Source organism: Pradoshia sp. Z5_111, from assembly GCF_058267535.1.
This window is the reverse complement of the sequence record NZ_JBZCPQ010000007.1, coordinates 57,672-115,342: the sequence shown is the minus strand read 5'-3', so window position 1 is coordinate 115,342 and position 57,671 is coordinate 57,672. Positions and strand designations below refer to the sequence as shown.

Annotated in this window: 57 protein-coding genes (2 of these 57 cut by a window edge); 10 read left to right on the top strand and 47 right to left on the bottom strand. The window is 38.6% G+C overall.

All coding sequences use genetic code 11. The features are described 5' to 3' along the window. From lepA to gpr, 4 genes are all read right to left on the bottom strand, one after another. On the bottom strand, positions 1 to 1,272 hold the 5' portion of the coding sequence (gene lepA, locus AC4D4A_RS14960) for a translation elongation factor 4 (RefSeq protein WP_066105279.1). It extends 564 nt beyond the left edge of the window; 1,272 of the gene's 1,836 nt are visible here — the first part of the coding sequence; it begins with the start codon at positions 1,270 to 1,272; its stop codon lies beyond the left edge, outside the window. 159 nt (positions 1,273 to 1,431) lie between these two features. After that, positions 1,432 to 1,764, bottom strand: coding sequence for a DUF3679 domain-containing protein (locus AC4D4A_RS14955; protein ID WP_490996616.1), 333 nt, complete (start codon positions 1,762 to 1,764; stop codon positions 1,432 to 1,434). Between the two features lie 25 nt (positions 1,765 to 1,789). Then, positions 1,790 to 2,962 (bottom strand): stage II sporulation protein P, encoded by a 1,173-nt coding sequence (gene spoIIP / locus AC4D4A_RS14950; protein ID WP_490996615.1) that lies wholly within the window; start codon positions 2,960 to 2,962, stop codon positions 1,790 to 1,792. Between the two features lie 71 nt (positions 2,963 to 3,033). Continuing rightward, on the bottom strand, positions 3,034 to 4,125 hold the full coding sequence (gene gpr, locus AC4D4A_RS14945; protein WP_490996679.1) for a GPR endopeptidase: 1,092 nt from the start codon (positions 4,123 to 4,125) through the stop codon (positions 3,034 to 3,036). 262 nt (positions 4,126 to 4,387) lie between these two features. On the opposite strand from gpr, the gene rpsT reads away from it, so the two are divergent. Next, positions 4,388 to 4,654 carry a 30S ribosomal protein S20 gene (rpsT, locus tag AC4D4A_RS14940; RefSeq protein WP_066105290.1) on the top strand — a complete coding sequence of 89 codons (267 nt, stop codon included), beginning with the start codon at positions 4,388 to 4,390 and terminating at the stop codon, positions 4,652 to 4,654. A 263-nt stretch (positions 4,655 to 4,917) separates the two neighbouring features. Here the strand turns inward: rpsT and AC4D4A_RS14935 are convergent, their stop codons facing one another. Continuing rightward, the gene (locus AC4D4A_RS14935; protein ID WP_490996614.1) at positions 4,918 to 6,402 is read right to left on the bottom strand and encodes an MFS transporter; all 1,485 of its coding nucleotides are present in this window, start codon (positions 6,400 to 6,402) and stop codon (positions 4,918 to 4,920) included. 219 nt (positions 6,403 to 6,621) lie between these two features. On the opposite strand from AC4D4A_RS14935, the gene AC4D4A_RS14930 reads away from it, so the two are divergent. Beyond that, the gene (locus AC4D4A_RS14930) at positions 6,622 to 7,905 is read left to right on the top strand and encodes a LysM peptidoglycan-binding domain-containing protein (RefSeq protein WP_490996613.1); all 1,284 of its coding nucleotides are present in this window, start codon (positions 6,622 to 6,624) and stop codon (positions 7,903 to 7,905) included. 56 nt (positions 7,906 to 7,961) lie between these two features. On the opposite strand, the gene holA is transcribed toward AC4D4A_RS14930, so the two are convergent. Further along, positions 7,962 to 8,966 carry a DNA polymerase III subunit delta gene (gene holA, locus AC4D4A_RS14925; protein WP_490996678.1) on the bottom strand — a complete coding sequence of 335 codons (1,005 nt, stop codon included), beginning with the start codon at positions 8,964 to 8,966 and terminating at the stop codon, positions 7,962 to 7,964. 311 nt (positions 8,967 to 9,277) lie between these two features. Here holA and AC4D4A_RS14920 point away from each other — a divergent pair, with 311 nt between their 5' ends. Further along, entirely contained in the window at positions 9,278 to 9,412 is a 135-nt protein-coding gene (locus AC4D4A_RS14920) for a YqzM family protein (protein ID WP_066105296.1), read from the top strand. A 48-nt stretch (positions 9,413 to 9,460) separates the two neighbouring features. Here the strand turns inward: AC4D4A_RS14920 and AC4D4A_RS14915 are convergent, their stop codons facing one another. The 3 genes from AC4D4A_RS14915 to AC4D4A_RS14905 form a co-directional block, all read right to left on the bottom strand. Then, positions 9,461 to 11,794: a DNA internalization-related competence protein ComEC/Rec2 gene (locus AC4D4A_RS14915; protein WP_490996612.1), complete on the bottom strand. Its 2,334-nt coding sequence runs from the start codon at positions 11,792 to 11,794 to the stop codon at positions 9,461 to 9,463. Then, positions 11,763 to 12,332, bottom strand: coding sequence for a ComE operon protein 2 (locus tag AC4D4A_RS14910; RefSeq protein ID WP_490996611.1), 570 nt, complete (start codon positions 12,330 to 12,332; stop codon positions 11,763 to 11,765). Before AC4D4A_RS14910 ends, AC4D4A_RS14915 begins: the two co-directional genes overlap by 32 nt. A gap of 79 nt (positions 12,333 to 12,411) precedes the next feature. Beyond that, positions 12,412 to 13,068, bottom strand: coding sequence for a helix-hairpin-helix domain-containing protein (locus AC4D4A_RS14905; protein WP_490996610.1), 657 nt, complete (start codon positions 13,066 to 13,068; stop codon positions 12,412 to 12,414). A gap of 98 nt (positions 13,069 to 13,166) precedes the next feature. On the opposite strand from AC4D4A_RS14905, the gene comER reads away from it, so the two are divergent. After that, positions 13,167 to 13,997 carry a late competence protein ComER gene (comER, locus tag AC4D4A_RS14900; RefSeq protein WP_490996609.1) on the top strand — a complete coding sequence of 277 codons (831 nt, stop codon included), beginning with the start codon at positions 13,167 to 13,169 and terminating at the stop codon, positions 13,995 to 13,997. Between the two features lie 110 nt (positions 13,998 to 14,107). Here the strand turns inward: comER and AC4D4A_RS14895 are convergent, their stop codons facing one another. From AC4D4A_RS14895 to AC4D4A_RS14860, 8 genes are read right to left on the bottom strand one after another with little or no spacing between them, the layout of a single operon-like run. After that, a complete protein-coding gene (locus AC4D4A_RS14895) occupies positions 14,108 to 14,860 on the bottom strand; it encodes a class I SAM-dependent DNA methyltransferase (RefSeq protein ID WP_490996608.1) in 753 nt (250 codons plus the stop codon). Then, positions 14,857 to 15,210 (bottom strand): ribosome silencing factor, encoded by a 354-nt coding sequence (gene rsfS, locus AC4D4A_RS14890; RefSeq protein ID WP_066105311.1) that lies wholly within the window; start codon positions 15,208 to 15,210, stop codon positions 14,857 to 14,859. The genes AC4D4A_RS14895 and rsfS overlap by 4 nt, the downstream gene beginning before the upstream one ends. After that, positions 15,211 to 15,783, bottom strand: coding sequence for a bis(5'-nucleosyl)-tetraphosphatase (symmetrical) YqeK (gene yqeK, locus AC4D4A_RS14885; RefSeq protein WP_490996607.1), 573 nt, complete (start codon positions 15,781 to 15,783; stop codon positions 15,211 to 15,213). Beyond that, entirely contained in the window at positions 15,752 to 16,339 is a 588-nt protein-coding gene (locus AC4D4A_RS14880) for a nicotinate-nucleotide adenylyltransferase (protein WP_490996606.1), read from the bottom strand. The genes yqeK and AC4D4A_RS14880 overlap by 32 nt, the downstream gene beginning before the upstream one ends. 33 nt (positions 16,340 to 16,372) lie before the next feature. Next, entirely contained in the window at positions 16,373 to 16,666 is a 294-nt protein-coding gene (gene yhbY, locus AC4D4A_RS14875; RefSeq protein WP_066105322.1) for a ribosome assembly RNA-binding protein YhbY, read from the bottom strand. Further along, positions 16,667 to 17,497, bottom strand: coding sequence for a shikimate dehydrogenase (gene aroE, locus AC4D4A_RS14870; protein ID WP_490996605.1), 831 nt, complete (start codon positions 17,495 to 17,497; stop codon positions 16,667 to 16,669). 11 nt (positions 17,498 to 17,508) lie between these two features. After that, the gene (gene yqeH, locus AC4D4A_RS14865) at positions 17,509 to 18,630 is read right to left on the bottom strand and encodes a ribosome biogenesis GTPase YqeH (protein ID WP_490996604.1); all 1,122 of its coding nucleotides are present in this window, start codon (positions 18,628 to 18,630) and stop codon (positions 17,509 to 17,511) included. Continuing rightward, on the bottom strand, positions 18,618 to 19,172 hold the full coding sequence (locus AC4D4A_RS14860) for a YqeG family HAD IIIA-type phosphatase (protein WP_490996677.1): 555 nt from the start codon (positions 19,170 to 19,172) through the stop codon (positions 18,618 to 18,620). Before AC4D4A_RS14860 ends, yqeH begins: the two co-directional genes overlap by 13 nt. Positions 19,173 to 19,521: 349 nt before the next feature. On the opposite strand from AC4D4A_RS14860, the gene AC4D4A_RS14855 reads away from it, so the two are divergent. After that, complete coding sequence (locus AC4D4A_RS14855) at positions 19,522 to 19,653, top strand: sporulation histidine kinase inhibitor Sda (RefSeq protein WP_490996676.1); 132 nt, start codon at positions 19,522 to 19,524, stop codon at positions 19,651 to 19,653. A gap of 64 nt (positions 19,654 to 19,717) precedes the next feature. Here the strand turns inward: AC4D4A_RS14855 and AC4D4A_RS14850 are convergent, their stop codons facing one another. From AC4D4A_RS14850 to sigK, 3 genes are all read right to left on the bottom strand, one after another. Further along, on the bottom strand, positions 19,718 to 20,497 hold the full coding sequence (locus AC4D4A_RS14850) for a phosphatidylserine decarboxylase (RefSeq protein WP_490996603.1): 780 nt from the start codon (positions 20,495 to 20,497) through the stop codon (positions 19,718 to 19,720). Between the two features lie 171 nt (positions 20,498 to 20,668). Then, on the bottom strand, positions 20,669 to 22,918 hold the full coding sequence (locus AC4D4A_RS14845) for an MMPL family transporter (protein WP_490996602.1): 2,250 nt from the start codon (positions 22,916 to 22,918) through the stop codon (positions 20,669 to 20,671). Between the two features lie 83 nt (positions 22,919 to 23,001). Next, complete coding sequence (sigK, locus tag AC4D4A_RS14840; RefSeq protein WP_066105338.1) at positions 23,002 to 23,718, bottom strand: RNA polymerase sporulation sigma factor SigK; 717 nt, start codon at positions 23,716 to 23,718, stop codon at positions 23,002 to 23,004. Positions 23,719 to 23,889: 171 nt separating this feature from the next. Between sigK and AC4D4A_RS14835 the strand changes: the two genes are divergently transcribed. Continuing rightward, positions 23,890 to 24,057 (top strand): YjcZ family sporulation protein, encoded by a 168-nt coding sequence (locus tag AC4D4A_RS14835; protein WP_490996601.1) that lies wholly within the window; start codon positions 23,890 to 23,892, stop codon positions 24,055 to 24,057. A 375-nt stretch (positions 24,058 to 24,432) separates the two neighbouring features. Here AC4D4A_RS14835 and AC4D4A_RS14830 read toward each other — a convergent pair whose 3' ends face one another. From AC4D4A_RS14830 to mtnN, 6 genes are all read right to left on the bottom strand, one after another. Beyond that, positions 24,433 to 24,567, bottom strand: coding sequence for a YrzI family small protein (locus AC4D4A_RS14830; RefSeq protein WP_490996600.1), 135 nt, complete (start codon positions 24,565 to 24,567; stop codon positions 24,433 to 24,435). A 346-nt stretch (positions 24,568 to 24,913) separates the two neighbouring features. Further along, a complete protein-coding gene (locus AC4D4A_RS14825) occupies positions 24,914 to 26,596 on the bottom strand; it encodes an amino acid ABC transporter ATP-binding/permease protein (RefSeq protein WP_490996599.1) in 1,683 nt (560 codons plus the stop codon). Next, positions 26,593 to 28,317: an ABC transporter ATP-binding protein/permease gene (locus AC4D4A_RS14820; RefSeq protein WP_490996598.1), complete on the bottom strand. Its 1,725-nt coding sequence runs from the start codon at positions 28,315 to 28,317 to the stop codon at positions 26,593 to 26,595. The genes AC4D4A_RS14825 and AC4D4A_RS14820 overlap by 4 nt, the downstream gene beginning before the upstream one ends. Beyond that, positions 28,314 to 28,694, bottom strand: coding sequence for a DUF454 family protein (locus AC4D4A_RS14815; protein ID WP_490996597.1), 381 nt, complete (start codon positions 28,692 to 28,694; stop codon positions 28,314 to 28,316). The genes AC4D4A_RS14820 and AC4D4A_RS14815 overlap by 4 nt, the downstream gene beginning before the upstream one ends. A gap of 776 nt (positions 28,695 to 29,470) precedes the next feature. Then, complete coding sequence (locus tag AC4D4A_RS14810) at positions 29,471 to 29,683, bottom strand: YrhC family protein (RefSeq protein ID WP_490996596.1); 213 nt, start codon at positions 29,681 to 29,683, stop codon at positions 29,471 to 29,473. A gap of 193 nt (positions 29,684 to 29,876) precedes the next feature. Continuing rightward, positions 29,877 to 30,572, bottom strand: a complete 696-nt coding sequence (gene mtnN / locus AC4D4A_RS14805) for a 5'-methylthioadenosine/S-adenosylhomocysteine nucleosidase (RefSeq protein WP_490996595.1) — start codon at positions 30,570 to 30,572, stop codon at positions 29,877 to 29,879. Positions 30,573 to 30,722: 150 nt separating this feature from the next. Between mtnN and AC4D4A_RS14800 the strand changes: the two genes are divergently transcribed. Beyond that, positions 30,723 to 30,929 (top strand): DUF2536 family protein, encoded by a 207-nt coding sequence (locus tag AC4D4A_RS14800; RefSeq protein ID WP_490996594.1) that lies wholly within the window; start codon positions 30,723 to 30,725, stop codon positions 30,927 to 30,929. 998 nt (positions 30,930 to 31,927) lie between these two features. After that, complete coding sequence (locus AC4D4A_RS14795; protein WP_490996593.1) at positions 31,928 to 32,299, top strand: hypothetical protein; 372 nt, start codon at positions 31,928 to 31,930, stop codon at positions 32,297 to 32,299. A 133-nt stretch (positions 32,300 to 32,432) separates the two neighbouring features. Here AC4D4A_RS14795 and AC4D4A_RS14790 read toward each other — a convergent pair whose 3' ends face one another. The 17 genes from AC4D4A_RS14790 to AC4D4A_RS14710 form a co-directional block, all read right to left on the bottom strand. Further along, a complete protein-coding gene (locus AC4D4A_RS14790) occupies positions 32,433 to 33,128 on the bottom strand; it encodes a YrrS family protein (protein WP_490996592.1) in 696 nt (231 codons plus the stop codon). 87 nt (positions 33,129 to 33,215) lie between these two features. Beyond that, complete coding sequence (locus AC4D4A_RS14785; protein ID WP_490996591.1) at positions 33,216 to 34,997, bottom strand: peptidoglycan D,D-transpeptidase FtsI family protein; 1,782 nt, start codon at positions 34,995 to 34,997, stop codon at positions 33,216 to 33,218. A gap of 118 nt (positions 34,998 to 35,115) precedes the next feature. Then, positions 35,116 to 35,592: a transcription elongation factor GreA gene (gene greA / locus AC4D4A_RS14780; protein ID WP_066105374.1), complete on the bottom strand. Its 477-nt coding sequence runs from the start codon at positions 35,590 to 35,592 to the stop codon at positions 35,116 to 35,118. Positions 35,593 to 35,847: 255 nt separating this feature from the next. Next, positions 35,848 to 36,480, bottom strand: coding sequence for a uridine kinase (gene udk / locus AC4D4A_RS14775; protein ID WP_066105382.1), 633 nt, complete (start codon positions 36,478 to 36,480; stop codon positions 35,848 to 35,850). Between the two features lie 2 nt (positions 36,481 to 36,482). Continuing rightward, on the bottom strand, positions 36,483 to 37,754 hold the full coding sequence (locus tag AC4D4A_RS14770; protein ID WP_066105385.1) for a peptidase U32 family protein: 1,272 nt from the start codon (positions 37,752 to 37,754) through the stop codon (positions 36,483 to 36,485). A gap of 21 nt (positions 37,755 to 37,775) precedes the next feature. Continuing rightward, positions 37,776 to 38,705, bottom strand: a complete 930-nt coding sequence (locus AC4D4A_RS14765) for a peptidase U32 family protein (protein ID WP_490996590.1) — start codon at positions 38,703 to 38,705, stop codon at positions 37,776 to 37,778. Beyond that, positions 38,702 to 39,355 carry an O-methyltransferase gene (locus tag AC4D4A_RS14760; RefSeq protein WP_490996589.1) on the bottom strand — a complete coding sequence of 218 codons (654 nt, stop codon included), beginning with the start codon at positions 39,353 to 39,355 and terminating at the stop codon, positions 38,702 to 38,704. Before AC4D4A_RS14760 ends, AC4D4A_RS14765 begins: the two co-directional genes overlap by 4 nt. A 163-nt stretch (positions 39,356 to 39,518) precedes the next feature. Next, complete coding sequence (gene mltG, locus AC4D4A_RS14755) at positions 39,519 to 40,610, bottom strand: endolytic transglycosylase MltG (RefSeq protein WP_490996675.1); 1,092 nt, start codon at positions 40,608 to 40,610, stop codon at positions 39,519 to 39,521. Between the two features lie 333 nt (positions 40,611 to 40,943). Further along, positions 40,944 to 41,216 carry a DUF1292 domain-containing protein gene (locus AC4D4A_RS14750; RefSeq protein WP_066105394.1) on the bottom strand — a complete coding sequence of 91 codons (273 nt, stop codon included), beginning with the start codon at positions 41,214 to 41,216 and terminating at the stop codon, positions 40,944 to 40,946. A 17-nt stretch (positions 41,217 to 41,233) separates the two neighbouring features. After that, positions 41,234 to 41,653, bottom strand: coding sequence for a Holliday junction resolvase RuvX (ruvX, locus tag AC4D4A_RS14745; protein ID WP_066105397.1), 420 nt, complete (start codon positions 41,651 to 41,653; stop codon positions 41,234 to 41,236). 1 nt (position 41,654) lies between these two features. Beyond that, positions 41,655 to 41,921, bottom strand: a complete 267-nt coding sequence (locus tag AC4D4A_RS14740) for an IreB family regulatory phosphoprotein (protein ID WP_066105399.1) — start codon at positions 41,919 to 41,921, stop codon at positions 41,655 to 41,657. Between the two features lie 168 nt (positions 41,922 to 42,089). Next, the gene (alaS, locus tag AC4D4A_RS14735) at positions 42,090 to 44,729 is read right to left on the bottom strand and encodes an alanine--tRNA ligase (RefSeq protein ID WP_490996588.1); all 2,640 of its coding nucleotides are present in this window, start codon (positions 44,727 to 44,729) and stop codon (positions 42,090 to 42,092) included. A 348-nt stretch (positions 44,730 to 45,077) separates the two neighbouring features. After that, positions 45,078 to 46,145: an AI-2E family transporter gene (locus tag AC4D4A_RS14730; RefSeq protein WP_490996587.1), complete on the bottom strand. Its 1,068-nt coding sequence runs from the start codon at positions 46,143 to 46,145 to the stop codon at positions 45,078 to 45,080. A 113-nt stretch (positions 46,146 to 46,258) separates the two neighbouring features. Continuing rightward, positions 46,259 to 46,390, bottom strand: coding sequence for a YrzQ family protein (locus AC4D4A_RS14725; RefSeq protein WP_077248072.1), 132 nt, complete (start codon positions 46,388 to 46,390; stop codon positions 46,259 to 46,261). Between the two features lie 32 nt (positions 46,391 to 46,422). Further along, positions 46,423 to 46,611, bottom strand: coding sequence for a YrzR-like zinc ribbon domain (locus AC4D4A_RS14720; RefSeq protein ID WP_066105409.1), 189 nt, complete (start codon positions 46,609 to 46,611; stop codon positions 46,423 to 46,425). An 88-nt stretch (positions 46,612 to 46,699) separates the two neighbouring features. Further along, positions 46,700 to 49,126 carry an SF1B family DNA helicase RecD2 gene (gene recD2 / locus AC4D4A_RS14715; protein WP_490996586.1) on the bottom strand — a complete coding sequence of 809 codons (2,427 nt, stop codon included), beginning with the start codon at positions 49,124 to 49,126 and terminating at the stop codon, positions 46,700 to 46,702. A 16-nt stretch (positions 49,127 to 49,142) separates the two neighbouring features. Further along, positions 49,143 to 49,799: a tetratricopeptide repeat protein gene (locus AC4D4A_RS14710; protein WP_490996585.1), complete on the bottom strand. Its 657-nt coding sequence runs from the start codon at positions 49,797 to 49,799 to the stop codon at positions 49,143 to 49,145. Between the two features lie 243 nt (positions 49,800 to 50,042). On the opposite strand from AC4D4A_RS14710, the gene AC4D4A_RS14705 reads away from it, so the two are divergent. After that, positions 50,043 to 50,753: a GDSL-type esterase/lipase family protein gene (locus AC4D4A_RS14705; RefSeq protein ID WP_490996584.1), complete on the top strand. Its 711-nt coding sequence runs from the start codon at positions 50,043 to 50,045 to the stop codon at positions 50,751 to 50,753. A 12-nt stretch (positions 50,754 to 50,765) separates the two neighbouring features. Here the strand turns inward: AC4D4A_RS14705 and AC4D4A_RS14700 are convergent, their stop codons facing one another. The 4 genes from AC4D4A_RS14700 to cymR all read right to left on the bottom strand — a co-directional run bounded on the left by AC4D4A_RS14700 (position 50,766) and on the right by cymR (position 56,284). Beyond that, entirely contained in the window at positions 50,766 to 53,453 is a 2,688-nt protein-coding gene (locus AC4D4A_RS14700) for a cation-translocating P-type ATPase (RefSeq protein WP_490996583.1), read from the bottom strand. A gap of 91 nt (positions 53,454 to 53,544) precedes the next feature. Next, on the bottom strand, positions 53,545 to 54,660 hold the full coding sequence (mnmA, locus tag AC4D4A_RS14695; protein ID WP_490996674.1) for a tRNA 2-thiouridine(34) synthase MnmA: 1,116 nt from the start codon (positions 54,658 to 54,660) through the stop codon (positions 53,545 to 53,547). Positions 54,661 to 54,680: 20 nt separating this feature from the next. Further along, positions 54,681 to 55,823, bottom strand: coding sequence for a cysteine desulfurase family protein (locus tag AC4D4A_RS14690; protein ID WP_490996582.1), 1,143 nt, complete (start codon positions 55,821 to 55,823; stop codon positions 54,681 to 54,683). A 38-nt stretch (positions 55,824 to 55,861) separates the two neighbouring features. Continuing rightward, entirely contained in the window at positions 55,862 to 56,284 is a 423-nt protein-coding gene (cymR, locus tag AC4D4A_RS14685; RefSeq protein WP_140461985.1) for a cysteine metabolism transcriptional regulator CymR, read from the bottom strand. Positions 56,285 to 56,544: 260 nt separating this feature from the next. Here cymR and AC4D4A_RS14680 point away from each other — a divergent pair, with 260 nt between their 5' ends. Continuing rightward, a protein-coding gene (locus AC4D4A_RS14680) for a replication-associated recombination protein A (protein ID WP_490996581.1) crosses the window boundary here: on the top strand, positions 56,545 to 57,671 show its 5' portion. The gene runs 160 nt beyond the window's last position; the window shows 1,127 of its 1,287 coding nt (coding positions 1-1,127); its start codon is at positions 56,545 to 56,547; its stop codon lies off the right edge, out of view.

Genomic DNA, 57,671 nt, shown 5'->3' with positions numbered 1-57,671 from the left:
GACAAAATCATTTGGTGCCATCAAGGTAGCTTTTACATATGGCTCCTCAATACTTTCAATCTTTTGCGGGTCAGGCATGTTAGATGGATTATCGATATTAATCTCACTGCCATCTGTCATCTTAACCTTATAAATTACGCTTGGTGCCGTTGTAATCAAATCAATATTAAATTCACGTTCAATTCTTTCCTGGATAATTTCCATATGCAATAATCCAAGGAATCCGCAACGGAAACCAAATCCAAGCGCCTGAGAGGTTTCTGGTTCATATTGCAAGGAAGAATCGTTTAGCTCAAGTTTTTCAAGCGCTTCTCGTAAATCGTTAAATTTTGCTGTATCAATTGGATATAGACCGCAATAAACCATCGGATTCATACGACGATACCCCGGTAATGGTTCTGTTGCACCATTTTTGGCATTGGTGATTGTGTCCCCGACTTGTGTATCGCCGACATTTTTAATGGCAGCTGTCAGGAAGCCAACATCCCCTACCGTTAATTCATCGCATAGAGTTGCTTTTGGAGTATGGACACCAACTTCGAGAACTTCAAATTCTTTACCGGTCGCCATCATTCTGATTTTATCGCCCGGTTTAACTGTTCCCTCCATCACTCGAATGGATACGATGACTCCACGATATGCATCATAGATTGAATCAAAAATCAATGCTTTCAGAGGAGCTTCGGGATCTCCAGTTGGTGCAGGTACTTTTTCCGCAATTTGTTCGAGGATTTCTTCAATCCCGATACCAGCTTTAGCAGAGGCAAGAACAGCTTCAGATGCATCCAGCCCAATTACATCTTCAATTTCACCACGAACGCGTTCCGGGTCAGCACTAGGCAAATCTATTTTATTAATGATTGGCAAGATCTCCAGATCATTATCTAGTGCCAAATAAACATTGGCCAAAGTTTGCGCTTCGATTCCCTGTGCAGCATCGACCACTAGCACAGCACCTTCACACGCTGCCAAACTTCTGGATACTTCATACGTGAAATCCACGTGTCCCGGAGTATCAATTAAATGGAAAATATATTCCTCGCCGTCTTTCGCCTTATATTTCAATTGAACAGCATTCAATTTGATTGTTATTCCGCGCTCTCTTTCCAAATCCATGGAATCAAGAAGCTGGTCTTTCATCTCTCTGGAAGTAAGAGCATTCGTTTTTTCTAATATTCTGTCCGCTAATGTCGATTTCCCATGGTCAATATGGGCAATAATCGAAAAGTTACGGATTTTACTTTGTCGTTTTAGCCGTTCCTGATTATTCATTCTGTTCACTCCTGTTACTTTCAAAACACAGATATTACTGATTATAGCAGAAATAAATTCAAACCGTAAACGGTTTAGGAGAAATGAGGGAATTAAATATATAAATAAAGAAAGCTCGCGGAGTTTTATTCAGCTCCGTACGAGCTCGCTTGGATTATATTATTCATCTGAAATCATTCCTGCCATCCCTTTAAATAAACTTGTTAAGGTATCAGATATGCCTTTCCCTACACTGGATAAAACATTAAATGCCTTCCATTCTTCCATTTCCTTTTTCTTTTCCTCCAGGTCAGTTGTCGAAACCTGATTTCCAAGAACCGTAGCGTTAATGTCTCCGTCATCCTGTTGATCAATTGTAAAGGCTTCATACATTTTTGGATCATCATATCCCTGCATTTTTTTCATATTTTGATTGGCCAGCTGCATCCCTAGGATGACCCCGAAGAGAAGGAGGAAAAGAAGCATACTTATTTTTAAAATAAATTTACCCATCATGACATTCTCCTTTAATTATTTCTCAATTCCGAGCATTTCCCTGTACTGGCTCGGCATCCCAATAATGCTCAGCTAATGCATCAGCCAACACTTCCATGGAAGCATTTAATTCGTCCAATGTATTATCCACCCCACCAGCTTCAACTAACATAGCATTTCCGGATAAATCCTGATTAAACTTCCCATTCGTCCCCGCACCTCTTTTTTCAAAAACACCGCGACTTAAACCAGGATATTTTTCTGAAATTTTCTTGTGCATCTCCTCTGCCAGCTTTAAGTTCTGTTCATAGTTTGGGTTTTCTCCGCCAATAATGAAGCATAATCTAGCATACGCTTTTCCATTTATCGTAATAGTCGTCACTTTTTTTCGCTGAGAATCACGGTGAACATCAATAAAATATTTTATGTTTTTATCGTTAGCCATAACCTCTTGAACAAGACTTCGCGACTGACTGTATGAACTGCCGTATTGCAGCCCTTTCTTGTTCAATATGGCATTAACATCTGTTTTATCTACCTTTGTCCCAATACCTTTCGCTTCAAGCGACTTCTTTAGTTTTTCACCAACAAGCGTTACATTTGCTTTAGAATGGAAGGCTGAATTAATATCTGTCACACCTTTTAATAAAGGAAGATACGATTCCCTTGTATGTGAGAAATAGATATACATCACTTCTTCTTTCGTTTTCTGAGTACCAGCCTGGTCTGTTTTAACAGGTTCTTCTTCATCCACGATTTCCTCAGTCTCTGTATCTTTTTCCATAGCTTCCTCTGATGGAGGAGACTCAATTGGCATATTTGTGTAATTAGTACCCTCACCTGCCACTAAAATCTCCCCATCAAACAAGGAATATCCCGGTAGCTCATGTCCCAGTAGACTCCGTGGATCATTTAACGAGATATTTGTCAATGAGTGGAAAATCTGCCTCGAAACAGACTCTGTCTCCTCTTCGGGGAATGATTGCAAAAAGTACTTATTCCCTTGTCCTAAATATTTATATAAAATTTTACCAGGAACTTGTCCGGTCGCTTCATTCACCGAATCTGAACTTGGTCGAAATTCTGGTTTAAGCGATGTCAATAATCCGGTTATTAAAAATATAAAAACCATCGTAACAAGTATGATTAGTATGAAACGAATAATGGTGGCTGCTTGAAGTGCAACTACGACAAAACTAGGTTTTTTTGCTTTCATGGTTCCACCCTTTCAGAAGCATTCTAGTAAATTGTATGCTTTGATAGAGTAACTAGAACCGTACTTGGAGATTAATGTGTGTAATAGCCTGTATTATCTTGATTTATAGCCTCATGCAGAGCTGCATTCATACCATTGGCTATCAAATTTGCCATTTCTTCTATGAATACATCCACTTCCTTAGGTGTAACCATTAAATTATGTCCCAAAGGAGCGAGCACTTCACGAATCAGCATTCTCTTTTCCTCATCGGATAATGTGCCTACAATCCCAAGAAATGTCTTTTTGTGTTCTTCTTCCGGTAAGTCTTCTTCTGTTAATTTACGTTTCTTTCCAAATGTCATCCCGGCCGGAGCAAGAGCTCGGCGAGGACGGTCTCCCTCTTTTAATTCACGTCCAAAATGCTTCAATATATAATCAATTGTATCAGAGGTAATCGATACAGCATCCACCACTGTTGGTACACCAATCGAGATAACTGGCACCCCTAATGTTTCCTTACTAAGTTCTTTCCGTTTATTGCCCACACCTGATCCAGGATGGATTCCGGTATCTGTGATTTGAATGGTAGTATTTACACGTTCAATAGAACGAGCTGCCAGTGCATCTATGGCAATGATGAAATCAGGATGAATATTGTCTACGATTCCTTTAATAATATCGCTGGTTTCAATTCCCGTTACACCCATAACACCTGGCGAGATGGCACTGACCGGACGAAATCCTTCAGAAACAGATTCAGGCTGGAATTTAAACAGATGCCTGGTTATGATTAAATTATCCGTTACCGTCGGACCAAGAGCATCCGGTGTTACATGCCAATTTCCCAATCCTACAACAAGACAATGTGCATCTTTTTTTAATCCAACTCTGTCTATTAGATAGGCCAGTTGTTTAGCAAACACAACCTCGACTTTTTTTTGCAGCTCAGAATCCTGCTCACGAATTCCTTGAACTTCCAGTGTTATGTAAAAGCCAGGCTTTTTTCCTACCTGTTTTTCGCCTTCTTTCGTTATTTCAACATGCGATAATTTAATCCCATCCATCTCTCGCTCTTTAAAAATAACACCTTCGATATTCGATGTGTTCGGAGCGTCAGATAGCGGAATAGCCAGTTCCCTAGCCTCAATAGCCAAATCAGTTCTTATTTGATATTGACTCATATCTAAATCTTTATTCAAATGATTACCCCCATGAAATGATCTTTAGGAGCTATTTTTCCCGTATTTCTTCCTTCTCATTCTTTTAATATGTAAAGAGCGTTGTTTACACAGAAAAAACCGCTTATCACGATGGTTTTTTTTGATTTGATGCATCTGAGTATTGCATAAAGACATACATTTTGATAGAATATCATATGTTGTGAATGTTATTTGATTAGAATATCGAGTTGACATAATCTCGGTTCTTCTGGAGGTGAAAAGAATGGCTAATATCAAATCAGCTATTAAACGCGTTAAAACTAACGAAACTGCTAGAGCTAACAATATTGCTCAAAAATCTGCTGTACGTACAAACGTTAAAAAAGTAGAATCTGCAATTGCTCTTAACGATGCTACTGCTGCTAACGAATCTATCGTTGCTGCTGTTAAAGGACTAGATAAAGCTGCAACTAAAGGCTTAATCAGCAAAAATGCTGCTGCTCGTAAAAAATCTCGTCTTATGAAAAAAGTAAACAAGTTGAACGCTTAATGAAACGTACCCTCTAGAGGGTCGTTTTTTTTTTGTGATTTATTATGAGAATATAGATTATTTTATTGATAGGAAATCACTATGGAGATAATTACCAGTTGAATTTTGGGAGCGCGAAAGAAATTAGTACATAATAGAAAGCTGCAGGAGCAGCATCGCAGCTTCCATTTTAACTTTTATAAAGATTAACCCTGTATAACAACCTCACTTCTTCAGGCCAATAAAAAAAGGAGCCTGATAGCTCCTTCCGATAAAATCTCTATTTAACCTTCAACACTGTCTTCTACAGTATCTGTTTCCGGTTGCTTTGCCTGCATATATATAACTGTTGCACAAACTAGTAATAAGATTCCAATTAAGCTAAATTGCGTGGATATAGAAGCTGGTATTAATCCGAGACCTGATGATCCAGCAACAACTCCTAATGAAAATAACGCATAAAAATATCCATACGCCTTCCCGCGCATTCTTTCAGTAGTCGATTGAACCAGTAATGAATTTACGGCAGGAAATAAGAAAGCAAACCCAATCCCGTATAAAACCATTATAGAATAAAGAACTATTAGTTCACTCGATTGCCCTAGTAAAACTTGACTGACCCCCATACATGCCAATCCAATCGAAAAGCTAACCAAAGGCGGAATTCGATCAAAATATTTATTCGTCGGCAGAATAAAGATCGCAACAGCAACCAATCCAAATATACTCATTAACGTACCGCTTAATCTTGAAGTATAGCCTAACACATCAATGTGCAAGGGTAACAAATAGGCAAGCGCCCCTTGTGAAAACATTAAAAAGAATGCTCCAGTGTAGGCTTGGAGTATTCCTTTATGAAAGGTTAGTTTTTCCCTCTTCTCCGTCTTTTGCTGTTTCGAATCAGAATGAGTTCTCAAAAACAACAATGTTGCAAGCAATAGAATAATCCCGCACGCAGCAATGGTCGTAAAAACAAATGGCACAGATGTCCTGCTAGCCATAATACCGCCATATGCAGGACCGCAAATAGCTGCAATTCCAATAAATGAACCTGTCACAGCACTTTGGCTGCCTTGCTTCTTACTATCCATTTGGTTAGCTAAGTAGGTAAAAGCAGCAGGTACAATTAATCCACCAAGAAAGCCATGGAGGAAACGCACGATAATCAGTTCAGGTACATCATTTACAAAATTATAAAGCAGTAAAGAAACGCTCGTCATAAGCAAACCTGAACAAAGCACAATAAAAGATCCATATTTATCCGTAAAAATCCCGGACAATATGTTCCCAAAAGTATTGGTCAATGAATACATCCCCACAACAAACCCTGCAATCATTACACTTGCGCCAAGCGAAGTAGCATATGTACTCATAACTGGCAGCTGTGTAAATAAATCGATAAACGTAAACATGATAATGGTATATACAATCCACAGCTTCGGTAAGGGTTTTACATCGTACAATGATTGATGCTTTTTCAACCAAACATCAAAACAAAAATTACCGAATGGGATAAAAGCGACAAAAAAGGCTAATAAGGACCAGCCTATGTTCCACTGTATTCGAATCTGCGTATAAACAATCGCTGCTACATACCCCATAAATATACCGCCGTGTATTGAACCAGCAACAGTGACGGCAAAAGGTAAATCTCCCCAGTATTTAAGCGGCATGGCAATCCCCAATAATAAAAGCAGTGAGATACCATCCAGTATTCCCGTAATACGTAGTATGGTAATGGGATGCAATCCCTTATACTTCCTTTTCAAAATGATTTCACTCCTCAACGATGCAACAAACTCTTCATTCAAATTATAATCTATTCTTTATACCAAATTGAATTAATTAGTAAACTTTCAGCTTCTAAAAGTGGACAAATTACGAACTTTCTATTTTATCCTCTTGCTTAGGGCAATATCCATTTTGGTTATTCTTATTCCTTCCTCTACATACATTTAATATAATAAGCCACCGAAAGGAGAAAAGAAATGCAAATACATGTTGTCAGACAAGGAGAAAGCATCTACTCCATTGCGCAGACCTTTAATACTACACCTGAACAGATTATCTCTTCAAATCAATTAGAAAATCCAAATGATTTGGTTATTGGTCAGGCACTTGTTATTCCGATTACAGGGAGCTATTACTTTGTGCAGCCAGGAGATAGCCTATATACGATTGGCCGGAAATTTGGAAGGACTGCTCAAGAAATTGCAGAAATAAATAATCTTTCTTTAAATACCCCATTAACTGTTGGATTAAGACTGTATATCCCCCCAATCCCTAAACGCGAGGCTGAATTTAATGCATACGTGGAACCAAGAGGAAATACTGTTTCTCCCAATCTGGAACGAGAAGCAAGAATTGCAGCACCTCACCTTACATACTTATCACCGTTCAGCTATCAAGTTCAACGCGACGGTACGCTGAAACCGCCTCTATTAGGTGAATTTCCGGCCATAGCCAGGAGCGCGAACAATGTACTGGTCATGGTTGTGACAAATTTAGAGAATGATGCATTCAGCAGCGATCTCGGCGCTCTGATCTTAAACAATACAGATATACAAAATAAATTGCTTTCCACAATTGAGGAAACAGCCAAAGCTCAAGGATTCAGAGATATTCATTTTGACTTTGAAAGCCTGCGAGGCGAGGATCGGGAGGCCTATACAAATTTCTTAAGAAAGGCAAAGGAGCGGTTTTCACCGCAGGGCTGGCAGGTTTCAATTGCGCTGGCTCCTAAAACAAGCGCCACTCAAACTGGCAAGTGGTATGAAGCACATGATTACAAAGCACAGGGGGCAGTTGTCGATTGGGTGCTCATTATGACTTATGAATGGGGTTACAGCGGCGGGCCGGCTCAGGCTGTATCCCCTATAGGACCAGTTCGCCAGGTGCTTACCTATGCGATCTCGGAGATTCCTTCACGTAAAATTATGATAGGGCAAAATCTGTATGGCTATGATTGGACACTCCCCTTCGTACAGGGCACTACGGCCAGAGCGGTATCCCCTCAACAGGCCATTGACCTGGCACGACGTAATAACGTGCCCATTCTTTATGATAATAATGCTCAGGCACCTTATTTTAGATACAGGGATGCCGAAGGAAGAGAACACGAGGTCTGGTTTGAGGATGCCCGCTCCATACAGGCAAAATTCAATCTCCTAAAGGAATTGAATCTTCGGGGGATGAGTTATTGGAAATTAGGATTATCGTTTCCACAGAACTGGCTCTTAATAGAAAACAACTTCACTACCATTAAAAGATAGCATTGCAAAAAAGGTATCATGTACTTGCCATGATACCTTTCGTTTGCCAGGTACTGTTATGATTTTAATATAAACAGCTCTAACAGAATTTCTTTGTCTCCGGCACCGCTCTTCATTTTATAGTCCAGCTCTGCCAATTCAGAGAGAGCACGCATTAATTTCATTTCTGTAAAATCATTCACACGCTTCAGTGCAAGTTTAACCGGATAAGGGCTCATTTTTAATTTAGATGCTATTTGCTGTGTATTGTAGCCTTGTCCTGATAGCTTTTTAACCTGAAGTATAATCCTGTATTGCCGTGCAATGGCTGCTAATATACGAATTGGTTCTTCCTTTAAAATCAAAAGCTCCTTATACAACTGGATAGCTCCCTTTTTTTGACCATTCATAATATAATCAACCAAATCAAATACATTCTGATCAAAGGTCTTGGGAACAAGTTTATTTACCATTGCCTTGTCAATTTCCTGTTCAACCGTCGCATACAAAGCGAGCTTTTCCAACTCATTTGCAGCCATCATTAAATGATTCCCCGTCAGGGATAACAAGGTTTCTACCGCCTCAGGTGTAATTTTCACTCCTAAAGATTTAGCGTTGGCAGTAATCCATTTGGATAATTCCTTTTCGTATAACGGTTTTGCTTCCAGCACTGCAGAATTTCTCTTTAATTCCTTCGTGATTTTCTTACGCTCGTCCAGCTTTGGATATGGGGCTATAAAGATGGCAATTGATGTCGGTGAAGGATTAGCCAGATAGCTTTCCAACCTTTTCAAATCATGCTCAACCTTTTCCTTTTTTCTTTCGGCTGTCAAAAATACGGGATTATGTAATATAACAACCCTGCGCTCCCCGATAAACGGTAAGGTTTCTAATTCCTCAATCGCCAACTCTATAGGTGTTTCCTCCAGATCAATAGTAGCCAAATTAAACTCCGCTTCATCCTCCGAAAGAGCATGCTCGCAGATTAAAGCCTTTGTTTTTTTTATAAAGTACTCTTCTTCACCAAATAAAAGATAGACAGGACTAAACCGTTTACTTTTAATTGTATTCCATAAATCCATTACCAATATAATCGCCTCTATTTATAAATTCCTTCTTTCATCCTAATCTTCGCCATCCATTTTGACAAGTCTTTCAAGAGGAACCGGAAAAAATAACCGGTTCCCAGAATCTATATCAACGCCTTCTTGCCGGACCCGGGATACCTAACAAGAAAGCGAAAAAGCGCTATAGATCAATTACCATTTAAATGACTCTTTCATGTACTGAAATGTTTATTTGGAAAATAGAAGGATAATAATTATATAAATTTGGAGATTGTGGATTTTTTTTACTAAATGTTCTATGATAAAAGAGGTCGGGGGGTGGATTAATGAACGAGTTTGAAAAGAATGTACAATCAAAGACAAATGACGTATCAGATTCCATCATGGGATTTGTTGTATCATTTGGTTTTTTCGCTACCATGTTTATTATTGCCATGGTCATCCAATTAATCGGTGCATAGTTCAATTTTTCAAGCGGCCTCATGGCCGTTTTTCATTTCTTACACATACTATGGACTTTGAATAGAAATCGTTCCATCTTTTTTGTTCGTATACGTATATTGAATACTGCCCTGCAAATCTGTTCTATAAATAATAATATTTTCTATATCAAGCAAATGAATAACTTCCTCATGCGGGTGGCCAAAACGATTATCTCTGCCCGATGAAATGACTGCTATTTTAGGATCTACCTTTCTTATAAATTCTACTTGGGAAGAGTTTCTGCTGCCATGGTGTCCCACTTTTAAAATATCAGCCCTTAGGTTCATTTCATTTTGCAAAAGCTTGTCTTCTCCGGGTTCACCTAAATCTCCAACAAATAACCAATCTAGCTGATTGATATGTGCTTTTATAACAATGGAAGACTCATTCTTTTCCTCGACTTTCTCTATCGGTGATAAAATGATGAATTTAGCATCACCTGCAGTCCACCCCATTCCTGCCTGTACTTCTTTAACGGGGATTTTCTGATCAATCGCTTCCTTTATTACTTCCGTCTCTCTAAACTCCTCACGCTGTTCAAATGGTATCAATATCTCACCAATCTTCAATTCTTTTACAATGGCTCTCGCACCTCCGACATGGTCCTGATCAGCATGTGTAAGGACTAGTTTATCAATGACTTTAATTCCTTTGCTTTTTAAAAATGGCAATATAGTATCTTTTCCAGGATCGAACTGGCTATTTTGTACTGTCCACTCCTCCTTTCCAAACAGAGTGGCTCCACCTGTATCAATAAGATATGTTCCATTATCACCAGGTAATTGAATGAACGTTGAATCCCCCTGCCCCACATCTATAAAGGTTATCTCTCCATTTCGCGAAATAAGCTGACTGTTATATTGATAAAAGAGCATTAAAATCGTGATTAGACACGCATTAAACAGGCGTTTCGAGCGGATTTCTATTCCAATAAGAATAGAGATAAAACAAACCACAATACATACCATTACCACTTTGGAGGGCTTCCCAAAAATAAGTGTGGAGACAGGAAAGGCAGACATAAGCTCTGTAGATTTCTCCAATAAGGAATAAATAAAATTGAGCATCCATAATCCTGGCTCAACAAATACATCAAGGATTATCAGCAAATAAACACCAATGGTTACAGGAAACAATAAATAAGTAAACAACGGTACATAAAGTAGGTTAGAAATAAAACTAATGAGGGAAATTTCATAAAAATGATAGATTATGATTGGCGTGGAGATGATTTGGCATATGGCTGTCATAATAAAAAGACTGAAAACAGGTGAATGTGGCGATTTTTGAAGGATTTTCGATGAAAGTATTAACCCATATGTCAGCAAAAAAGATAACTGAAAACCGATTTGGAAGATTTGATACGGATTAATAAGTAGAAACCCCATTAGACAAATCGTTATTGTTTTAAAAGCAGTCAACCGCAGTCCGATATATTGACCTAACATAAAGATGGAAGCCATCATACTTGCTCTGACAATCGAAGCAGACAATCCGGTGATAACTGCATAAAAAGGAAGTAGACAAGCTAGCAGCAAAAAGGTTTGCCTCCGAGTAAATCCTATTCTTAAAAAGCCATAAAATAAAATAGCTGCCACTAACGCAACTTGCATCCCTGACAAAGCTAAAATATGGACAATCCCCAGTTTCTTAAATTGGTTATACATATCCTCTGATATCCCACTTTGTTCACCAAATATGAGTGCTTTAGTAAAGCTGCCAGCCGTACCTGAGTATAAACGATCAATCCGCTTAATTTCCCGCTCCCTCATTTGAGCCAGTTTCACAAACAAATTGCGGCTTTCTTTGGATATATCTTCTTTATTTTCGATTTCCAAAATCCAATGCGCTCTATTAAACCTTAGATAGGACCCAAAATCAAATCCATTCTCGACCGTTGCACGAGTTGGTTTTGTCAGATTTCCGGTTACGCGAAAGGACTTTCCGGTTAGAATCATATTTTTTAATTCATTTGCCTCCTCTTCGTGGTTAATTCGATATGTAATCCATATTTTCTCGTTATCTGAGAGTTCAGCAAGACCGCTAACACGGTCCCCATTAATTTCTGGATAGGATGTAAAATGGATTAAAAGCTGAGTTTCAGCCCCGGTCAACTGACTGGTATTTGAACGATCCCAAAAAAAGCTATGGACACAAAATATTGAAAAGATCACATATAGGAGAATCGATTGCTTAATTGGAAATTTGTTTAGAATGTAACAAAATACGAGGAATAGTAAAAGAAGAAAGGTTTTATTTGAATAAATGGGTGCTGTAATCCCTAAAACAGCAATTACAGCACTATAAAATAAAAATCGGTTGCTCATATCAGTCAAATTGCGGAAATAAACTTGCTGCATCTTTTAGATAGCCAGCAAGATCAGAGTCAGAAGCTCCTCTTTCTTTTAGCTCATTAATAAGCTCCATGACAAAATACATTTTCTTTTCATCATGGAAATCAACCCATTTTTCATCAACAATCACCTGTTTAACGCGCACGCCTGCCTGCTCAAATAATTCTTCAGCATACGGATGATTCTTATAGGCTTCGGCATAATAGATTGTTTTAATTCCTGCTTGAATTAAGGCTTTACAGCATTGCAAGCAAGGGAAATGAGTAACATAAATCTCAGCACCCTCAGTTGGTACGCCAAATTTAGCACATTGCAACAAGGCATTCATTTCAGCATGGATGGTTCGAACGCAATGGTTATCAATAACATAGCATCCTTCGTCCACACAATGCACACCCCCAGCAATTGATCCATTGTACCCGCCGGCAATAATGCGATTATCCCTTACGACTGTCGCTCCAACCATTAACCTTGTACATGTGCTTCTTAATGCAAGTAAGTGGCTCTGCGCCATAAAATACTGATCCCATGAAATACGTTCCATTTCTCTCTCCTCTTTCTAATTACAATGAACTTTCCTTCACTTTAACAAGAATTCGATCCTTCATACAACTATTCTTTTCTTACTTAACAGTTATTAATTCCCTGAGCTTTTCAAATGTCTTATCTCCTATACCTGTAACTTCTTTCAAATCTTCAATTGTTTTAAACGATCCAAGTTCTTCCCGTTTTTGTAAAATCGCTGTCGCTTTACTCGGACCGATTCCCGGAAGTTCCTGCAGTTCTTCAGATGTTGCTTTATTTAAATTAATTGTACCATCCCCCTTGGCCGCCGAGACTGTATTCCCCGAACTTTCCCCAGCAGTCTGATTAGAGGCCTCTACCGCCTCACCCTTGTTTGGAATATAGATGACCATTTCATCCTCTACTAATTGCGCCATATTCACCTGCTTACTATCAGCACCTTCTTTCAATCCACCTGCTTTCTGAATGACATCCGTTACTCGATCCCCCTTTAAAAATTCATATACACCGGGTTTTTGAACGGCACCCTTCACATCAACCTTATAAGTAGCTGTCACCTCGGATTCCTCCAGCAGTTTTTCCGTATCCTCATTCTTTTTTTCTGTTTCACTTTCTTCCGTCCAATTTATTTCACTTTGTTCCAATTGCCCTTCTTCAGATTGCAGATTCCAAAAGAAGAGTGCAGCACAGGCTACACCTGCACCTGCTAACAGGATTCCATTTCGGCTGATAAACTGTACGATTTTCTCATTCATTTAATTTACGCTCCTCTTCATATTTGATATTTGCTTGCATAAATTTGTTATAAGGAATAGTGGATATCGTGATATTTATCCAATAAGGAGGATTTATAATGATTACCGGCATAATTGGCACAGGTAATATGGGAACCATCTTAATTCAAAGTTTAATTGGGTCTTCTGCTGTTGCAGCAAAGGATGTAATCATCATGAACAGGACTTTACACAAAGCTCAATCCCTGGCTGTTGAATTACCAGGGGTCCATGTAGCCCACACAAGTATTGAACTTGCAAAACAAGCGGATTTAATCTTTTTATGTGTAAAGCCGCATGAAATGTATCCATTGATTGAAATTCTTGAACCTCATCTAAGTTCGGATAATTGTATTGTTTCCATCACAAGCCCGATCTCCATCAAGCAATTGGAAGCTGTCGCCCCCTGTTCATGCGCCAGATTTATTCCATCTATCACCAATCGCGCCTTGGCAGGCGCAACACTGCTGACATTCGGTGAATCCTGCAGTCCTTATTGGCAGAACCAACTTCAGCAGATGGCAGCAGCTATTTCAAAGCCGCTCGAAATCGACAACAAATATACCAGAGTATCCTCAGATATTGTTAGCTGCGGTCCGGCTTTTTTTAGTTATATTGCAAGGAACTTTATCGAAGCTGCAGTTAACCATACGGGAATAAGCACTGAAGAAGCCACCCAGCTAACCGAATCGATGCTGATTGGGCTCGGTGAATTATTACGTCAACAGCATTTTTCATTACCTGCTTTGCAAGAAAAGGTGTGTGTGAAAGGCGGTATTACAGGGGAAGGTATCAAGGTACTCGAAAGTGAATTAGGAGAGGTATTTAGTCATGTTTTTCAGGCTACGCATCGAAAATTTGAAGAGGATTTAAAGGGAATTGAAAATCAATTTGGGGTTTCATATTATTAATTAATTCTAATCATATTATAAAAGTCCTTTACGAAAACAAAGGTATTTATGAAAACATTGTGTCAATTTACTAAAAAAACCAGGAACATGACGTTTCCTGGTTTTTTACATTATTTTCTTTTACAAACAAAGAAGATTCGATCGGCCTCATCAAGGGAATTTCCTCCGAAGTCACCCATCAGCTCCACAAGCTCAAATCCAATTTCATCAAGCCACGTTTTATACATATCGATTGGGTATGTACGTTGAAAATGGTCTTCATCAAATCGATTATATGCATCAAGTTCATGATCATATACAAAGAAAGTCAACTCATGTACGACACTGTGAGGAACCTCGGTTCCTTTCCATGCATTCCAGATAAAGGAGATATCATCTCCGTTATCCGCATAGGTTTGATCATTAAAAAAAGTGGACATTTTTTTCACAGAATGAACATCAAAGATAAATAAACCATCCTCTTTCATATGGTTCAATACACCTTTAAAGGTATCCTTTACATCATTTTCATCAGCCAGATAATTTAAAGAGTCACAGAAGATGACAACGATATCATATAGATTCAGTCCTTCTAAAGCTCGCATGTCCTGGTGATAAAACGGGATGTCGTACTGATTCTCGTTTGCTTTTTGAATTGCCACAGCCAGCATTTCTTCCGATAAATCAACTCCGGTTGGCTGGAAGCCCGCTTCTTTTAAGCGGCGGGCAAGCTCACCAGTCCCACATCCAATATCAAGAATCGTTTTTTCATTCAATTGATATTTTCGGGCAATTTTTTTTACAAACTCAACCCATTCCTGATAGGGAGCATCTTTCATTAAGTAATCATAAACATAAGCAAAGTTTTGATAACTTACATTCATATATTAAGTTCCTGCAATGATACTTCTGGGGCATCTCCCCATAATCTTTCCAATTTATAGTAAGAACGATCATCTTTATGGAAAATATGCGCTACAACATCGCCCATATCCACTAGAACCCAACGCGCTTCATCAAAGCCTTCCATTCGGCGGACTGTTGCTCCATTTTCTTCGACTTTTTCCTTCATTTCGCGTGCAATTGCTTGTACTTGTTTGTCTGAGTTACCGTGGCAAATAATGAAGTAATCAGAAATCAACGAAATTCCCTTCATATCCAATACGAGAATCTCTTCTGCTCTTTTGTCATCAGCTGCTTTTGCAGCTACTTCTAATAATTCTTTACCATTCATTTAATTGTTCCTCCCTATCTGCTTTGCAAGATCGTTATAGGCATGGAAGGTATCTGGATAGATTGTTTGATTTTTTTTAATCAAAAATGTGATTGTATTTCCCATTGCCTGGAGCACAGCTTTATCCAGGCTTAGTAAGGACAATGCTCTCACTTCATCTACTCCAGGGAAACTTCTCCCAGGCTCTATATAATCAGCCAAATAAATGATCTTATCAAGCATACTCATACCGACACAGCCCGAAGTATGGTTTTTGATTGCCGAAAGAATTTCCTCATCATAGAGATTTGCTTCTTTCTTAACTAAAACCGCTCCAACCGGTGCATGCCATAATTCAGTATTATATTCCAATAAATCCTGCGGTAATTGCTCATTCTTAATGATTTGTTCCATCTCATCCAGAGGACGATATTTGGCATAATCATGGAAGATTGCTGCCAATTTAGCTTTTTCTATATCTGCACCGTATCGTTCTGCCAATTCCTGAGCACTTTCCAATACACCCAATGTATGAATATATCGTTTATCAGGTAGTTGCCTCCTAACGATCTCCAATGCTTTGCGTTGATCCATATAACTGATTCTCCTCAATATATATCTTTACCGCATCAGGTACCAAATATTTGATTGTCTTCCCATTGCTTATTTTTTCACGAATCCACGAAGAGGAAACAGCAATTTCCGGGATATCCACCAATGTGACAGGATAGGATGTCTCAGTACTGTAACCAGGACGTTTAACACCTGTAAAGTGGACTAATTCACTCAATTCATCTATTTGTTTCCACTTCGGTAAATATTCAATCATATCAGCACCGATAATGAAATAAATTTCTGAGTTTATTTCCCGTTCCTTCAGGAGTTTAATGGTATCTATCGTATAGGATGGTCCATTTCTTTCCCATTCTATTGTATCAATCGTAAACCATGGGTTACTATCAATTGCTAATGTAAGCATATCCAAGCGCTCTTTATTAGATGTTGAAGTTTTGGTTTTATGAGGGGGCACATTATTTGGCATAAAGCGTATCTCATCCAAATCTAATTGCTCCCTAACCTCATTTGCAATAATTAAATGACCGATATGAGGGGGATCGAATGTTCCGCCTAGTATACCAATTTTCTTCATATAAAGTGCCCCCTTCCCTGAATAAGAATTTAATTATGATGGAAGAATAATTTGTTTGTTTTCTCTTGATTCTTTGTATAAAACAATCGTATTACCAATGACTTGAACCAACTCCGCACGCGCACCTTTAGAAAGCTGTTCAGCCACCGTATCACGATCCTCTTCGCAGTTTTGCAGGATGCTGACCTTGATAAGCTCACGAACTTCAAGCGCCTCACCAATTTGTTTAATCATATTTTCATTCACTCCGCCTTTTCCAACCTGGAATATCGGTTGAAGAGAGTGTGCCTTTGAGCGTAAAAATCTTTTTTGTTTACCTTTTAACATTTATGATCCTCCTAATTGTCGTAAAACTAATTGTTTCATTCTTTCTGTATCCGGCATAACACCAGTCCATAACTCGAAAGCCAGCGCCCCCTGATTTACAAACATATCCACACCGTTTTGAACCTTATTACCACGTTCTTTTGCCTCTTTTAAAATTTTGGTTTCAAGAGGATTATAAATAATATCACACACAACTGCATTTTGATTTAGTTCTGTCAGAGAAAGTGGTGATGCATGTGCATCCGCTAACCCAACTGAGGTTGTCTGAATAATAATATCATATTGGGCAAGAGAGCTCTCCGCTTCTTTCAGGCTGATTGCTCTCGAATTTATATTGCCACGATAATCGACCAGCAGCTGTTCTGCTGAAATAAGAGTCCGATTGGCGAGATTGATTTTTGCAACACCTGTTTTAGCGAGTGCAAAATAAATTCCTCTTGCCGCACCGCCCGCACCGATAATTAAGACATTTTGACCTTCTATATGGTCGGTTATAGTCAGCAGTCCTTTAATAAATCCAGGGCCATCCGTATTGTACCCATATAAAAGTCCATCTTTTATCACAACAGTGTTAACAGCACCAACTTCATTTGCAAATTCGTCCAAGACATCGATATAAGGAATAATGCGACTTTTAAAAGGTACTGTTACATTAAATCCTCCGGCTCCCAAAGCCTTCAAACCTTCGACTGCCTGTCGTAGCTCATTATCCCGAACGCCAAACGGCAAATATACTCCATCAACTGAATATTGATCAAATGCATCGTTATGAATAAGCGGAGACATTGAATGCTTAATTGGATTCCCTAATACCCCGAACAGCTTCTTCATTTTACTCTCCTTTAAATCAATGATTTACGGATTGTCACTTGCACTCCCTTAGGAACATGCGCAGAAATTACTGCACCCGGCTTATTAATCGTTACCCAGCCCAGACCAGAAAACACGATGTCTGTCTTCCCTTCTTTTATAGAGAATTGGTGAGCTACTAGCGGAGGGAAATCATCTAATTCAGAAGGACGCGGCGGCACCAATAATTCGCCTGCATGTGTTTTGTACAGCTCGTCCGCTTTTTCTAATTTCGTCCGATGGATATTTAGCTCATTGGACAAATAACAAGTAAATGAATTCCGTTCTCCCTGAATAAAGTCAAATCGAGCCAAGCCACCGAAAAAGAGAGTTTGCCCAGCATTCAATTGAAAAACTCTAGGTTTAATCTCTTTCTTTGGAGTAATCACTTTTAAATCTTCTTTACCCACAAAGTGAGCCATTTGATGGTGATTAATGATTCCCGGCGTGTCTATTAAAGCTCTTTCATCATCCAATGGGATTTCAATAATATCAAGAGTTGTTCCTGGGAAGTATGAAGTTGTAATCACATTTTCTTCTCCGCTGCCCTGTTTAATAATACGGTTGATAAAGGTGGATTTTCCGACGTTTGTACAGCCTACGACATATACATCACGTCCTTCACGCAATTCCTCAATACGCTCCATTGCTTCTTCAATTCCATGTCCTTTAGCACCGCTGACAAGCATAATATCCACAGGATGTAAGCCAAGTTCAGCCGACATGTGCTTCATCCAGGTAATTAGCTTATTAGGCTTGACTGATTTTGGTAATAAATCACTCTTATTACCGATTAAAACAACTGGATTGTGACCGACAAATCTTTGAATACCCGGAAGCCAGCTTCCATTGAAATCAAATATATCTACTAATTTTACAATTAAAGCATCTTTACTTCCAATTCCGTTCAGTATTTTTAAAAAGTCGTCATCCGTTAGGGATACATCTTGTACTTCATTATAGTGTTTAAGTCGAAAACATCTTTGACAAATGATTTGTTCTTTTTGAAGTGAGGAAGCCGGTGCATATCCTATTTTGTCAGTATGCTCTGTTTGAATAGTGACACCGCATCCCACACAGCTAATTTGATCCTTTTCCAATTCTAGTCCTCCCATGTTATCTGTCCTTTTTTACGGAACCATGTTAATATTCTGCGTTCAATTTTACGATTTATTTTAGTAGTCCAGCCATCTGTTTGAGCAACAGGAACTACAAGAATTGTTTGAAACCCATTACGATTACCGCCCAAAACATCGGTTAAAAGCTGGTCACCGATCACGACTGCTTCTTCTCTTTTAATATCCATAATCTCTACAGCTCTTTTGAATGCAGCTCCCATAGGCTTTTTAGCTCTAAAGATAAAGGGGATTTGAAGTGGATCAGCAAAGGACTTTACACGCAGCTCACTGTTATTGGACACAATGGTCACTTTAATCCCATGTTGCTTCATCATTTCAAACCAAGCAATCAGTTCTGGAGTGGCAAGAGGACGATCCCATTCCACAAGGGTATTATCAAGGTCAGTAATAATCCCCTTTATACCATTATCTTTTAATTCCTTAGGTTTGATTTCATAAATACTTTTAACATGCTTGGAAGGTAAAAATGCTTTTATCACTCTATACACCTCTATTAATTCTTTTTCACCGTTATCCATCATAACGGATATTTTAATTTATGTCTTAGCCAAATAGCTAAATTTGATGAAAAGTGCAGTCGAAATATAAAACCTTTCGACATATTGCGTCATTATTTAAATCTGTGGATAAGTTTATACACATCGCCAACAGACCCTTTACCTTTTTAGACAATACGTTATCCTAAAAAGAATCACAGATACACACATTTTACCCACAAGTTATGCACCTACCCCTGTGGATAACAGAACGGTTGTTCCATTCTCTTGATTCTGTTAAATTAAGGGTACACCAAGGCAAACTACTAATATATTGTCGTTGCCACCCATTTAGAACTGTAAATTGGAGGTGAAGCCGCAAGGCAAAATGATGCAAAAACTACCAGATGACCTTTTAATTGAATCATATTACAAAGCCAGGCATTTAAAACTTAGTCAAGAATTTATCCGTCTAATTGAAAGAGAAATTGACAGGAGATCCTTATCTTATAAAATATTTTAAACAGAGCCAAACTCATTTGTATCATGCGCCCTGGTTAAAAATCCAGGGCAATTTTTTGTTTTATTTATTTTATATACCCTATTGTCTCACCAACATGTACCGGTTGCGGTAATGTACCTGTTATGTATGGAGTATAGGTTTCCTTCTCAAATAATAGAACCACGGTTGAACCGAATGAAAAATATCCGATTTCTTCCCCTTTATGGAGAGTATCCCCCGAATGTGTTCTCTCTATTGAATTAACAAACATGGCACCAACCTTTACGACAGATAAGGATCCCCCGGCATGCTGGATTTCTGTAATTTCACGATAATTTTTTGATAGAGGGTATTTTCCTAATGTCATCCCCCACTTGTTGACTGGATATGACTTTTGTCCAAGCGTACATTTCCGTGTAACTTTTCCCTCAACCGGAGAGTGAATACGGTGGTAATGGCTTGGACTTAAATATAGTACCATATATCTGCCGCCTAAATATTTTTCTGTATCTCTTGTGTTCCCAAGCATTTCCTCAACTGAATATACCTTCCCTTTCACTTGGAAAGAAGAATCTTCATGAATGAGCCCACTGTCCTCTAATACGGCATCTACAGGACTGACAACTGTCCCCTCATCATTATTAATTTCGCGTGCTCCATTCATTAAAGCCCTTGTAAAAAAATCATGCAAGGATGTGTATTCCTGAATGGGACGATCCATCTCGGCCAGATTTATTTTGTATTGCTTTGCAAAAGATGGGATTATCCGCCTGCTTGCTTTAGAGTTTGCAAATTTTCTTAAAAGGGAAGAAGTCCATCTGCCATTTGTTAATTCAATTAATAATTGATATACCTTTTCCTTCACGTTCTTCACCTATTTTCTTTTTATATGGCTACTAACACTTAGCTATCCTTCGATAGAATATAAAATTAACAAAAACACCCCTGACGATTTAAGGGTGTTTGTCTCTACCTAGTTTACTATTCCTTTAAAGGAAGGGAAAGATTTTTCTTACTGATACAGTCAAGTATATCATCATTTCAATTTCCATCGCCTCTTCACCATTGGAAACCACCAATTCCATTTCCCCATCATTTTCAATAGGATTGGAACAAGGACTAACCTAATAATCGTCGCATCTAATAAAACAGCAATCGCTAAAGTAAAGCCCAGCTGTTTAATTTCTAATACGCGTGTTAGGGTAAATGAAATAAAAACAATCATCATGATTAAGGCAGCCTGTGTGATAAAAGGACCTGTAAATTCGATTCCCCTTGCTATGGACTCTTCATTATCGTGGGATGATTCCCATTCTTCTTTAATCCTTCCGACTAAAAACACTTCATAGTCCATGGATAGTCCAAACAAAATTGCGAAGGTTAATACAGGCAAATAAGACTGTATAAATCCTGGAGAAGTAAATCGAAAATACTCTTCTCCCCATCCAAATTGAAAGACTGCCACTGTCATTCCACATGCTGCTGTTACACAAATAATATTTAATAGAATTGCTTTTATTGGAATAAAAATGCTCTTAAAGGCAATTACCAAGAAACAATAAGAAATCATTAAAACAACCAAGATGACGATGGGTGTTTTTTTTACCGTTTCTTCATGCAAATCATTTACTTGAGCTGTAAGTCCTCCAATATAAAGGCTCCCTTCATTCACTTGTTTTTCAAACCGCTCGTTTAACTTAGAGACAAAGGTTTTCGCTTCAGTAGAATCAGGGGCATATTTCAACGTTATCATCACAAGGGCTACATTAAAATCGTCATTAATCAAAAACTTGGTATACCCTTTAATTTCTGGCAGTTTGACTAATTCTGGCACCTCACTATATGTATCATTATCACCCAAAAGATCAGTCAATTCTGTAATAGATGAGACCATTTGGACCTCCTCATAGGCTTTGAGGATACCTCCAACAGCAGCAATTTCCTGAAGTTCTTCCATACTAAACCGACTCCCTGATGCTTTCTTTACCAGGAGAACCGGTGAGTATAATCCGGACACAAACTTATTCTCTAAAAGTGTATTTCCCCTTCCAGATGGATAATCCTTTAAGGCATCTTGATTAAGCCCTATTCCCAAATGCATCTGCAGTAATGGCGCAGTGAAGGCTGCTAGAAGAAGCAAACTCCCAATTAAATAAGGAAGTGAATACCTCATGATATGCTTTGTCCATCGATACAGGTATTTTCTCTGCTTAGTCTTCTTTGTAAATGGTAGAGAGAAGCTATTCAGACGATATCCAAGCAAACACAATAATGAAGGCAAAAAGGTAAGTGTCAGCAGCAATAATATAAATAAAACAGCAAAAGTGCCCACTGTTAAATTCAAAAATAATTTTGCATGAACAAGAGGCAATCCAATTAACGAAATCATTACCGTCAATCCAGATAAAAATACAGACTTTCCGCTTGTGGCAACTGCTATGGCGATTGCCTGATGAGGATCATGTTGTTGAAGTTCCTCCCTATATCTCATAATCAAAAATAATGAATAATCAATTCCTATTCCCAATCCGATCATCGTGACTACACTAGGTACAATAATGTCAAAATCCTGATATCCCGATAGACTTAAACAGGCAAAGGTAATGACTACAGCCATTCCCCCCATCATAATCGGGATTAAAGCTGCTGTAAGTGAACCAAATGCCAGTAAAAGTACCACTAGAACAAACGGCATACCCAGTTTTTCCGCATAGGTAAGATCCCGCTTTTCCATATGGGTCAAATCCTTTATCGTTGGAGTGGCCCCTGTCAAATATAGTTCAAGCCCATCCTTCTGCGCATCCAAATATCCACTGAGTACATCAATCGTTTCTAAAACCTGACCTTTATCCCCCTCAATAAAAAGTAAAGCGTAACAAGTGTGCAAATCCTTTGAAATTTGATTTTCCCCTTCCAGCAAAGAATTCTCCATCGGGTTTGCAACGACAGTTACTCCTTCAATCGTTTGGATTTCAGCCAGAACTTTATCTACCGGTACGTAAAATTTTTGTTCATTAACTTTCCATTGATTTGAATGGAAAACAAGAAAATTTTGTTCACCCATATCATCTGCAAAGTTATGCTCCATTAATTTTTGAGTTAGGTCTGATTGTGAACCTCTTACATTTAATTGCGGTGGTGAAAGATGGCTAAAAAAAGATGGCATTAGCATTATTCCGCCAAGGAACAGCAATCCCCAAACAAGCAGGATAATTTTATAATATTGAGTGACCTTACAGCCAAAACGGTAAAAATAAGAAGAATTTTGGGGTTTAGATTCATGCATATTGACACCTCAATTTTTATGAGCGTGACAATATTATTTCCTTTTAACGAAAAAAACGGACAAGTATCTTTTGCCCGTTTTGACTATTTTTTCTTCCTTTTTTCTTTCTCTGCTCGATAAAATTCATGGAACATTTTCATTAATGCTCTCTTTTCAATTCTTGAAACATAGCTGCGAGATATACCCAGTTCTTTCGCTATCTCTCTTTGTGTCTTTTCCTTTTTTAGATCTAGGCCAAACCTGCCAACAATAACCTCCTTTTCACGGTCCTCAAGCACATCAATATACTTCTTCACTTTTTCAAGTTCCATATTAAGCTGAATTGTGTCAATTACATCCTCAGACTCAGACTTCAATATATCAAGCAATGAAATTTCATTTCCCTCTTTATCCTGGCCAATCGGGTCATGCAACGAAACATCTTTTTTTGTTTTTTTAATCACTCTTAGATGCATCAAAATCTCATTTTCGATACAGCGGGCCGCATATGTAGCAAGTTTCGTGCCTTTACCTGAGGAATAAGATTCGATTCCCTTGATTAAGCCAATCGTTCCGATTGAAATGAGATCCTCAGTATCTTCCCCAGTATTTTCAAACTTCTTTACAATGTGAGCTACAAGCCTTAGGTTATGTTCAATTAATAAATTCCTTGCTTCCGCATCTCCTTCCGCCATTCTTTCAATACATTCCCTTTCTTCCTTTGCTGATAATGGTTGAGGAAATGCATTGTTTTTAACATAGGAGACGAGAAAAACCAATTCTTTAATAAAATAGCCAAACGTTGCTAAAACTCCTGCCAATTAAATCAGCTCCTCACTGTTTCCAACCAGTTAGACTATTAGATATGTATGACAGCAGCCTCTATCCCTTGCCTGTCCTTCTGAAAATAAGATATTTGATTTATGCCCAACCCAAATAAGCAATCATCCCATATTATAATAATATCTATGGTATATAAGGGAGGTGCACCTATGTATCCTTATCATTTCGGAGGAGCCGGTTGCGGTTGGGGTTACCCTCCTCCACCCTGTCGCAGTGGGTATGGCGCCGGATTTGCGATCTTAATTATTCTATTCATTTTATTATTTATCTTTGGCTTTTGGGGTTTTTGGAGCGGAGGATACTTTGGTCCAAAATGAAGAAAAAACTTATGCATAGCATAAGTTTTTTCTTCATTTACGATTCTATGGTTGTAATATCAGCTACAATGACAAATGGGATTGTAACAGCAGTAGCAACCCCCATTACGAATAATAACATGGTAACCAACCCCTTATTCATCCTATTTACCTAAATTTAACATAGCAAAGGGGCGTCCCAAGCAACGTGATGTGAAGAATAATTGACTAATTCTTTACAGGAATGTGAACAGTTCGTTATGCACTATCCTTATTAATCCAGAAAAATTTTGATATCTTTACTATTATATAATTTGTCATATCGATCGCCTTCCTTCCGATTGAGTAATTTTTTTATCAGTGGTCAACCTTCGCATAATTGAGTATGGAATATAATTAATAAAATTTATTAATTATAGTTGTTTTTCGATCAAGCATTTCATTTTCCGCCTGACGTATTGAAACGTATTCAGATCTGCCCAATTTATTTGACTTGATTGTAACTGTGAACAGTATCATATTAAAGGTCATGCAATTACCTCCTTAAGCTTCAAATCATCGGTTTTTTCAACACACTTTGTCAATATATTCATCACACCACCAGAATAGAACTAAAATTTATAAAAATCCTATAGTTTTATTTACCATTTTCACCATAATACAGACCATTAAAGACCTTTAGAAAACCAGATTGGGAAAAGTACCTATATCTCGAGGATTTTAAAAGCAAAAAAAGCCGCAGAGATAATTTTCTGCAGCTCTAATTGCAAGGCTTATAGTATTGCTCCGATTTGTTCATTGACCAACAAATGTATAAGCGATTCTATCTATCTTCCCACCGCCCATATTCCCCCAAGGAATTATAGGTTACGTGTGGTTATGCATTCTTATAATGTTGGTATCCCATTTCGTTTATTTGTCCATCTCTTACTTCAAAAATACGGTCTGCCATATCCAGTACCTCCGGATGATGGCTGATGAGAATAACAAGTTTATCTCCCGCATGAGCTTTAATTGCCTGAAGAATGGCGGATTCGTTCAACGCATCAAGATTGGTCGTAGGTTCATCCAGGATAAAAACCGAGGCATCATCCAGGAACAATCTGGCCAACGCTAAGCGTTGGAGCTGCCCACTTGAAAGATTTTCACCGAATTCCTGAAGATGTGTATCCAAACCTTCTGGAAGACTTTTTATAAATTGATACAATCCTGCTTTCTCACAAGCATCCCATATCTCTTCTTCCGTATATTTCTTATACATTGTCAGATTCCGGCGCAATGTATCCGAAAATACGATGGTATGAGCATCAACCATACTGAAATGCTTCCGATAAGAATCAGCATTATATTCCTCGACTGGCGCCCCATTTAATAATATGGCACCTTTCGTAACTGGAATATCCCGCAGCAACAATGAAATCAATGTTGATTTCCCCGTACCATTATCTCCCCTGATGCCAATAATTTCTCCTATTCTCCATTCAAAATTAACATTTTTATATAAATGTTTGCCTTTTTCATACTCAAATTGAACATCACTATATCTAATATTACTTATATGGACGAGTTCACGACTGCCTCCCTCATTTACTTCAGGAATAATATTCATGATTCCTAAGATACGTTTAGCACTGGCAAATGTATGAACAAGGCTCGCGCTAAGCTGCGATAAAGCTAGTGCAGGACCAAAGGAAGAATAAAGCAACAGCATAGCTAAAAGCCCTGTACTTGCATCCACTTTACCAATTCCATATAAATAAATAGATATGCCAATTTGTATAAACACAGAGAGGTATAAGGCCCCATCCGTCAATGCCTTAAGCAGACCTTCGTGTTTCTTAAGGGACAAAGTAGAATGATTTAATCCCTCACTGTACTCGTCAATTTGATTAATGGTCTGATTCTCCTGTCCAAAAATATACAATTCCTTCAATCCTTTTAATCGATCAAGGATATATTGACTTTGCATACCAAATTGAACACGAAAATCGTCCCCTGCTTCTTGTCCGCTTTTATACACACTTTTCGGAACAATATAGCTTATTAACACATAGGAGAACAACGCTGCAACAGCATAAAATGGATGAAAGGACCAAAAAATCGACAGATAAACAATTCCTGTTGTAAAGCTAATACATACAGGAGCTACTGTGTGCGCATAAAACACTTCAAGCATTTCTACATCCTTAGTGATAACATTCATAAGCTCCCCTTTTTGAAAGCTCATTAATTGTCTATTCCCAAGCTTTCCAAGGGATGTAAAGATATGAGACCGGATAGTAGCCAGAAGCCTGAAGGCAATATAATGGGTCATATATTGCTCGCACAGACGAAAAACAGTACGCATTATACCTGCTGCAATAATCATAATCAGCAACAGTCTTCCATTGCCAAAGTCTTTAAGGCCCATTACATCCAGGAAAGCCATACCGCCTATAAGGCTTATGGATGAAACCGCCAAATAACCTAATGTACCAAGAAGGATTGTCAGCAACATATGGGGAATAAGCGGTTTTAATATTTTCATTAATTGAATCAAGTTTTTTCCGCTACTAATCATAGTGCACACCTTCCGATTGATTGTTGTACTTCAAATAGCTCTGCATAAATGTTCCCATTATCCATAAGTGTTTGATGATCACCTTGCTCAGCTATTTTTCCATTGGAAAATACATAGATATGATTAGCATCTACTAAACGCTGCAACTGATGGGTAATCATGATAACCATTTTCCCTTGGCGGCTGATTTCCGGAATAATATCAAGAATATCATCTTCACTATTACGGTCGATATTGGCAGTAGCTTCATCAAAAATAAACACTTTAGGATTCTTTAACAGCATTCGGGCAATTGCTAATTTTTGGCGCTGTCCGCTTGAAAGATTCGTCCCTCCACTTTGAATTTTATAATGAAGGTTTGCAGCAAATTGATCTAGCTTCACAAACCTAAGAATCTCTTCTGCCTCTTCTTCCTCCAAAGTTGGTTTAGCCATCCTTAAATTAGTGAGTATCGTGCCTTCAAAAATATAGGAACGGTTACTGACACAGCCAATCAACTGATGCACCTGATCAATAGGTATATCCGCCAAAGATGTCCCACCGATTTCAATTGTTCCATTTTCCGGTTCAATGAAACGTTGCAGAATATGTGTAATAGTTGTTTTTCCTGCACCAGAAGCACCTGCAATTCCCGTCACCTCACTTTGCTTGATGACAAGATTGCAACCCTGTAAAGCCGGTTTATCAGCGTCTGGATAAGTATAGGTAATATTTTTAATGCATAAATCTCCTGTGATATCCTTATGAACAGCTGGTTCTTCTTTTTGCGTTTCAATTTTTAAAATGGAGGATAATAAATTCAAGGCACTCGTACCATTCATACCTACATGGAAATAGGATCCCAACAGTCTAAATGGTACAAAAAATTCTATCGCCAGCAGAGAAAAACAGATAAAGCCAGTTAAACTTAAGTTTTCATTTTTATAGGCAATCACTGAGCAAACGATCCCCAAAGCTGCTCCTAAGTAGGCAATTAAATCCATAATGGTAATGGATTGCAATTGCATCCTAAGCACCTTCATCGTCATACAGCGGAATTCCTCTGCTTCCTTATTCATAACTTCTCCGTATGCCTTTTCTCCGTTATAAATTTTTAAGGTGCGCAGCCCCTCTACACCTTCAACGAACTTTTTACCAACATCCAAGTACTTATTCCAATATGTTTTAAAAATTCTCTTTCCAATTTTTACGCCGGCCACAATGGCAACCGGAATTAAAAAACCACTAATCAACAACATAAGCGCAATTTTCCAATTCAATTTTGCCATTACTACAAATAGTAGAACCGGAGTCAACAGGCTATAAAAAAATTGCGGCAGATAACGACTGTAATAAACATCGATATTCTCGATACCTTCTACCGCAAGCTGGCTGATTTTACTGATTTCCAGTTTAGTTATCTCTTGAGGGGTCAGTGAAAGAAGCTTTTCAAACAGCTCTCTCCGCACCTTATGCTTTAGCTCAAATGATGTATAATGCGTGAGCTTTGTCGAGTAATAATGACAACCGAACTTTATAGCTATAATCAATCCAATATATAAAATGTAGTACATATCCATAACGATATTATGAACATAGAACAAGGCAGAAAATAATTCCGCAATCTCAAATGCAATCACTATATTTATAACAACATTCAATAATTGCAATAATGTAACTTGAACCAAAACAGGGATGATTCCATACTTTTTTGCGTACATCAACATTTCTTTTTGAATCATATATGTTGCACTTCCTCTTGATTAATCGTAGGAATTTTTATAAAAACAATCAATTTGACAACTGCCAACACGCATAGAACAATGCGAACGTGTAAATGATCGATCATTAAACCGCTGATTAGAAGTAATAAATACACGGTTAGCAAAATCGTTAATTTTCTTCTTAAAGTAAGACCACCATCCCTTTGATAGCTCACTACATATTTTTCGTAAAATGACTGTTTTTTCAGCCAGTTTTCACATTTAACTGAATTACCAGCGAATAAAATTGCTGTCAGTAACAGTAAAGGTGTCGTTGGTAAAATAGGCACTGCGATTCCAATTAAACCAAACAATAGAGATATCCATCCCAATCCCAGTAACATTATTTTTTTCATCTGTCTTCCCCCACTAAATATGTATCAGTACAAGCCATACGATAGAGCCTAGCCCTCCCAAAATATGAACGGCCGTACATTTTTTCTCACTCTTTAAAAAAGGAATTATTGCTGTCAGAGCAATGATAAGTATATAAATGATATAACCAAATAAATTAGAACTCATTTGAAATAGATATATAAATATACTTATCAAGGCTATAAAACCACTCCATCTATGAGTAAGTTTTATCGGTCTATTCTTTTTAAACAGGTGTAAAACCCCAAATAATAAGCAAATAAAAAAAGAAAGTTTATGTAAAGTTAACAATATCATCAGAAACCACCTACACATTATTATTTTGATATAATTATATTATTGATAATGATTATCAATGTCAACGATAAATTTATTAGGTTCTTGATAAAAGATTATAAAAAAGTGGTTGGGAAATAACTTATAATTATCGACTTTGTTACTTATTAAAGAGTTAAGTTGGAAGAAAGGTTCGTTCCATTGCGCGCTTACTCCACTCGCTTTCCGCGGGGAGGAAGCTGAGCCTCCTCGGCTGCGCCTTGCTCAGGTCTCAGCCTTTCCTCTACTTCCCGCAGGAGTCGGTGGCTTCCGCTCCATTCCACTAAGTTTAATAATGGTTTAATGGTATACAGAAGTAAATCTATTGAAAACAAATAAAATCCGAACTATTAGGAGAAATATTTATTAAAATATCACCTAATAGTTCGGATTTATCATTGACTGAAATACTTATGTCCCAGCCTCCTGAATTTTATAGAATCTATTCTTCGTCTTGTATTAACTTCCCGTATTTCCTGGATAAAGCAAAAAATAATGCGGATAACGCCAATACTCCGGCAGTAGCAAAAGTTAAGTATTCCTTTACTACTTCACTCATACCTTCCTTTGGCAATATGGATCCTAAAAAAAGAAATACAGCAAACATGAGGAGAGTTGTACCAAAACGTTTATAATCTATCATTTTCTCTTTCAAGGAAACTACCACCTTTCAAATAAACTAGAAATACAGTAACATGATATTTCTTCCTAAGCTAATGTAAATAGTGGCAGGCGAACCACTGAAATAGATGGACAAAATGGTATTAATAGTTATAAAACAGTCACATTATTTTCTTAAAGAAAACAAAAAAAGTTCTGCCTCAGTAATTCGACAGAACTTAAAAAGTTTATTTTAATTCTTTTACAATTCCCATTGCCAATTGAGCTGAATGCAAAGCAGCCTTTTCCAGGAATTGATCAAATGATAAATCTGACTCTTTTCCAGCAATATCACTTAATGCGCGTGTAACTACAAATGGAACATTAAACTGATAAGCCACCTGCGCAATAGCGGCTGCTTCCATTTCAACTGCCTGCAGCTGTGGAAACTTTTCTCTTACAAATCGAACACGTTCAGGATCAGACATAAATACGTCACCGGTTGCGATTAACCCTTTACCAACTCCAACCCCGTCAATGCCTGCAGCCACTTTCTCTGCAAGTGATACAAGCTTTTCATCAGCTATAAATGCTGCAGGTAATTGGGGAACCTGTCCGTATTCATAATCAAATGCTGTAACATCCACATCATGGTGACGTACCTCAGTCGAAATAACCATATCTCCTACATTTAGTTCTGGGTTGTAGCCACCTGCTGAGCCTGTGTTGATAATAAAATCAGGCTTGAACTTTTCAAGAAGGACAGCTGTTCCCATAGCAGCATTCACCTTGCCAATACCAGATTTCAGCAAAATAATATCCACACCAAACATCTGTCCAGTTGTATATTCCGTATTAGCAATGACAACAGACTCAGCACTTTCTATATTCTCACGCAAATAGGCAACTTCTTCTTCCATTGCGCCAATAATAGCAATTTTCATCAGTATAACTCCTTTATATTACAAAAATTAAAATGCAGTACCATTTTACCATAAATCATCTGCATAAACAGACCTCTAATCCTTTATTAGAACTAGAGTATTTCAGGCATTTTTGGTAGACTTAGTTTGAAAATGAAGGAGGCAAAAAAAGTGGAATTTAAATTAGATCTAATTGAAGACAAAGTTGAATTTTTCGAGGCATCCTCAATTCAAAACCTTGAAAAACAAATCCAACAAAAAATAGAACAAAACAAAGCAATCATGCTATCCGTACACCACATATCCCACCAAATCCACACCACCCCCGAAGGCAAACCCATCTACACAGCAGTAGTACACTATAAACTAAAAAGCTGAGATGACTGTTCAGCTCCGACAAGCATAAGAGGAGGTACGGAGGGAGGTGTCCTTCCCTCCCGCAGTGACTACACTTATGACTCGAGGAGCTAGGAGCCGAAGCTGGATTGACTAAAAAGCTGAAGGGCTCATTTTAAGGAACGAAGACTAAAATCGCCACGTCCTGTGGCAACGTCTTCATGACCTACATCCTGTTGGCCCGCGAGGAGCATAAGACAGAGGCTCGAAGGGGACGTTTCTCCCCCGCAGTGGCTATGCTTATGTCCCGAACTCCTAGGCCCTGAAGCTAGATTAAATAAAAAGCTGAGACGACTGTTTTAAGGAACAAAGACTAAAGACGCCACGTCCTGTGGCAACGTCTTTGTGACCAACATCCTGTTGGCCTCCGAAAAGCATAAGACGAATACTCGGAGGGAGACGTTCTTCCCTCCCGTAGAGTATTTGCTTATGACTCGAGGGACTAGAAGTCGAAGCTGGATTATATAAAAAGCTGAAGGGCCTTGTTCAGCCGCGACAAGCATAAGAGGAGGCACGGAGGGAGGTGCTCTTCCCTCCCGCAGTGGCTACACTTATGACTCGAGCGGTTAGGCCCTGAAGCTAGATTAAATAAAAAGCTGAAACGGCTCATTTTAAGGAACGAAGACTATAATCGCCACGTCCTGTGGCAACGTCTTCATGACCAACATCCTGCTGGCCCGCGAGGAGCATAAGACAGAGGCTCGAAGGGGACGTTTCTCCCCCGTAGAGGCTATGCTTAGTCCCGAACTCCTAGGCCCTGAAGCTGAATTAACTAAAAACCCAAAAACGGGTATATTAAGGAACAAAGACTAAAAACGCCACGTCCTGTGGCAACGTCTTTGTGACCAACATCCTGTTGGCCCGCGACAGGCATAAGAAGGTACCGTAGGGAGCTTATTAAGAATCAAAGGCTCAGTACACGACTTGGTACGGAAAAGTCTTTATAACCTACAGAAATGAATAATAGGAGGTGCTTTTTTATGGGGAGAGTAATAAAGTTTGATGACGATAAGCAGGAACTGGTTTTAACTCTTACAGGTTTGACAACTTTTTTTGCTTTAAAACGAAAGATTCAAATGCCCTACCCTCTAATAAAAAATGTTTTAGTAGATTATTTTGATGCTCCTACATGGATGATACGGATGCCTGGTTCTTCTATTTCATTCTTAAATATATATGAAGGAAGTTATAAATATCAGAATGAATGGTATTTTCTTTCATACAGCGGTCGGATACCGCTAGTCATCATAGAATTGGATGGACATAAAAAGTATAGATATATTATTTTTCAATGTGAAAATCCTACAAAAACCGCATCTGAGATTCGAACACATTTACGAGATATTGACTGACATGTTACATCCTTTTTGAAATGGCTACTATCACCTCTTTGTATTTCCACTCATCAAATTATCTGGATTTCCCTTACAAAATAACAATCAAAAAAGCTGCCAATCATGGCAGCTTTAAAAGTCTTTTATTTGATTAACTAGCTTTGTCATTCTTTATAAGTTTTTCTACCTTTGTCGGTTTCCATCCTTCACCATCAACCCATTCGATATATACACGATACGTGCTTGATCCATCTTTAGGTGACACAGTACCAATTGCCTTATTTGGTTCACCGCCATTTTGCAAATACCATAAGGTCATATTACTTTGATCGATACCTGCTCCATAGGCAATGGCTCGCTCCATTTCATTCCAATCAGTGGAACCTTTCTCGTATTGTGTAACATGCTCTCCACTTTGTTCCGTACCTACTGGCTTCCATGAAGGATCAGAATACGCTTCTTCCACATTTCCATCAGAAGCGGTTTCCTCAACTTTCTCAGACTCTACTGTATCTTCAGATTCAGAGGATTCTTGATCAGAGTTCTGTTCTTGGTCTTGATCTTGGCTCTCCTCATCCGCATTCTCATTCTCGGATGCTTGCTCATCTTCATCCATTGCATTTTCCTCTTTATCAGCTTCCTCTTCTTTATTGACTGCTGATTGATTACTTTCAGGATTGGTATCAGCCTTCTGACTTGCCGGTTCATCATTATTACCTAAAAATATAGTAGCTCCTACCACGACAATAAGGAGAACGACAACTGTAATCAGTATATTGTAGACTTTGTTTACCTTTTTATCCTGACGTTTATCCATACGCGAAGGATATTTATCTTGCCTATCCATATACACTTCCTCCTCAAATTTATAATAAAGATTATTTTAACATGGATAGGTAATCACTAAAAGTTATTAAATTTTTCGTCATATTTTTTATTCCAACCCTCTTTTTTGATTGATTGCATGTATCCCATTGACCATTTGCAAGTATAAAGGAGTTACCGCACCCGACTTGCTCGCCGTATCCAGATTAACAATCACCATCGCATATTTAGGTTTTTGAAAAGGAAAATAACCTGCAAACCATTTATTGTACTTCTGCTTTGTTTTATCTTCCTTTGTCCCAATTTCAGCTGTTCCCGACTTACCGGCAACCTCATACTTGGCTATATGTAAATTACCTGCAGTCGCATATTTTCCTGTTGTCGTTACGACTCCTCTTAATAATTGCTGTAGCTTGCTGGCCGTTATTTTTGAAATGGTTTTACCTTCTACAGTCTGCTCTTTAAAGGTAGCAATGGTCAATCCATCATCATCCACGGCTTTAGTGGCAGCTCTAGCCATTATTCTTTCACCGCCTCTGGCAATCGTGGCCATCATATTGGCGATGGCAAGCGGAGTTACTTTTACATTTAATTGACCAATCGATGTATTAGCCACAAAATTCTCATCCTTCTTCATGGAGGATTCTGTCCATATGACCCCAGATTTTTCTTCCGGCAGTTGTTTAATGAGAGATGTATGAAAGACACTCCCACTCCATCCAATTGGTTGAATTAAGCCAAGCCGCTCAGCATACTCTTCAATAAGATTTGGATTTTTATCCGCCAATTCTTTACCCAGAACCCCAAAAACTTGATTGCTGCTTAATGCAAACCCTCGCTGAAAATCAACCAATCCTAGCAACCTTCCTGTATTTTTATCAACAGGTCGCCCTAAATGATCCAAATTCCCGTTAAATTCTCTTCCATTCAGGGTCAGACCTTCTTCTATAGCAGCAGCCGCTATAACCGTTTTAAATACGGAACCAGGAGTCTGCGGAATGATCATTTGATTATGGTTACCCTCATTGTTTACATCCTTATTTACATGCGGTGTGGAAACCATAGCTAGAATATCATTAGTCTCAACATCTAAAATAATAATTCCACCTTTTTTCAGCCCGTTATCATCAGCAACTTGTTCTGCAAGTTTTTGATAATCCTGATCCAAAGTAGTCTGTATATTAATTCTTTCACCAGATTGACTTTCATCCAAATAACGGATATCCACTCCAAACATTGGCAGTCCATTGGCTGCTTTATGATAAACCAGTTTTTTACTGCCATTCCCCTGGAGGAATATTTGAAAGGCTTTTTGCAATCCGGTTTTCCCTACTTTTGTTTGATAGTCAACCGGTGTATAGCCAATTTTATTAGCTTCATCTATCTCGTTTTTATTTAATGTCAGTGACCCCAGAAGATGGCTTGCTGAAGGAGTTGCTATAACCTCTCTCTTCTTTACACCAATAATACCCGGAATATGTAGATTGTTAATTTGCGTAATTTGGCTATCTGTTAATTCTATTACACCTTTATTTTCATAAATAAATGGCTCATCTTCATCCTTTAGCCTTTTTAATAGTATTTCTTTATCTATCCCAAGAATGTCTGCCACTTTATCTGCAGGCCAATCTATATGTTTAACAAATGGAAAGAGTACTAAAACCGATTTGTCCTGATAGGAAATCGACTTACCTTCTCTATCAAGAAATCCACCTCTTCCATCATCCAGGGTGATTTCGTCAATTCTTTGTCTCACACTATTCTCTAATAAATTTACCCGGTGTTTGGAATATTCCTTTGGCTTCACTATCTGTATATGTACCAGCTTGGCTATTAATAAAGTAAACAGCAATAGAAAAATAATTCCTGTCCCCAGTATTCTTTTTTTCATTTAACACACCCCTTACTGTTACCAGTTTCGACGGGGCTTTCCTATTTCAAACTATAATTGCACAAATAAAAAAGGCACCTAAAATAGGCGCCTTGCTGGTTCTTTCTTAAATTTCAAATTATTGAACGGATACGATTACGACTTCCATATCTCCACCTGGAGTAGAAACCGTTACTTCATCACCTGGTTTTTTCCCCATTAAACTGCGGGCAATTGGAGAATCGTTTGAAATTTTATACTCAAATGGGTCAGCTTCTGCAGAACCGACAATTATATAAGTTTCTTCTTCACCATCAGGTAATTCTTTAAAGGTTACAGATTTTCCTAATGTAACCGTTCCATCCTGAGATGCACCGGACTCAATAATTTGTGCATTTCTAATCATATTTTCAAGTGTAGTAATTCTTCCTTCTACAAATGCTTGCTCTTCTTTAGCAGAATCATACTCAGAGTTTTCGGATAAGTCACCGAAACTGCGGGCAATTTTAATTCTTTCTACAACTTCTTTACGTTTAACCGTTTTTAAAAGTTCTAATTCTTTCTCTAATTTCTCTTTTCCCTCTTTAGTCATTGGGAATACTTTTTCAGTAGCCAAAAAATTTCACTCCTTCTGTACTTTCACCATGCAGCACGAACTGCTCCATGTGATCATGTGTATATATATGCACTTAATAACTATGTATATACCTTTATTGGTATAGGAATTGCGCGTTCTCAACCGAACGCGCAATTACACTCATTGTTAGCTTAATTTCTTTTTATCGATTTGTCTATTAATTTTATCAAAATTTTTTCATAAATGAGTAACTTTTTTGTTATTTTTATGGAAATTGTGTAAAAACGAAAATTTCTATAAAAGGGATTTTTGCTCCAAAATTGTTTGGATTTTAGTACCGATTACATCAATAGCCACGTAATTGTGTCCGCCTTCAGGAATAATGATATCCGCATAGCGCTTAGTAGGCTCGATAAATTGGTTATGCATAGGCCGTACTACAGACGTATATTGTTCAATTACTGAATCAATTGAACGGCCACGTTCTTTTATATCACGCATTAACCGACGGATAATACGAAGATCCGCATCGGTATCAACAAATAGTTTAATATCCATTATATCGCGTAATCTCTCATCTTCAAGTACCAAGATTCCCTCGAGAATAATAACGTCCTTAGGTTCAACAGGAATTACATCCTCAGAGCGTGTATGCATAGCATAATCATAAACCGGCTTTTCAATTGCTTCATAACGAAGCAATTTGTTGATATGCTCCAGCAATAGATCATTATCAAAAGCCAATGGATGATCATAGTTTGTCTTTAGTCGTTCCTCAAAAGGAAGATGGCTTTGATCCTTATAATAATAATCTTGTTCTAGAATCATGATGGAATGACCCTTGAATTTTTCATAGATTGCTTTTGTTACACTCGTTTTCCCTGAACCCGAGCCACCTGCAACCCCAATTACAATTGGCTTAGTCATTTTTAGTTGTTCTCCTTCCTCATCATATCATATGGATGAACCGGTTGATCGACTTTTAAGCGGACAGTCATAAGCGGATGTCTTGCAGCATCTAATTCATTGCCGTCCTCATCCCAGATTGTTCCGACTGTTTGCGTAAAGTTTTCGATATTAGGTCCGAAAAATTCAATTTCGTCTCCCGGTTTAAAGTAATTTCTTTGCTGTAACGTGACTATAGATGTATTTTCATCATACGATAAGACAAGCCCGGCAAAGTCATGCGTTGTTTTGTTGTTATGATTGCCAAACATTTGCTCCTTATGGCTTGGTACACCTTCAAAGAATGCGGGAGCTGTTTCCCGATTCGCACACTTATTGAGCTCTGTAATCCATTCCTCTTTGAAAACAAAATTGTCCGGATCTGCGCAATAAGTATCTATAACCTTGCGATAAACACTGACAACTGTTGCAATATAATGAATGGACTTCATACGGCCCTCGATTTTTAAGCTGTCTATTCCCATCTCTATCATGGTTGGGATGGATTCAACTAACTTCAAATCTTTAGGACTCATCGCAAACGGTTGGTCTTCATCTTCAAATAATGGTTTTTCACCATCTTCGGTATTAGCGAATAAATGATAATCCCATCTGCAAGACTGGCAGCAGCCGCCTCGATTAGAATCACGGGCTGTCATATGGTTGGATAGCGTGCAGCGCCCGGAATAAGCAATACACATCGCTCCATGAATAAAGGTTTCAATTTCAATATCCACCTTTTCTTTCATTAGCTTGATTTCTTCCCCACTTGTCTCACGTGCCAAAACAACACGATCCAGCCCTTCTTCTTTCCAAAATTGTACAGCTTTCCAGTTTGATAAGGATTGCTGCGTACTTAAGTGGATCTCCAGCTTTGGAGCAGCCTTTTTACAGGTCTCTATTATTAATGGGTCAGCTACTATAATACCTGTTACTCCAGCTTCTTCAATCCCTTTTAAATACTCCGGAAGTCCATCGATGTTCTCATTATGAGCAAAAATATTAGTTGTCACATATATTTTAGCGCCATATTGTTTAGCAAACTCCACGCCTTCTTTCATTTCTGCCAATGAAAAATTCCCGGCATTGGAGCGCAATCCATATTCCTGACCGCCAATAAATACGGCGTCGGCACCATAACGGACAGCGATTTTTAATTTTTCCAGGTTACCGGCAGGAGCCAGTAATTCCGGTTTTTTTACAATAACGCGTTTTCCGTCAATAATCTCGGAAATTTTATTTTCTGACACGGACATTCGGTCATCCTCCATTCCCTGTTAATAAACAGTCTCCTTGAAAAAGAAGCCTGTATCCAACGATCTGTTTGCCGGTTGAATTTCTTCGGCTTTCTGCAGCAGTTCGTCCTTCTTATCTTCGTATAGATCCGGATCCTCTGCATATAAATCAATTGCCTCGCGATACAATTTGGTTACTTCAATAAGATAGTCAGAATCCTTTAAGATTCCGTCAATTTTAAAGGAGTCCACCCCAGCATCGAGCATTTCTGCCAATTCATCAACAATACAAATATCATTCGGACTCATAATATGAGTACCGTTTACATCTTCAAAGATTGGGTATTTAGCGTTACGCTCAGGATCATGCAGGAATAAGCTTTTTTGATCATCCAGGCTATCCACTTTCATATTGCGGCCTTGGTAATTAAAGTAATTCCCGATAAGCGTTCGTTTTGACTGAAACATAGCTGTCATTCCGTGCACTTGTACTTCAATCTCGACCTCGGCATGTTCTTTAATCTCAATGATGGCGTCCATATTAATTTCCCGGGCAAGGACTGCACGCTTAGCTCCTTTTGTTCCCCAGTAATTACACGTGAACCAGTTGGTCGCTGTTGTTTCTGTATTCCAATGCAGAGGCAGGTTCGGAGCTGCTTCGCGGGCAGCCATCAAAACAGCTGGATCTCCAAAGATGACAGCATCTGCTTGATTGGCATCTAAGAAACGCAAATAATCGGACAGCTCGTCCACTTTCTCATTATGGAAGATGGCATTCATAGCCACATATACTTTCTTTCCTTTTGAATGCGCTAGCTGGATTGCTTCTTTAACAGCCTCTCTGTTAAATTCTCCAGCCAGTCTCAGTCCATAACGTTGTTCCCCTATAACAAATGCATCTGCACCTGCAGCAATCAATGGGATGATATCTTCAACCTTAGTAGGTGTTAGTAATAGCTCAGGTTTTTTCATGCCTTTTCACCTCGTTTAATACTAATAGCCAAACCATCTCCGACAGGGATAATGACAGTATCAAAGTTTTCCTTACTCATGAGCCATTCATTATAGCCTTTTATTTTATTAACTAAATTTTTTGTTCGTTTAGATTCAATCTCTTCTTGTTCAAGAGCCACTAAGCCTTTGAAGAGAACATTATCGGAAAGGATAATTCCGCCCTCTGCCAAAAACTTTTCATATATTTCAAAGAAACGTTTATATTGTCCTTTAGCTGCGTCGATAAATATACAATCAAAAGGTCCTTCCGGAGAGACAGCTGATTCTGTCTCAAGAGCGTCACCTTTTATAATTTTTATTCTACTCTTCATGTCCGCTCTTTCAATAAAATGATGAGCTTTTTCAATACGTTCCTCATCTCTCTCAATTGTCAGTATTGAAGCTTCTGGCAGCGTATGTGCCATTCGTAAAGCAGAATAACCAATTGCTGTTCCAATTTCTAAAATTTTTCGCGGCTTTTGGATTTTTAGAATCTGTAACATAGACTCCATACCGGTTAATTCCATAATAGGAACACCATTTTCCCTTGCATACTCTTCCATTTCACTTAATAAATCATTGCGGGAAGGTACAAGAGTCTGTAAATAGTGATCAAGATTCTTATTCATCCTTATTCCTCCAAACCCTGTACTTTGCTTAATTCAAAAAAATGAGAAAGCCAGGTGGCTTTCTTTAAATACATACACTATTTTTATGCACTTCGAATATTTTAGCATATTTAGGGGAAAGAAGCGAAACGTTTCTTCTCTTCCATAGTTCCCCTTCAAATGCTTAATTATTCGTTATATGTTTTGCCTTGTCTTTATTATGTTCTTCCAATGTTTTGTTAAAAATGACTTCTCCCGATTTAGTAGCAAGGAAATAAAGATCATCAATATTGGCTGGGTTTAATGCCGCCTGAATGGAGGTTTCACCTGCATTGGCAATTGGTCCAGGGGTTAACCCTTTATGTCGATAGAGATTATATGGTGAATCAACCTCTAAGTCTTTGTATGTCACCCGATCTTTATGCTCACCTAATGCATACAGAACAGTTGGATCAGTTTGTAATCGCATATCCTTCTCTATTCTGTTTTTAAACACAGCAGATATTTTATCCCTATCGACCTTCTCAGTTGCTTCTTCTTCAATTAAGGATGCCATTGTTAATAGTGTGTGCGGTGTCCATTTATCCTTGGACATTTCATCCTTATACTTCGCCAGGATTTCGTTCGTTTTTTTCACCATCTCGCTAACGATTGACTCTATTGTTGGATCTTCCTCATAAAATGAATACGTTGCCGGATATAAATATCCTTCCAATGGATATCTGATATTCTTGGCAAGAATATCATCCGTTAATAAATCCGGATACTTATTCATCATTTCTTTAATAAATCCGTTTTTATTTATGACGGCTAAGACATCTTTTGACTTTTTGCCTGTTTTCTTGGCAATAATTTCTGAAATTTGTTCTAGATCTCTTCCTTCCGGAATTGTAATTCGATAGGTCTCGGCTACAATTCCATTTTTGATTTGATCGATGATTTCCTGAATTGTCATAGATGGTGATAAATTATAGGTTCCAGCCTGGAAACCAGATTCATTTTTAAACTTGACGTAGTATTTAAATACTTTCGCATTTTTAACGACTCCATTATCCTCTAATGTTTGAGAAATTAAACTAATTCCTGAACCACGAGGGATTTCCACCTTAATTGCATCTTTATTATCAGGGTCAACAGGTTTTAATGCGGAGGAGATATACAAATACCCACCAAGTCCAACAAGCGCCATGACAAGGATGACAGCAACTAACGAAACAGTAACAATTTTTCGTACCACTCTAGCTTCACTCTGTCTTTCAAGTAGCTTTATTTTCATTTGCTCTTTCTTCCAATTTTTATCATTATCCAAAAGTGATGCCCCCCTAAGGCATTTTATTACAAGCCCTCTTTATTTATTGCAAACATTAGCGGAATCTGTCAATGATTATCATAAAACTTTTTCTTAAACCGCTTGATTATATAATAAATTTCATGAATTGACCATTACTTTTTTATAACATGCTCTATTTTTCGGAGAATTTACCTAAAATCTCTTGAATAATCATCCTTTCACCATTCCTTGTAAAACCATTTCATCATTATTCCACAATACTTAAATCTACACATAAAAAAACTCCCCCGATAAAACCGGGAGAGCTATATTTTCAGTTTATTCTTCTTCGTCGAAGAATGTATTAATGACTTCTTCAACTAGAGCCCATTCTTCATCATCTTCTATATCATTTAATGTTCCGACTTCACCTGTTTCATCAGGAATATAAGAAGCTACATGGATGAGGTCTTCATCTTCTTCGCCTTCGTTTCCTACTGGTGCAAATACAACGTATTGCTTATCATAATCATCCAATTCGAACGTAAGTAATATTTCGTGTAACTGCTCGTTACCATCTTCATCAACAATTGTTATCATATTTTCTTCCATGTCTGATCACCTCTAAATTATTTGCCGCCACTATCTAAATATCCTTGCAGAATTAAGACAGCGGCCATTTTATCTATAACTTTTTTGCGTTTTTTACGGCTTACATCTGCATCTAATAAAACCCGTTCTGCGGCCATTGTGGTTAAACGTTCATCCCACAAAACGACCGGAACCTTATATCGTTTTTCAAGCTTTGAAGCATAATACTGACTTGCCTCGCCTCGCGGACCTACAGTTCCATTCATATTTTTCGGCAAACCTACGACAAATTTATCGACTTTATAAGGTTTAAGGATTTCATCTAAACGTTTCAGGCCAAGCTGATTTTTTTCTTCGTCAATTGCTATGGTTTCCAAACCTTGAGCAGTCCAGCCCATTTCATCACTGATGGCGACTCCCACAGTTTTACTACCCACATCAAGACCTACAATTCGCATATTATCCCTCTCGTTGCTGCTCTAAATAAGATTTGACCAGAACTTCTATAATCTCATCTCTTTCAAGCTTTCTAATAAGATTTCGTGCATCATTATGACGCGGAATATAAGCAGGGTCTCCTGACAAAAGATAACCTACAATCTGGTTAATAGGATTGTAACCTTTTTCATTTAGAGCATTATAGACTTCCATTAAAACATGGCTAACGTCATGCTCAAAAGAATCCTCCGGGAAATTAAATTTCATTGTTTTATCAAATGAACTCATTCCAACGCACCCCGCTTTCATTCAAAAAGCTATATTTCCATTGTTCCTCTTATTGTACACTACTTAAACCTAATAATAAAATTCGAATGATAGTTTTGGCTAGTCAATACTATCCATGCCAAAATGATTAGATTCAAAAAGAAGGGGGGCAAATCCTTTGCCCCGTTTTTATTTGTTAACCAATTCTTTTACCAGCTCTAGCGCTGCTTCTAAATCATCAGGGTTCTTACCGCCGGCCTGAGCCATATCAGGACGTCCGCCTCCGCCGCCTCCGCAGCGTGCTGCTACCTCTTTAATGATTTTACCGGCATGGTATCCTTGGTCTATTAAGTCTTTTGTAACTGCAGCAATTAAGTTTACTTTTTCTCCTTGCGCACTTCCAAGGACAATAATGGAGGACCCAAGCTTTTGCTTTAAGTCATCAGCCATATTTCTTAAATTATTCATATCCTGAGCTTCTACCTTCGCTGATAAAACCGTTACACCATTAATTGTTTCAGCTTTGGATTGAATATTTCCTGCCTCGATATTGGAAAGCTTCGCTGCTAATGATTCATTTTCTTTTTGTGCGTCTTTTAATTCGCCTAATAGAGAATCAATTTTAGCAGGCAAATCTTTTGGATTAGCTTTAACTTTAGCTGCTGCCTGGCGAAGAACACCAATTTGTTCTTTTAATTGAAGATAGGCAGATTCGCCTGTTACAGCTTCAATCCTTCTAGTGCCAGCTCCAATTCCACCTTCAGAGACAATTTTGAAAAGCCCGATAGCAGATGTATTAGGAACGTGGCAGCCACCGCAAAGTTCAAGGCTGTATTCTCCTACTTGGACAACACGTACGATATCGCCATATTTTTCACCGAATAGAGCCATTGCCCCCATAGCTTTTGCTTCTTCAATCTGTTTATTTTCAATCGTTACATCGATACTCTTCCATATTTTATCATTTACAATTTGCTCAACCTGTTCAAGCTCTTCTTCGGTAACTTGTCCAAAATGAGAAAAGTCAAAACGAAGTCGATCTGGTCTTACTAAAGAACCTGCTTGATTAACATGCGTGCCCAGTACATCCTTTAATGCTTGATGCAGTAAATGAGTTGCTGTATGATTTTTAATGATTTTACGGCGATTTGCTTCATCTACAACCGCTTTACCATACGTACCTTCCTTCAGCAATCCATATTCTACGATAACAGTGTGTAAGTTCTGGCCATTTGGAGCTTTTTGAACATCCTTCACGAATACTCGTAAGTCTTCAGATTCAAAGAATCCTTTATCCGCGATTTGTCCGCCGCTTTCAGCATAGAAAGGTGTTTGGTCAAAAATAACTTGAACTTCTTCTCCCGCCATGGCATCGTCCGCTTTTTCACCATTTTTAATGATTACTTCCACTGTAGCCGGGCATTGAAGGGTTTCATATCCAACAAATTTACTTTGTACTTTTATGTCTCCCAAAATACCACTTTGTACTTGCATGGAGTCTACATCCTGGCGTGCAGCACGTGCACGTGTCCGTTGAGCTTCCATTTCTCTTTCGAAACCTTTTCGGTCAATTTTCATGCCTTCATCTTCTGCATACTCTTCTGTTAATTCAACTGGGAATCCATAGGTATCATAGAGACGGAATACATCAAATCCGTTTACTATATCGCTGCCCCTTTTCTTCTCAGCCTCAATAACTTCCGCAAGTATGGCTAAACCGTCATGAAGGGTTTCATGAAAACGCTCCTCTTCATTACGAACAACCTTCGCAATGAAATCCTGTTTCTGTTGAACTTCTGGATAATAATCTACCATGATATCCGCCACAACAGGAACCAGTTCATACATAAACGGCTTATTAATGCCAATTTTCTTAGCAAAACGAACAGCTCTGCGCAGCAATCTGCGTAGAACATAACCGCGTCCTTCATTGGATGGAAGTGCTCCATCACCTATTGCAAACGCAACCGTACGAATATGGTCAGCAATAACACGGAATGCTACATCTTTATCCGCACTTGTTCTATATTTTTGACCTGAAATTTCTTCAGTTTTATGGATAATCGGCAGGAATAGATCCGTATCAAAGTTCGTGTCACCATTTTGGAAAATGGATGCCATCCGCTCAAGACCCATTCCTGTATCAATATTTTTCTTCGGTAATTCAGGATACTCACTGCGCGGTATTTCTGGATTTGCATTAAATTGAGACAATACGATATTCCAGATCTCGATATAACGATCATTTTCGATATCCTCTTCAATTAATCGAATGCCGATATCTTCAGGATCAAATTTCGTACCGCGGTCAAAGAAAATTTCAGTATCAGGTCCGGATGGGCCTTCACCAATTTCCCAGAAATTGTCCTCAAGCGGAATTAAGTGACTATCCGGTACGCCTAAGCTTTTCCATACCTTAAGGGTATCAGTATCTGCTGGATAGTATGTGATATAAAGCTTGTCTTTTGGCATAGCAAACCAGCGTTCATCTGTTAATAGCTCCCAGCCCCATTTGATTGCTTCTTCTCTGAAATATTCTCCAATAGAAAAGTTACCCAGCATTTCAAAGAAAGTATGGTGTCGAGCTGTTTTTCCTACATTTTCGATATCGTTTGTTCTAATCGATTTTTGGGCATTCGTAATCCTTGGATTTTCAGGAATAACTCGTCCATCAAAATATTTTTTTAATGTTGCAACTCCGGAATTAATCCATAACAGTGTCGGATCTTCCACCGGTACTAACGATGCACTCGGTTCAATTCTGTGACCTTTTTCCTGAAAGAAATCTAAAAACATTTGACGAATTTCTGCCCCAGTCATGTACTTCATAAGATTGAATCCTCCTTTTTTATACACAAAAAAAGCCCTCATCCCCAAAAACAGGGACGAGAGCTTGACTCGCGGTACCACCCTGATTACGAAACCTCTAAAAAGTTTCGTCACCTCAGAAACCTTAACGCGGTTTAAACGGCGGGTTTTTGCCCGCACTCCGGACTAGCTTTCTGTTTCTCTTCTTCCAAAGTCTCTTTCAGCCGTGGAGACTTCTCTCTTTCATGTAAATAGGATTTACATTCGGAAGGGCTTAAACATACTCGGTCCATCAACATATTTCAATATATCCGTTATAAGTTGGATTATAGTCATAAGTGTTTTCTTTGTCAATGTTTCAGGAATTGTTTAAGGGTTATTCCTTAATATTTTACTATGTGTAATGGCAACCTTCAAAAAGGCTAAAATAGGTACAGCAAGAATCAGACCTAGTATTCCGCTAATCTCTCCACCGACAAGTAAAGCAAAAATGATAATAAGTGGGTGCAGCTTTAACGTTTTCCCCATGATAATTGGTGAAATGACATTTCCCTCTAGAAATTGAATCACAATAATGATAATGGCCACCTTGATGACCATACCAGTCGACATAGTGATTGCTACGAGCAATGCCGGAACCGCTCCAATCAGAGGTCCGAAATAGGGAATAATATTCGTTACCCCAATAAAAAGGCTCAGCAATAAAGGATACTTCATACCAAATAACCAGAAAAGTATAGCGGCAAAGGTTCCCACAATCGTACAGACCAAGAGCTGTCCGCGAAGATATCCGCCCAATGAATGGTCTATATCCTTCAAAAACTTTTTCATTGTTCCTCTGCTCTTTTTAGGAAATATACTTAATCCAAAGTCGATAATCTTTTCAGCATCCTTCAGTAAATAAAAAGATATGATAGGGACGAGCAACACAAAGATGAAAAAATCCGACAGTCCACTTAGCGCCTCTATTAATACAGTTATGGAAGAACTTAATTTCATTTCCATAGAGCTAATGATTTGTTCCAAACGATCATGCAGACCAAAAGGCCAACTTGAGGTTTGTGAATGAAAACGAGCTATGTAACCTCGGTATAATTCTGCCATTTCAGGCGCTCTTTCCGCAACGTCAATCATTTGATTAATGAATACTGGAATTCCTTTATACAATCCATAGCCGACTACCCCAAAAAACACCAGATAAATCAAACCAATTGCCAAACCTCTATGCAAACCTTTTTGATGTACTTTTTCCACCAAGGGATGAAGGAGATAACTAATAAGAGCCGCTCCAATGAATGGCGATAATGCAGTTAGAAAAATCTGTATAACAGGAAACCAAATTGGTCTGAGCAAGTAAAAAACAAATAATACGATAAATAACAATAATAGAAATCCAAGTCGATAAAACCACTTTATCTGTATGTTCAAAAATCCCACCTCTATACTATTTTCTTTATGTTAAAAGAAAATATGTATGGGGATTCTGAAGGCAAACACTAAAAAAAGGTTTAAAAGGTAGGGAATCTACCTTTTAAACCCTTAACTACCAATCAAAATGACTTCATGATTGTTCGTTTAATCTTTCTCATATTACGGCCGGATAGCATTCCATTATTGGACATACTCCGATAGATCGCCATTCCCGCTCCTAAGGTTATTAACGACGAAACCATTTTATTCATAGCAACTCACCTCATAATTTAGGAAGTACGAATCAAAGACTCATCTGTCGGTCTTCTTCGCTAAACAAATCATCTAAAGAACTTAACACTCCATCCTCTTCCACCTGATGGACATGCATAATTCCTTTTTGGATAGATAATTCCACAAAACAATTCCAGCAATAATATTGATTCACGCCAATCTTGCCGATATCTTTGCTGGAGCAATTCGGACATTTCATAGCAATCACCTCATAAAAAAATATGTGTAATTGCCAGTTTGTCCATTGTATGCAGAATTCATTCAGCTTAAAGACCAACATTTGTATTTTAACCCTGTATCATAAAATCATAAGGCGTAATGTTTTCCATCCCAATCATCGGATCTGTTTGGAATAATTTTTGCTCATACGTCAAGCCATCTTCGTTGGAACTTTCACCTTCAGTAACTGGATTTTCAGGTTCGGAGATAACTTCCTTATCACGGAACCCTTCCTGCAGTTTCTCAAGCAGAGTTGTTCGTCGTTCTTCCTCACCACTACGACCGACGCCGTATCGCAAGGCTTCCTCTTCACCGCATACAATCAGGAACTGTTTGCTCCTTGTTATGGCCGTGTAGATTAAGTTTCGCCTTAGCATACGGTGATAGCTCTTAACAACTGGCAAAATGACGATTGGGAATTCACTTCCCTGGGATTTATGAATGGAACAACAATAAGCGTGGGTTATTTGATTGAGCTCCTGGCGCGTATACTTCGCTTCAATACCATCAAAGGAGACAAAAATTTGATCCTGTTTATCTTCATTTTCCTTTGCATAGATTATCGCTATAATTTCACCCATGTCTCCATTATAAATCCCATTTTCAGGCTGATTCACTAGTTGGAGAACCTTATCTCCAACCCGATACACCACATCCCCAAAAGCCAATTCCCTTTTCTTCTTATCGCGATTATCATTAAGAATGCCCTGCAGGAGGACATTGAGAGAATCAATTCCGGCACTCCCTCTGTACATTGGAGCTAAAACCTGAATATCTCGGGCTGGGAACCCTTTTTGACGGGCATTGGTTACAACCTGCCTAATCACATCCGCTACTTGATTAGTGGAACAAGAGAAAAATGAACGATCTCCCTGCGGTTTACGAATATCTGGCGGCAGCTGTCCGTTTTTTATCGCATGTGCGAGCTGAATAATGGAAGAACCATCTTCCTGTCTGAATATTGATTCCAGACGGGTTACAGGAATAACGGAAGAGGCAAGTAAATCCTTCAATACCTGACCCGGTCCAACCGAAGGCAACTGATCCTCATCACCAACGAGGATGACTTGCATATCATTCGGCAATGCTTTAAAAAGCTGATTGGCCAGCCAAATGTCTACCATCGACATCTCATCCACAATTAAAATTCTTCCGCTGATTGGATTATCTTCATCACGCTGAACATCCGATCCATTCCAGCCCAGCAAACGGTGGATGGTCACGGCGGGAAGCCCTGTGGATTCCTTCATCCTTTTTGCTGCACGCCCTGTTGGAGCCGCTAAAACAAACGGAAATGGATTTTCATTATTATAATCTTTTGGATTAAGGGACAACCCATGTAATTCCGAGTATAATTCAACGATTCCTTTAATAACGGTTGTTTTACCGGTACCAGGACCTCCTGTCAGTATCAGCATTGGAGAATGTAAGGCTTTAAAGATTGCATCCTTTTGCTTCTCGGCATACTCCATCCCAATTCGCTCTTCTAGTTTACCTAGCTCCAGTAAAAATTCAGATTCAGGGAATTGATCGGCATATGAGTCCTGAGACATAATCCGTTTAATATTCGTTACAATCCCTTTTTCAGAAAAGTAGAGGGACGGCATATAAAACCTTTTATCTTCCCCAATGATCTTCCCTTCTTCACCGAGCTGGATTAGTTGATCCGTAATTTGTTCATACGTAATGGTCACATTTTGATTCTGTTCCAATAGGCTTTTTACACTGATCAGTAGCTCTTCTGCCTCTGTATACGAATGCCCATCCTGTACACATGTTCTGTCAAGTGTATAGAGGATTGCTGCCTTGATCCTTGATGGATGGCTTCCTCCGATACCTAGCTGTAAGCCGATTTCATCTGCGCGGGTAAACCCAATTCCTTCAATCGTTTCGACTAGCTGGTATGGATTTTGCTCAATGATGGATATCGTATCCTCTTTATAAGCCTGATAAATTTTCATGGATAGCTGAGGTCCAAACCCCAGGCTGGATAAATTAATCATGATTTGCTCCAGACCCTGATTGGCAGCCAGTGTATCATATAATTGCTTTGCCTTTTCACCGCTTAGCTTAGGAATTTGATCAAGCAATGATGGATTCGCTAAAATTTTGGAGATTGCCTTTTCACCAAGTTTATCAACAATCGATTCTGCAATCTTTTTACCAATCCCTTTGAAAAGAGATCCGGATAAATAAGCAATCACACCCTCCTTTGATTCAGGAACTTCACGCTGGAAGGTCTCTACATGAAATTGAATCCCAAAACGGGGATGTTCTTTCATTTTCCCATAAAACGTGTATATTTCTTCCTCATGAATAGGGGGAAAATACCCGGTAATAACAGCTTCTTTTTCATCGTAATTCAAATTCGTTTCTTTCACTCTGATTCGTACAACCGAGTATAAATTTTGTTCATTATGAAAAATGGTAACCAAATGTGTTCCTTTGATGAAAGGTTTGTCATTGTCGGAAAAGACGAACGACTCTTGTTCCACAAGAAGCACCTCCCGTTTATAACAGTTCTTTCATTTGTTTTAACCCATTCAAAGCAAGGATGTGATCAGGCTGGATTTCAACCGCTTTTTCAAAATAAGCGATTGCTTTATCTGCATCTCCCTTAATCCCACCGTAGGCCACACCCAGGTTAAAATACGCATCTGCATGTGACTCATCAATTTCAAGCGTCTTATTCCATGCATCAATCGCCAAGTCATACAACTCCGCACTGGCCAAAGCCAACCCATAATGGAACTGGGCCTCTGCATCACCAGAATTTAATTCCACACTTCTTTGGAAATAAGGTAAAGCAAGCTTCGGCTGGTCTAAGTGCAGTAAACAAAGACCAAGCATAAACATCACATCCGCTGTTTCAATTCCTTTTTTGATAGCCAGCTCAAACTGATCCTTCGCCTTCACTAAATCATCGAGCTCATAATAAATGCTGCCCAACCCATAATAGGCAGTCGCAGCTTCCGGATCCAGTTCAATGGCTCTTTCAAAAAATTTAATCGCACGTTGATTGTCGTTCATCGATGCCAATACATTGCCGAAATTGATAAACCCTACTGGGTCATTTGGATTTTCCTCAATCATTTCGGTAAATACTTTTGCAGCATCCTCCCATTTTCCTTGTTCCATATATTGAATACCTAATTTATTTTTATCCATACTATTCACTCCTACATTCCTAACTGAATGGAAATAGTATACCACAAAGTGATAGTCCGTTGTCCTAGAGACAAGCATCTGGACTAGCAGTGCGCCATCCATTATAAGTTATAGAAAATCCCACCAGTTTACCTTCCTAAATATGCCTAGATTACTCTCTTAATCACACAGTATAAAAATATTACACTTTTTGTTAAAATTAATTGGTTTTTGGGTAGAAGTATATTTATGGGAGTGAGAGATATGAAGAAACTACAATATGCCGCCGGACTTTTACTAACAATCGGACTGATTTATATCGGATATACCTTCTTTTTAGATGAAAAGATAAAAGCCAATCAGGAACATGTCATTATGGCTTTAGGTGATTCCTTAACCTATGGGGTGGGCGATCGCCATGAGGAGGGCTATGTCGGTCAGCTTGAAAAAATTTCAGAAAGCGAATCCTCCAATAAAAATTATAAAATCAATAATTATGGAATTCCAGGTCAGGAGTCAGAGGGAGTTATCAAACAATTAGCGAATCCTACAATAAGTGAAAAAGTGAATGAAGCGGACTATATTATCTTATTTATAGGCACTAATGATTTACGTACAAGTTTGGGCGGTGATTTTCAAACCATCAATCACGCTACTATAAAGAAAGAGAAAAAAGATTATCTTGATAATATAGATGAAATTTTGAAAAGCATTCGCCTGCTTGACAATGACGTCCCTTTTATTGTTGTTGGGTTATATAATCCATTTCCTAATGATGATCGCCTTGACCAAATTTTAGATGACTGGAATCACGATCTAAAAGAAACGGTCAGTAACTACTCATCTATCACCTTCGTACCAACAGATGATTTGTTTCAGGATAAAACAAAAAAAGACTATTTCAGTGATAGCCTCCATTTAAATAACAAGGGATACCGTCTGATTGCCAATCGGATCAGCGACGAAATCAAATAGGCTATGGATTGTTTACTCCATAGCCTTTCTTTTTTCATAGAATCTTAAGAAGCCTTTAACAATTTCATTCACGACAATGGTTCCTATTGTACAGAAGAAGATTAAGATCCATTCTTTCAAGCCAATCGGTTCAATCTTGAGTAATTTGGCAAAAGGTTCGATATAAACAACTGCCAATTGCAACAAGATGACACCTATGACTGACCAATTTAAATATTTATTGCTGAACACATCTGTTTTCCAGATTGGTTTACGTAAATGCCTGACATTATATACTTGCATGTAACTAATAAAGGTTAGTGCCATAAAGGCAACCGTTTGTCCGACTCTCAATTCATGGTCTGTAAGCTCATTAAATTGTAAATCGAATATGGAATCAATTCCAGCAGCCCATTTCAACCCAATTAGGAAGGCTAAGAGAGAAGCTACACCAATCAACAAACCATTTAAAATCAGGAAGATGACTGAATCCTTCGTGAAAATACCTTCTTTTTTAGGCCTTGGTTTATCCAGCATAACATCCTTATTCTTATCTACACCAAGCGCAAAGGCTGGAATAGAATCACCAACTAAATTCAACCATAAAATATGGACGGTCAAAAGCGGTGTCGGCCAGCCAAGCAAGATGGCAAAGAAGAGCACTAACACTTCACCAAAGTTACTTGTAACAAGGAAAAGAACAGATTTTCGTATATTAGCAAAAATATTCCTACCCTCTTCAACCGCTTTTATAATCGTGGTGAAATTATCATCCATTAGAACCATATCAGAGGCACCCTTGGCAACATCTGTGCCTGTTTGTCCCATAGCAACTCCAATATCAGCTGTTTTTAAGGAAGGAGCATCATTCACACCATCACCGGTCATCGAAACAATATGCCCATTTTCTTTAAAGGCCTGAACGATTTGGACTTTATGCTCCGGCGATACCCGGGCGAATACACGAGTATCGACTGCTGCTTCCTTCAATTCTTCAGGTGTCATTTGATTCAATTCTGCACCCGTGATAACTTTATCAGATTCCGTTATACCCAAACGGTGCGCAATCGCAATCGCTGTTTGCGGATGATCACCTGTAATCATCGTTACTTCAATTCCTGAACGATGAGCTCTTTCAATTTGAAGTTTTGCCTCTGGGCGAGGAGGATCCATCAAGCCTACCATTCCATAAAACGTTAAACCATTCTCTATTTCTTCTTCATTCAGTTCAGAAACCGCTTCAGCTGAAACTCTTTTTCCTGCCAAAGCCATTACACGAAGAGCACGGTTGGACATCTGCATCACAGCTTGATTAATTTTAGTTATGTATTCCGGAGTCATTTTTACTATTTTGCTATCTAGTTGAATAGTGGTTATTCTCTCTAGCAGGATATCTACTGCACCTTTTGTCAGTACAATGTATCCATCGCCATCTTTATGTATAGTAGTCATCCTTTTTCTAGTTGAATCGAACGGAATTTCAGCTACACGCGGAAATTCTTTGTCCAAATCAGACTTTGTGTAACCATTCACATGTGCTGCTTTAACAAAAGCCACTTCTGTCGGGTCGCCGGTTTCTTCCGGTTCATAAGTGGCATCCGAGCATAATGCAAATTGATTAATTAACCTTTGGTCATCCGCAGTATATGGTACATCTTCCTCGATAACTTTTAAATTAACATAACGCTCAACGACACTCATTTTGTTCAAAGTCAGTGTTCCTGTTTTATCTGAACAAATCATGCTAACCGAACCCAAAGTTTCAACTGCCGGAATTCTCCGTATGATTGCCTTTTGTTTAATGAGACGCCTTACCCCAAGCGTTAAAACAATTATGACCATTGTCGATAAACTCTCAGGTATAGCCGAAACAGCAAGGCTTGTGGAAATCATAAACATTTCTCCAGGATTTCGTCCCTGTATTAATCCTACCATGAACATAACGACACAGACGATAATGGCACAATAACTTAACTTTTTCCCGAGCTGATCAAGATTTTTCTGCAAAGGAGTTTTGCTGGTTTCAGTACTATGAAGCATTTCAGCTATTCTCCCCACCTCTGTATTCAACCCGGTTGCGGCCACAATTCCAATCCCTCGGCCATTTGTAACTTGAGTAGACATGAATGCCATATTAAGATAATCACCAAGTGGCTGATCAGGATTTTCCAGAGTCCAATTCTCATCCTTATCTACCGGAAGGCTCTCACCCGTTAAAGCAGATTCTTCAATTTTCAAGGAATGGGATTGAATGATACGAATATCAGCCGGTACTGTCCTTCCAGCTTCAAGTAAGACACAATCACCAGGTACGAGCAAGGATGCATCAATTTCCCTGACATTCCCTTCTCTCTTTACCAAGGCTTTCGGTGCTGCTAACTTTTTTAGTTCGTCCAATGCATTTTCTGCCTTTTTCTCTTGGACTACACCAATAATGGTGTTGATAATAATCACAAATGTAATAATTAAACCGTCACTCACTTCACCCACTATAAATGAGAATAAAGCGGCAACCATCAATATGTAATTAAGTGTGTTATGTAATTGCAGGGCAATCATTTTTAACAATGAATTTTTTTGCTCTACTCCGAATTCATTTTTTCCATAGTCTTTTAATCTTGCTTCTGCTTCTTTTTCTGTTATCCCCCTTTCTGCATCTGTATCAAATACTTCGAGAACTTCTTTTTTGGAAAGTGAATAATCGTACTTCTTCACGTCCATCTTTCATCACCTGCATATGTATATTTTTACAGAACATAAATAGCCTGTTTCTCTACGAAACAGACTATCCACATTCAATTGGCTATTTTATTTACCCAACATAATCAAGTTTTAAACCTTTTTTATAAACTTTATCGATGGTACCTCCACCCAAGCAGACTTCACCATCATAAAATACTGCGGCTTGCCCAGGAGTCACCGCTCTGATTGGTTCAGCAAAAATTACTTCTGCCTGATTGTCATCCAATACTTTTACTGTTACTTTATTATCTGCCTGGCGATATCTGAATTTAGCCGTACACTCAAATGTATCACCTGGTTTCCTTTCAGAAATCCAGTTCATTTTGTCAGCGATAATAGAATCGGAATAGAGGCTGTCATGGTGAAAGCCTTGCTCTACTAATAGAACATTGTTTTCTAAATCTTTCCCAACCGCAAACCACGGTTCACCGCTTCCGCCAATTCCAAGTCCATGACGCTGTCCCAATGTATAATACATAAGGCCGTCATGCTTACCCTTTAGTTCGCCACTCATCGTTCTCATCTCACCAGGTTTAGCCGGCAAATATTGCCCAAGAAATTCCTTGAAGTTACGCTCGCCGATAAAACAAATACCTGTGGAATCTTTCTTAGTAGCTGTTGGCAGGCCTGCCTCCAAGGCGATTTCTCTAATTTTTGGCTTATCATACTCACCAATTGGGAACATAACCTTGCTTAATTGCTCCTGAGTTAATTGGTTTAGAAAATAGGTTTGATCCTTATTATTATCCAACCCTCTAAGCATTTTATATTCTCCATCTTGGTAAGCAACACGCGCATAATGGCCTGTTGCCAAATAATCTGCGCCCAGATTCATGGCATGCTCAAGGAATGCTTTAAATTTAATTTCTTTATTACACATCACATCGGGATTTGGAGTACGTCCCGCTTTATATTCCTCAAGGAAATACGTAAACACTTTGTCCCAATACTGCTTTTCAAAATTGACTGCATAGTAGGGAATCCCAATATGATTGCAAACACGGATGACATCTTCATAGTCCTCCGTAGCTGTACAAACGCCATTTTCATCTGTATCGTCCCAGTTTTTCATGAAAATTCCTACAACGTCATAGCCCTGCTCTTTTAAAAGATAAGCTGCAACAGAGGAATCCACTCCACCGGACATTCCGACAACAACTCTAGTTTCCGCCGGGGATTTCATTATACACTTCACCTCATACCTATTTACTTCACTAATCGATTTATCACATTTACAGCAATCTTCGCTGCTTTTTCTACTTCTTGTTCCGTATTACCCTGCCCAAAGCTGAAGCGGATTGAATTCTTTGTACGCTCTGAATCTTTTCCAAACATCGAGACAAGAACATGCGATGGTTCAATCGATCCAGCTGTACAGGCAGAACCACTTGAAACAGCCACACCTGCCAAATCCATATTGACTAAGAAAGCCTCAACACTCGTTCCTGGAAAACTAATATTCAGTACATGCGGCAGTGAATCATGTAGCTTTCCATTGATGGAATAATTAATACCTGCTTCGTCAAATACATAAAGCATTACTTCTTTAAAGGCTCTATACTGCTTCGCCTTTTCCTCACGTGTATGTGACATCAGCTCAGCCGCCTTTGCAAAGCCAGCTGCACCAGGCACATTTTCAGTTCCTGCCCGGCGTTTTCTTTCCTGCTCACCACCAAGCAACAACGGCTTAAATGGTACGCCTTTTCGCACATATAAGAAGCCAATACCTTTCGGACCATTAATTTTATGTGCAGATACACTTAAGAAATCGACAGCTAAATCCTGAACCGATATAGGAATAATTCCATAAGCCTGTACCGCATCTGTATGGAACAATGCCTGATGGTCAGCCAAAAGCCTACCAATTTCCTGAATAGGCTGAATGGTGCCCACTTCATTATTTCCGAACATGATCGTCACTAAAATCGTATCATCTCGTAATGCTTCCCGAACGGAACTTACAGTTACCTGTCCTTCTTCATTGACAGGCAAATACGTAACCTCATACCCTTCTTTTTCAAGAGCCTGGCATGTATGCAATACGGCATGATGTTCAATTTCCGAAGTGATAATATGGTTGCCTTTATTCTTCATAGCTTGTACACTGCTATAAATTGCTGCATTATCTGCTTCTGTACCACCGCTTGTGAAGATAATTTCATCTATTTGTGCACCAATACTTTCAGCCAACACTCTTCTTGCATCATCAATAAGCTTTCTCGATTCTCTTCCGAATTGGTGAATGCTTGATGGATTCCCGTAAGTATTTTTCATAACTTCCGTCATCACATCAATAACTTCTGGATGCATAGGCGTTGTCGCTGCATGATCCATATAAACCCGTTCCATGGCCTATACCTCCTTTGCCTAAACAAAATTACTTTATATTAAATGTAGAACATATATGATTGAGTGGAGTCGTCCTCTTCTTCATAGGATGCCAAGTCTTCCAAAGTTGTATTATCCAAAACATCCTTTACAGCATCTCTGATTTTAATCCACAATTGTCGTTTAACAGGTTCTTCATCCTCAATGCCTTCAACCGGTGTAATTGGGCCTTCAAGCACCTTGATCACATCACCTGCTGTAATTTCATGTGGATCTTTCGTTAGTTTATAGCCGCCATAGGCACCCCTGATACTTTTTACAAGTCCTGCATTACGCAAGGGGGTAACCAATTGTTCCAAATAGTGTTCGGACAAATTATTTGATTGTGCTATCGATTTTAGGGAAGTAGGACCTTCTCCATGTTTCTTAGCTAAATCAATCATAATGGTAAGTCCGTATCTTCCTTTGGTAGATATTTTCATTACTTAGCACCTCAGCCTTACATTTAGTCTACAAAAGTATACCATACATTAAATCATTGCCTATTTTCAATGACTCAGTACAATTCTTCTTAATTTTTTATTTTCTATTTAATCATAGTAAAAAAACCAGTTTCGACTACAGGAAATCTCATGAAACGATAAAATTCCAGAGCTCTTACGCAAAAACGAAAATATAGGAATGTGAAGCGTTTATCGATATAATGAAAGCATCCTGAAGCTTATTTGTGGAGGTTAGTTAGTTGAATACTGAACCACTCGCATTTCGAATGCGACCTAAGAACTTAGATGAAATTATTGGCCAGAACGAAATCATCGGTAAACAAACCAGTTTATATAAAATGATTAAAAACGGGCATGTCCCCTCTATGTTATTATACGGTGAACCTGGCATTGGAAAAACATCCATTGCTTATGCAATTGCGGGAACCACCAAGATACCGTTCATTGCCTTAAATGCAACAACAGCCGGAAAGAAGGATATCGAAGCAGTTGTTGATGAAACACGTCTGACCGGGCAGGTTATCCTCTTTCTTGATGAGATCCACCGATTCAATAAAGCTCAACAGGATTATCTTCTGCCACATGTAGAACGAGGCGATATCATTTTAATCGGAGCCACAACGGAAAATCCTTTCCATGATGTCAATCCAGCAATACGGAGCCGTTGCGGCCAAATCAAGCAGCTTACCCGCTTATCTGTCGAAGAAACCATCATACTCCTTCAAAGAGCCCTTTCTGATGAAAAAAATGGTCTGGGAAAAATGGATATCCGAATCACCGAGGAACAAATTAAAAAAATTGCCCTTCACTCAAATGGAGACGCAAGAAAATCATTAACACTGCTGGAATCAGCGGTTTACTCGTCAACCAGGGATGAGGATACGTATATCATAGAAGATGAAGTCATTGACGATTTAGGTGGAAATGTAGGAGTTTATGGAGATAAAAAAGGCTCAAACTTCTATAACCTTTTATCCGCCCTGCAAAAAAGCATAAGAGGAAGCGATGTTCATGCTTCTTTATATTATTTAGCTCACCTTCTTGAGGTTGGTGATCTGGTTGCAGTCAATCGGAGACTTTTAGTGATTGCTTATGAAGATATCGGACTGGCAAATCCTTCTGTCGGAAATAATGTGTTGGCAGCTGTTACTGCCAGTGAACGTCTCGGTCTTCCCGAGGCTCGCATCCCACTTTCAGTAGCGGTTGTGGAAATGTGCCTATCCTCCAAATCAAATTCTGCTTATAAGGCATTAGATCAAGCCATTTCGGATATTCGAAGCGGCAAAGTCGGGGATATCCCTAAGCATTTACGAGATGGCCATTATTCAGGCGCAAAAGACCTCGGGCATGTTGGTTATAAATACCC

Bases quoted from the DNA above. Each gene is read 5' to 3' on its own strand.
- yhbY (WP_066105322.1), bottom strand. From the start codon at position 16,666: ATGTTAAAAGGTAAACAAAAAAGATTTTTACGCTCAAAGGCACACTCT.
- comER (WP_490996609.1), top strand. From the start codon at position 13,167: ATGATTACCGGCATAATTGGCACAGGTAATATGGGAACCATCTTAATT.
- AC4D4A_RS14860 (WP_490996677.1), bottom strand. From the start codon at position 19,172: ATGGATAACGGTGAAAAAGAATTAATAGAGGTGTATAGAGTGATAAAA.
- AC4D4A_RS14770 (WP_066105385.1), bottom strand. From the start codon at position 37,754: ATGTCCGTGTCAGAAAATAAAATTTCCGAGATTATTGACGGAAAACGC.
- aroE (WP_490996605.1), bottom strand. From the start codon at position 17,497: ATGAAGAAGCTGTTCGGGGTATTAGGGAATCCAATTAAGCATTCAATG.
- AC4D4A_RS14855 (WP_490996676.1), top strand. From the start codon at position 19,522: ATGCAAAAACTACCAGATGACCTTTTAATTGAATCATATTACAAAGCC.
- udk (WP_066105382.1), bottom strand. From the start codon at position 36,480: ATGACTAAGCCAATTGTAATTGGGGTTGCAGGTGGCTCGGGTTCAGGG.
- spoIIP (WP_490996615.1), bottom strand. From the start codon at position 2,962: ATGAAAGCAAAAAAACCTAGTTTTGTCGTAGTTGCACTTCAAGCAGCC.
- AC4D4A_RS14915 (WP_490996612.1), bottom strand. From the start codon at position 11,794: ATGCAGCAAGTTTATTTCCGCAATTTGACTGATATGAGCAACCGATTT.
- AC4D4A_RS14845 (WP_490996602.1), bottom strand. From the start codon at position 22,918: ATGCATGAATCTAAACCCCAAAATTCTTCTTATTTTTACCGTTTTGGC.
- AC4D4A_RS14710 (WP_490996585.1), bottom strand. From the start codon at position 49,799: ATGGATAAAAATAAATTAGGTATTCAATATATGGAACAAGGAAAATGG.
- AC4D4A_RS14765 (WP_490996590.1), bottom strand. From the start codon at position 38,705: ATGAAAAAACCTGAGCTATTACTAACACCTACTAAGGTTGAAGATATC.
- AC4D4A_RS14720 (WP_066105409.1), bottom strand. From the start codon at position 46,611: ATGAAATGTCCGAATTGCTCCAGCAAAGATATCGGCAAGATTGGCGTG.
- AC4D4A_RS14750 (WP_066105394.1), bottom strand. From the start codon at position 41,216: ATGGAAGAAAATATGATAACAATTGTTGATGAAGATGGTAACGAGCAG.
- AC4D4A_RS14920 (WP_066105296.1), top strand. From the start codon at position 9,278: ATGAACGAGTTTGAAAAGAATGTACAATCAAAGACAAATGACGTATCA.
- AC4D4A_RS14690 (WP_490996582.1), bottom strand. From the start codon at position 55,823: ATGGAACGGGTTTATATGGATCATGCAGCGACAACGCCTATGCATCCA.
- AC4D4A_RS14905 (WP_490996610.1), bottom strand. From the start codon at position 13,068: ATGAATGAGAAAATCGTACAGTTTATCAGCCGAAATGGAATCCTGTTA.
- AC4D4A_RS14910 (WP_490996611.1), bottom strand. From the start codon at position 12,332: ATGGAACGTATTTCATGGGATCAGTATTTTATGGCGCAGAGCCACTTA.
- mltG (WP_490996675.1), bottom strand. From the start codon at position 40,610: ATGAAAATAAAGCTACTTGAAAGACAGAGTGAAGCTAGAGTGGTACGA.
- AC4D4A_RS14705 (WP_490996584.1), top strand. From the start codon at position 50,043: ATGAAGAAACTACAATATGCCGCCGGACTTTTACTAACAATCGGACTG.
- AC4D4A_RS14815 (WP_490996597.1), bottom strand. From the start codon at position 28,694: ATGAAAAAAATAATGTTACTGGGATTGGGATGGATATCTCTATTGTTT.
- AC4D4A_RS14930 (WP_490996613.1), top strand. From the start codon at position 6,622: ATGCAAATACATGTTGTCAGACAAGGAGAAAGCATCTACTCCATTGCG.
- AC4D4A_RS14785 (WP_490996591.1), bottom strand. From the start codon at position 34,997: ATGAAAAAAAGAATACTGGGGACAGGAATTATTTTTCTATTGCTGTTT.
- gpr (WP_490996679.1), bottom strand. From the start codon at position 4,125: ATGAGTCAATATCAAATAAGAACTGATTTGGCTATTGAGGCTAGGGAA.
- mtnN (WP_490996595.1), bottom strand. From the start codon at position 30,572: ATGAAAATTGCTATTATTGGCGCAATGGAAGAAGAAGTTGCCTATTTG.
- AC4D4A_RS14880 (WP_490996606.1), bottom strand. From the start codon at position 16,339: ATGAAGAAAATTGGTATACTAGGCGGAACATTCGATCCCCCTCATATC.
- AC4D4A_RS14700 (WP_490996583.1), bottom strand. From the start codon at position 53,453: ATGGACGTGAAGAAGTACGATTATTCACTTTCCAAAAAAGAAGTTCTC.
- ruvX (WP_066105397.1), bottom strand. From the start codon at position 41,653: ATGCGAATTGTAGGTCTTGATGTGGGTAGTAAAACTGTGGGAGTCGCC.
- AC4D4A_RS14740 (WP_066105399.1), bottom strand. From the start codon at position 41,921: ATGAGTTCATTTGATAAAACAATGAAATTTAATTTCCCGGAGGATTCT.
- AC4D4A_RS14725 (WP_077248072.1), bottom strand. From the start codon at position 46,390: ATGAATAAAATGGTTTCGTCGTTAATAACCTTAGGAGCGGGAATGGCG.
- AC4D4A_RS14955 (WP_490996616.1), bottom strand. From the start codon at position 1,764: ATGGGTAAATTTATTTTAAAAATAAGTATGCTTCTTTTCCTCCTTCTC.
- cymR (WP_140461985.1), bottom strand. From the start codon at position 56,284: ATGAAAATATCTACCAAAGGAAGATACGGACTTACCATTATGATTGAT.
- AC4D4A_RS14795 (WP_490996593.1), top strand. From the start codon at position 31,928: ATGGGGAGAGTAATAAAGTTTGATGACGATAAGCAGGAACTGGTTTTA.
- AC4D4A_RS14790 (WP_490996592.1), bottom strand. From the start codon at position 33,128: ATGGATAGGCAAGATAAATATCCTTCGCGTATGGATAAACGTCAGGAT.
- yqeK (WP_490996607.1), bottom strand. From the start codon at position 15,783: ATGGATCAACGCAAAGCATTGGAGATCGTTAGGAGGCAACTACCTGAT.
- rsfS (WP_066105311.1), bottom strand. From the start codon at position 15,210: ATGAATGGTAAAGAATTATTAGAAGTAGCTGCAAAAGCAGCTGATGAC.
- AC4D4A_RS14895 (WP_490996608.1), bottom strand. From the start codon at position 14,860: ATGAATGTAAGTTATCAAAACTTTGCTTATGTTTATGATTACTTAATG.
- holA (WP_490996678.1), bottom strand. From the start codon at position 8,966: ATGGATTTATGGAATACAATTAAAAGTAAACGGTTTAGTCCTGTCTAT.
- AC4D4A_RS14835 (WP_490996601.1), top strand. From the start codon at position 23,890: ATGTATCCTTATCATTTCGGAGGAGCCGGTTGCGGTTGGGGTTACCCT.
- AC4D4A_RS14830 (WP_490996600.1), bottom strand. From the start codon at position 24,567: ATGACCTTTAATATGATACTGTTCACAGTTACAATCAAGTCAAATAAA.
- AC4D4A_RS14820 (WP_490996598.1), bottom strand. From the start codon at position 28,317: ATGATTCAAAAAGAAATGTTGATGTACGCAAAAAAGTATGGAATCATC.
- AC4D4A_RS14825 (WP_490996599.1), bottom strand. From the start codon at position 26,596: ATGATTAGTAGCGGAAAAAACTTGATTCAATTAATGAAAATATTAAAA.
- alaS (WP_490996588.1), bottom strand. From the start codon at position 44,729: ATGAAGTACATGACTGGGGCAGAAATTCGTCAAATGTTTTTAGATTTC.
- AC4D4A_RS14760 (WP_490996589.1), bottom strand. From the start codon at position 39,355: ATGAATAAGAATCTTGATCACTATTTACAGACTCTTGTACCTTCCCGC.
- yqeH (WP_490996604.1), bottom strand. From the start codon at position 18,630: ATGGGAGGACTAGAATTGGAAAAGGATCAAATTAGCTGTGTGGGATGC.
- rpsT (WP_066105290.1), top strand. From the start codon at position 4,388: ATGGCTAATATCAAATCAGCTATTAAACGCGTTAAAACTAACGAAACT.